General features: G+C 69.8%; 52 protein-coding genes and 1 tRNA gene (2 of these 53 running past the window's edge). 24 read left to right on the forward strand and 29 right to left on the reverse strand.

Annotated elements, in window-relative coordinates; translation table 11 throughout:
• Nucleotides 1-421, forward strand: partial view of a cation:proton antiporter gene (locus tag ACHWVH_RS00920; RefSeq protein WP_152236240.1) — the final stretch only. Its footprint begins 845 nt before the window's first position; 421 of the gene's 1,266 nt are visible here — the last part of the coding sequence; its start codon lies off the left edge, out of view; the stop codon is at nt 419-421.
• 63 nt (nt 422-484) lie between these two features.
• Here the strand turns inward: ACHWVH_RS00920 and ACHWVH_RS00925 are convergent, their stop codons facing one another.
• The 8 genes from ACHWVH_RS00925 to araD1 form a co-directional block, all read right to left on the reverse strand.
• Entirely contained in the window at nt 485-1,204 is a 720-nt protein-coding gene (locus tag ACHWVH_RS00925; RefSeq protein ID WP_394686474.1) for a hypothetical protein, read from the reverse strand.
• Nucleotides 1,205-1,296: 92 nt separating this feature from the next.
• Nucleotides 1,297-1,917, reverse strand: a complete 621-nt coding sequence (locus tag ACHWVH_RS00930; protein ID WP_267087034.1) for a glutathione S-transferase family protein — start codon at nt 1,915-1,917, stop codon at nt 1,297-1,299.
• A gap of 46 nt (nt 1,918-1,963) precedes the next feature.
• On the reverse strand, nt 1,964-2,989 hold the full coding sequence (gene yjfF, locus ACHWVH_RS00935; protein WP_394686475.1) for a galactofuranose ABC transporter, permease protein YjfF: 1,026 nt from the start codon (nt 2,987-2,989) through the stop codon (nt 1,964-1,966).
• Nucleotides 2,986-4,041, reverse strand: coding sequence for an ABC transporter permease (locus tag ACHWVH_RS00940; protein ID WP_394686476.1), 1,056 nt, complete (start codon nt 4,039-4,041; stop codon nt 2,986-2,988). Before ACHWVH_RS00940 ends, yjfF begins: the two co-directional genes overlap by 4 nt.
• Nucleotides 4,038-5,549 (reverse strand): sugar ABC transporter ATP-binding protein, encoded by a 1,512-nt coding sequence (locus ACHWVH_RS00945; protein WP_295927073.1) that lies wholly within the window; start codon nt 5,547-5,549, stop codon nt 4,038-4,040. The genes ACHWVH_RS00940 and ACHWVH_RS00945 overlap by 4 nt, the downstream gene beginning before the upstream one ends.
• 10 nt (nt 5,550-5,559) lie before the next feature.
• Complete coding sequence (locus tag ACHWVH_RS00950; RefSeq protein WP_394686477.1) at nt 5,560-6,552, reverse strand: ABC transporter substrate-binding protein; 993 nt, start codon at nt 6,550-6,552, stop codon at nt 5,560-5,562.
• Between the two features lie 97 nt (nt 6,553-6,649).
• A complete protein-coding gene (locus ACHWVH_RS00955; protein WP_295927079.1) occupies nt 6,650-8,089 on the reverse strand; it encodes an aldehyde dehydrogenase family protein in 1,440 nt (479 codons plus the stop codon).
• A gap of 18 nt (nt 8,090-8,107) precedes the next feature.
• Complete coding sequence (araD1, locus tag ACHWVH_RS00960; RefSeq protein ID WP_026143438.1) at nt 8,108-9,115, reverse strand: AraD1 family protein; 1,008 nt, start codon at nt 9,113-9,115, stop codon at nt 8,108-8,110.
• Nucleotides 9,116-9,267: 152 nt separating this feature from the next.
• Between araD1 and ACHWVH_RS00965 the strand changes: the two genes are divergently transcribed.
• A complete protein-coding gene (locus ACHWVH_RS00965; protein WP_017915375.1) occupies nt 9,268-10,251 on the forward strand; it encodes a LysR substrate-binding domain-containing protein in 984 nt (327 codons plus the stop codon).
• A 160-nt stretch (nt 10,252-10,411) separates the two neighbouring features.
• Here the strand turns inward: ACHWVH_RS00965 and ACHWVH_RS00970 are convergent, their stop codons facing one another.
• Entirely contained in the window at nt 10,412-11,209 is a 798-nt protein-coding gene (locus ACHWVH_RS00970) for an SDR family NAD(P)-dependent oxidoreductase (RefSeq protein WP_394686478.1), read from the reverse strand.
• 174 nt (nt 11,210-11,383) lie between these two features.
• On the opposite strand from ACHWVH_RS00970, the gene ACHWVH_RS00975 reads away from it, so the two are divergent.
• The 6 genes from ACHWVH_RS00975 (at nt 11,384) to ACHWVH_RS01000 (ending at nt 20,960) form a co-directional block, all read left to right on the forward strand.
• A complete protein-coding gene (locus tag ACHWVH_RS00975; protein ID WP_394686479.1) occupies nt 11,384-13,108 on the forward strand; it encodes an IlvD/Edd family dehydratase in 1,725 nt (574 codons plus the stop codon).
• A gap of 258 nt (nt 13,109-13,366) precedes the next feature.
• Nucleotides 13,367-13,891 (forward strand): RNA polymerase sigma factor, encoded by a 525-nt coding sequence (locus ACHWVH_RS00980; protein ID WP_026143437.1) that lies wholly within the window; start codon nt 13,367-13,369, stop codon nt 13,889-13,891.
• A 65-nt stretch (nt 13,892-13,956) separates the two neighbouring features.
• Nucleotides 13,957-14,955, forward strand: a complete 999-nt coding sequence (locus ACHWVH_RS00985) for a FecR family protein (RefSeq protein ID WP_394686527.1) — start codon at nt 13,957-13,959, stop codon at nt 14,953-14,955.
• 268 nt (nt 14,956-15,223) lie between these two features.
• The gene (locus ACHWVH_RS00990; RefSeq protein WP_394686480.1) at nt 15,224-18,115 is read left to right on the forward strand and encodes a TonB-dependent receptor; all 2,892 of its coding nucleotides are present in this window, start codon (nt 15,224-15,226) and stop codon (nt 18,113-18,115) included.
• A gap of 129 nt (nt 18,116-18,244) precedes the next feature.
• The gene (locus ACHWVH_RS00995) at nt 18,245-19,546 is read left to right on the forward strand and encodes a histidine-type phosphatase (protein ID WP_394686481.1); all 1,302 of its coding nucleotides are present in this window, start codon (nt 18,245-18,247) and stop codon (nt 19,544-19,546) included.
• Nucleotides 19,547-19,655: 109 nt separating this feature from the next.
• The gene (locus tag ACHWVH_RS01000) at nt 19,656-20,960 is read left to right on the forward strand and encodes a jacalin-like lectin (protein WP_394686482.1); all 1,305 of its coding nucleotides are present in this window, start codon (nt 19,656-19,658) and stop codon (nt 20,958-20,960) included.
• 297 nt (nt 20,961-21,257) lie between these two features.
• On the opposite strand, the gene radA is transcribed toward ACHWVH_RS01000, so the two are convergent.
• The 4 genes from radA to ACHWVH_RS01020 form a co-directional block, all read right to left on the reverse strand.
• Entirely contained in the window at nt 21,258-22,643 is a 1,386-nt protein-coding gene (gene radA / locus ACHWVH_RS01005; protein WP_017907382.1) for a DNA repair protein RadA, read from the reverse strand.
• Nucleotides 22,644-22,915: 272 nt separating this feature from the next.
• Nucleotides 22,916-23,452 (reverse strand): adenylate kinase, encoded by a 537-nt coding sequence (locus ACHWVH_RS01010; protein ID WP_394686483.1) that lies wholly within the window; start codon nt 23,450-23,452, stop codon nt 22,916-22,918.
• 225 nt (nt 23,453-23,677) lie between these two features.
• Nucleotides 23,678-25,567, reverse strand: a complete 1,890-nt coding sequence (locus tag ACHWVH_RS01015) for a M61 family metallopeptidase (RefSeq protein WP_394686484.1) — start codon at nt 25,565-25,567, stop codon at nt 23,678-23,680.
• Between the two features lie 136 nt (nt 25,568-25,703).
• Entirely contained in the window at nt 25,704-26,306 is a 603-nt protein-coding gene (locus ACHWVH_RS01020; protein ID WP_394686485.1) for an ATP-dependent Clp protease proteolytic subunit, read from the reverse strand.
• Nucleotides 26,307-26,361: 55 nt separating this feature from the next.
• On the opposite strand from ACHWVH_RS01020, the gene ACHWVH_RS01025 reads away from it, so the two are divergent.
• Nucleotides 26,362-27,174 carry a sigma-70 family RNA polymerase sigma factor gene (locus tag ACHWVH_RS01025; protein ID WP_295937456.1) on the forward strand — a complete coding sequence of 271 codons (813 nt, stop codon included), beginning with the start codon at nt 26,362-26,364 and terminating at the stop codon, nt 27,172-27,174.
• 105 nt (nt 27,175-27,279) lie between these two features.
• Here the strand turns inward: ACHWVH_RS01025 and cyoD are convergent, their stop codons facing one another.
• The 5 genes from cyoD to ACHWVH_RS01050 form a co-directional block, all read right to left on the reverse strand.
• Nucleotides 27,280-27,618, reverse strand: coding sequence for a cytochrome o ubiquinol oxidase subunit IV (gene cyoD / locus ACHWVH_RS01030; RefSeq protein WP_010341155.1), 339 nt, complete (start codon nt 27,616-27,618; stop codon nt 27,280-27,282).
• A complete protein-coding gene (cyoC, locus tag ACHWVH_RS01035; RefSeq protein ID WP_017907389.1) occupies nt 27,618-28,244 on the reverse strand; it encodes a cytochrome o ubiquinol oxidase subunit III in 627 nt (208 codons plus the stop codon). The genes cyoD and cyoC overlap by 1 nt, the downstream gene beginning before the upstream one ends.
• Before the next feature lie 3 nt (nt 28,245-28,247).
• On the reverse strand, nt 28,248-30,248 hold the full coding sequence (gene cyoB / locus ACHWVH_RS01040) for a cytochrome o ubiquinol oxidase subunit I (protein ID WP_017907390.1): 2,001 nt from the start codon (nt 30,246-30,248) through the stop codon (nt 28,248-28,250).
• Nucleotides 30,248-31,189 carry a ubiquinol oxidase subunit II gene (gene cyoA, locus ACHWVH_RS01045; protein WP_267084582.1) on the reverse strand — a complete coding sequence of 314 codons (942 nt, stop codon included), beginning with the start codon at nt 31,187-31,189 and terminating at the stop codon, nt 30,248-30,250. The genes cyoB and cyoA overlap by 1 nt, the downstream gene beginning before the upstream one ends.
• A 316-nt stretch (nt 31,190-31,505) precedes the next feature.
• Nucleotides 31,506-31,581, reverse strand: a tRNA-Thr gene (locus ACHWVH_RS01050).
• Nucleotides 31,582-31,702: 121 nt separating this feature from the next.
• Between ACHWVH_RS01050 and ACHWVH_RS01055 the strand changes: the two genes are divergently transcribed.
• On the forward strand, nt 31,703-32,659 hold the full coding sequence (locus tag ACHWVH_RS01055) for a hypothetical protein (protein ID WP_394686528.1): 957 nt from the start codon (nt 31,703-31,705) through the stop codon (nt 32,657-32,659).
• Nucleotides 32,656-33,357: a hypothetical protein gene (locus ACHWVH_RS01060; protein WP_394686486.1), complete on the forward strand. Its 702-nt coding sequence runs from the start codon at nt 32,656-32,658 to the stop codon at nt 33,355-33,357. The genes ACHWVH_RS01055 and ACHWVH_RS01060 overlap by 4 nt, the downstream gene beginning before the upstream one ends.
• 185 nt (nt 33,358-33,542) lie before the next feature.
• Here ACHWVH_RS01060 and ispH read toward each other — a convergent pair whose 3' ends face one another.
• The 5 genes from ispH to murJ all read right to left on the reverse strand — a co-directional run bounded on the left by ispH (nt 33,543) and on the right by murJ (nt 40,972).
• Nucleotides 33,543-34,493, reverse strand: coding sequence for a 4-hydroxy-3-methylbut-2-enyl diphosphate reductase (ispH, locus tag ACHWVH_RS01065; protein WP_394686487.1), 951 nt, complete (start codon nt 34,491-34,493; stop codon nt 33,543-33,545).
• A gap of 57 nt (nt 34,494-34,550) precedes the next feature.
• Nucleotides 34,551-35,054 carry a signal peptidase II gene (gene lspA, locus ACHWVH_RS01070; protein WP_394686488.1) on the reverse strand — a complete coding sequence of 168 codons (504 nt, stop codon included), beginning with the start codon at nt 35,052-35,054 and terminating at the stop codon, nt 34,551-34,553.
• A gap of 109 nt (nt 35,055-35,163) precedes the next feature.
• Nucleotides 35,164-37,995 carry an isoleucine--tRNA ligase gene (ileS, locus tag ACHWVH_RS01075; protein WP_394686489.1) on the reverse strand — a complete coding sequence of 944 codons (2,832 nt, stop codon included), beginning with the start codon at nt 37,993-37,995 and terminating at the stop codon, nt 35,164-35,166.
• A gap of 6 nt (nt 37,996-38,001) precedes the next feature.
• A complete protein-coding gene (locus ACHWVH_RS01080; protein ID WP_267096960.1) occupies nt 38,002-39,000 on the reverse strand; it encodes a bifunctional riboflavin kinase/FAD synthetase in 999 nt (332 codons plus the stop codon).
• A 379-nt stretch (nt 39,001-39,379) separates the two neighbouring features.
• The gene (gene murJ / locus ACHWVH_RS01085) at nt 39,380-40,972 is read right to left on the reverse strand and encodes a murein biosynthesis integral membrane protein MurJ (protein ID WP_394686529.1); all 1,593 of its coding nucleotides are present in this window, start codon (nt 40,970-40,972) and stop codon (nt 39,380-39,382) included.
• 116 nt (nt 40,973-41,088) lie between these two features.
• On the opposite strand from murJ, the gene rpsT reads away from it, so the two are divergent.
• A complete protein-coding gene (rpsT, locus tag ACHWVH_RS01090) occupies nt 41,089-41,361 on the forward strand; it encodes a 30S ribosomal protein S20 (protein ID WP_010341167.1) in 273 nt (90 codons plus the stop codon).
• 121 nt (nt 41,362-41,482) lie between these two features.
• Here the strand turns inward: rpsT and cgtA are convergent, their stop codons facing one another.
• The 3 genes from cgtA to rplU all read right to left on the reverse strand — a co-directional run bounded on the left by cgtA (nt 41,483) and on the right by rplU (nt 43,406).
• Entirely contained in the window at nt 41,483-42,538 is a 1,056-nt protein-coding gene (cgtA, locus tag ACHWVH_RS01095; protein ID WP_295927117.1) for an Obg family GTPase CgtA, read from the reverse strand.
• A gap of 274 nt (nt 42,539-42,812) precedes the next feature.
• On the reverse strand, nt 42,813-43,073 hold the full coding sequence (rpmA, locus tag ACHWVH_RS01100) for a 50S ribosomal protein L27 (protein WP_010341169.1): 261 nt from the start codon (nt 43,071-43,073) through the stop codon (nt 42,813-42,815).
• A gap of 12 nt (nt 43,074-43,085) precedes the next feature.
• Nucleotides 43,086-43,406 (reverse strand): 50S ribosomal protein L21, encoded by a 321-nt coding sequence (gene rplU / locus ACHWVH_RS01105; protein ID WP_010341170.1) that lies wholly within the window; start codon nt 43,404-43,406, stop codon nt 43,086-43,088.
• A 296-nt stretch (nt 43,407-43,702) separates the two neighbouring features.
• On the opposite strand from rplU, the gene uvrA reads away from it, so the two are divergent.
• Together uvrA and ACHWVH_RS01115 are read left to right on the forward strand one after the other, a co-directional pair.
• The gene (gene uvrA / locus ACHWVH_RS01110) at nt 43,703-46,702 is read left to right on the forward strand and encodes an excinuclease ABC subunit UvrA (RefSeq protein ID WP_394686490.1); all 3,000 of its coding nucleotides are present in this window, start codon (nt 43,703-43,705) and stop codon (nt 46,700-46,702) included.
• Complete coding sequence (locus tag ACHWVH_RS01115) at nt 46,702-47,109, forward strand: thioesterase family protein (protein ID WP_017912417.1); 408 nt, start codon at nt 46,702-46,704, stop codon at nt 47,107-47,109. Before uvrA ends, ACHWVH_RS01115 begins: the two co-directional genes overlap by 1 nt.
• Before the next feature lie 217 nt (nt 47,110-47,326).
• Here the strand turns inward: ACHWVH_RS01115 and ACHWVH_RS01120 are convergent, their stop codons facing one another.
• Nucleotides 47,327-47,773, reverse strand: coding sequence for a copper chaperone PCu(A)C (locus tag ACHWVH_RS01120; protein WP_152182092.1), 447 nt, complete (start codon nt 47,771-47,773; stop codon nt 47,327-47,329).
• 34 nt (nt 47,774-47,807) lie between these two features.
• Between ACHWVH_RS01120 and ACHWVH_RS01125 the strand changes: the two genes are divergently transcribed.
• The 3 genes from ACHWVH_RS01125 (at nt 47,808) to ACHWVH_RS01135 (ending at nt 50,100) form a co-directional block, all read left to right on the forward strand.
• Nucleotides 47,808-48,587: an enoyl-CoA hydratase/isomerase family protein gene (locus ACHWVH_RS01125; protein WP_295949660.1), complete on the forward strand. Its 780-nt coding sequence runs from the start codon at nt 47,808-47,810 to the stop codon at nt 48,585-48,587.
• Nucleotides 48,588-48,659: 72 nt separating this feature from the next.
• Nucleotides 48,660-49,568, forward strand: a complete 909-nt coding sequence (tesB, locus tag ACHWVH_RS01130) for an acyl-CoA thioesterase II (RefSeq protein WP_010341175.1) — start codon at nt 48,660-48,662, stop codon at nt 49,566-49,568.
• 10 nt (nt 49,569-49,578) lie between these two features.
• Nucleotides 49,579-50,100 carry a putative signal transducing protein gene (locus ACHWVH_RS01135; RefSeq protein WP_394686491.1) on the forward strand — a complete coding sequence of 174 codons (522 nt, stop codon included), beginning with the start codon at nt 49,579-49,581 and terminating at the stop codon, nt 50,098-50,100.
• 361 nt (nt 50,101-50,461) lie between these two features.
• Here ACHWVH_RS01135 and ACHWVH_RS01140 read toward each other — a convergent pair whose 3' ends face one another.
• Nucleotides 50,462-51,064 (reverse strand): EF-hand domain-containing protein, encoded by a 603-nt coding sequence (locus ACHWVH_RS01140; RefSeq protein ID WP_043092804.1) that lies wholly within the window; start codon nt 51,062-51,064, stop codon nt 50,462-50,464.
• Nucleotides 51,065-51,264: 200 nt separating this feature from the next.
• Here ACHWVH_RS01140 and ACHWVH_RS01145 point away from each other — a divergent pair, with 200 nt between their 5' ends.
• From ACHWVH_RS01145 to ACHWVH_RS01175, 7 genes are all read left to right on the forward strand, one after another.
• A complete protein-coding gene (locus tag ACHWVH_RS01145; protein ID WP_017912412.1) occupies nt 51,265-52,026 on the forward strand; it encodes an arginyltransferase in 762 nt (253 codons plus the stop codon).
• Nucleotides 52,027-52,117: 91 nt separating this feature from the next.
• Nucleotides 52,118-53,350 (forward strand): endonuclease/exonuclease/phosphatase family protein, encoded by a 1,233-nt coding sequence (locus ACHWVH_RS01150; protein ID WP_394686492.1) that lies wholly within the window; start codon nt 52,118-52,120, stop codon nt 53,348-53,350.
• A 314-nt stretch (nt 53,351-53,664) separates the two neighbouring features.
• Nucleotides 53,665-54,048 carry a roadblock/LC7 domain-containing protein gene (locus ACHWVH_RS01155; RefSeq protein WP_017909884.1) on the forward strand — a complete coding sequence of 128 codons (384 nt, stop codon included), beginning with the start codon at nt 53,665-53,667 and terminating at the stop codon, nt 54,046-54,048.
• 10 nt (nt 54,049-54,058) lie between these two features.
• Nucleotides 54,059-54,559: a PAS domain-containing protein gene (locus ACHWVH_RS01160; protein WP_017916351.1), complete on the forward strand. Its 501-nt coding sequence runs from the start codon at nt 54,059-54,061 to the stop codon at nt 54,557-54,559.
• Nucleotides 54,556-55,311, forward strand: a complete 756-nt coding sequence (locus tag ACHWVH_RS01165) for a PhnD/SsuA/transferrin family substrate-binding protein (protein WP_394686493.1) — start codon at nt 54,556-54,558, stop codon at nt 55,309-55,311. Before ACHWVH_RS01160 ends, ACHWVH_RS01165 begins: the two co-directional genes overlap by 4 nt.
• A 7-nt stretch (nt 55,312-55,318) precedes the next feature.
• Nucleotides 55,319-55,960, forward strand: a complete 642-nt coding sequence (locus ACHWVH_RS01170) for a hypothetical protein (protein ID WP_223875685.1) — start codon at nt 55,319-55,321, stop codon at nt 55,958-55,960.
• Entirely contained in the window at nt 55,957-56,592 is a 636-nt protein-coding gene (locus ACHWVH_RS01175) for a hypothetical protein (protein ID WP_043092813.1), read from the forward strand. The genes ACHWVH_RS01170 and ACHWVH_RS01175 overlap by 4 nt, the downstream gene beginning before the upstream one ends.
• Before the next feature lie 77 nt (nt 56,593-56,669).
• Here ACHWVH_RS01175 and purT read toward each other — a convergent pair whose 3' ends face one another.
• Nucleotides 56,670-56,832, reverse strand: the final stretch of a protein-coding gene (gene purT / locus ACHWVH_RS01180) for a formate-dependent phosphoribosylglycinamide formyltransferase (RefSeq protein ID WP_043092815.1). The gene runs 1,025 nt beyond the window's last position; 163 of the gene's 1,188 nt are visible here — the last part of the coding sequence; the start codon falls outside the window, past its right edge; its stop codon occupies nt 56,670-56,672.

Below are 56,832 nucleotides of genomic sequence, written 5' to 3' on the forward strand. Positions count from 1 at the left end.
AAAGCTGCGCGAGCAATTGCAGCCGTTCGTGGTGGTGTTCCTGCTGCCGATGTTCTTCACCTTCTCCGGGCTCAAGACCGAGCTGAGCGTGCTGCTGGACCCGCAGATCCTGCTGGCCGCCGGCGCGGTGCTGCTGGCTTCGTTCCTGGGCAAGGGCATCGCCTGCTGGGCGGCGGCACGGATCAGCGGCGAGACCAACCGCAATGCGATGGCGATCGGCGCACTGATGAACGCGCGCGGCCTGATGGAGCTGATCATCATCAACATCGGCCTGCAGGCCGGGGTGATCGAACAGGGCCTGTTCTCGATCCTGGTGCTGATGGCCATCACCTCCACGCTGATGGCAACCCCGCTGTTCAACTGGGTGATGCGCCGCGCGGGCGGCGACGCGCTGCCGGCGGTGGCGGGCGGGAGACCCTGAGGCGCGCACGCGTTCGGCGGCGCGTCGCCGACACTGCACACGGATGCAGGAAGCAACGCGGCGTCAGAGCGGCGTCAGCCGCCACAGTCCATAGGGATTGGCGAACAGGTCGCCGGACTGGAACTGGGTACAAGGCTCGGCCTGGATCCGGTAGCGCGGCGCATCCGCCGCGACCGAGAAGGTATGGCCGGCGCGCACGTCGGGCGCTTCGTTGAACAGGTAGCAGGTGAAGGTGTGCAGCAGGGCAACCGGGTCGGATGCCGCCTGCGCCGCGACGATCGCGTCCTTCATGCCGAACTGGTGCATGCCGCAGGAATGCACCTGCTCGCCGGTGATGTTCAGCACATAGGCGCGGTGGGCGCTGCCTAGCGCCAGGTCCGCGCACAGTTGCCGCCAGTCGGCGGGGCTGTGGGCGACGCCGCTGCTTTCCACCTTCACACCCAGGCCGCCGGCGTCCAGCAACGCCGCGGCCGCGCGCATCATCGTCTCCGCACGCACCCGCGAGCCGCCGGCACCGATCAGGTAGACGACGGACGCATGCGTCCCGATGCGCGCCATGTCGGCCGAGCCGCGCCAATGCGGGCCGGCGGCGGCGAACGCGGCGGCCATGCGCGCATCGTGCGGTTCGTACTGCAGTTCGCATGCCTGGCCGCTGTCCATGTGCATCAGCACGTGCCCGGCGAACAGGTAGCCGCCGCTGTCCTGGACGATGCGCGCGAGCAGGTCCGCGCGATCCGGCCATGGGCCGGGAATGCAGAGCACGATCTTGGGAGGTTCGATCACGGGTAGCGGCTCCTTGCCGTCAGGTGGGAGCGAGCGGTTGACGGGCATGGCCACCGCCGCGACGGCACCGTCCCCCGCCGGAAACGCCGCACTCAGGTCAGCGCCGTCATCACGCCCTTGCGATAGGCCGGGCGCTGCTGCAGACGTTGGTACCAGGCGTGCAGGTGCGGCAGTGCCGGGCGTTCGATCGGCATCTCGAACCAGGCATAGGCGAAGCTGCCCAGCGGAATGTCGCCCATCGCGAAGTGCTCGCCCGACAGCCAGGGCTGTTGTGACAGTGCGGCGTCGGCGGTGTGCAACAGCTCGGCCGATTGTTCCAGCGCGGCGGCGATCCTGGCTGCATCGCGCTGTTCCGGCGCGGTGCGCAACACGCCCCAGAACAGATCGCGGAAGGCGCCGGCGAAGCGCGAGGTGGTCCAGTCCATCCACTTGTCGCCCTGCGCGCGCAGCACCGGATCCTGCGGGTACAGCGTGTCCGGGGCGTAGCGCGCGGCCAGGTAGCGGACGATGGCATTGGATTCCCACAGCGCCAGGCCATCGTCCTCGATCGCCGGCACCAGGCCATTGGGATTGAGCGCGCGATAGGACGGCTGATCGTTGCCGCCGAACGCGCCGCCGACCTCGATGGAGGTGTAGGCCAGGCCGATCTCCTCCGCGCACCACAGCACCTTGCGCACGTTGCTCGAATTGTGGCGGCCCCAGATGGTCAGCATGTCGGCGCTCCGCTTGCGGTTGCCGAATTCTACGCCGCCGTGCCGCTCACTCGCTCGCCGCACCCTGCGGCAGGCGCCGGGTCAGCAACCGCTGCAGCAGGCAGAACAGCAGCAACAGGCCGCCGATCACGATGCGCGTCCACCACGAACTGAGCGTGCCGTCGAACACGATCAGGGTCTGGATCGCGCCCAGGATCAGCACGCCGAACAGAGTACCGATCACATAGCCGCTGCCGCCGGCCAGCAGCGTGCCGCCGATCACCACCGCGGCGATGGCGTCCAGCTCCAGGCCCTGCGCATGCAGGCTGTAGCCGGACAGCATGTAGAACGTGCACACCACCCCGGCCAGCGCCGAGCAGAAGCCGCTGAAGGCGTAGACGCGCACCTGGGTCGCCTCCACCGGCAGGCCCATCAGCCGCGCCGAGGCCTCGCTGCCGCCGAGCGCGTACACGCAGCGGCCGAAGCGGGTGCATTGGGTCAGCCACATGCCCAGCGCCACCGTCGCCAGCGCGATCAACGCACCGATCGACAGCGACGCGTCGCCGCCCAGCGGCAGCCGCGCCTGCGCGATCGCGGTATACAGCGGGTCGGTGATCGGGATCGAATCGACGCTGATCAGGTAACTGGCGCCGCGCGCCAGGAACATGCCGGCCAGGGTCACCACGAACGGCTGCAGGCGGTAGCGCTGGATCAGCAGGCCCATGAACGCACCGAAGACGCTGCCGAGCAGCAACACCAGCGGGATCGCCGCCAGCGGCGACCAGCCATGGCGCTCGACCAGCGATGCCGACAGCACGGTGGTGAACGCCAGCACCGCGCCCACCGACAGGTCGATGCCGCCGCTGAGGATCACCAGGCTCATGCCCACCGCGGCAATGCACAGGAAGGCGTTGTCGATCAGCAGATTGGCCAGCACCTGCGGCGCCAGGAAGCCGTCGTAGAGCACGCCGCCGGCCGCGAGCATGGCCACGAACAGCGCCACGGTGATCGCCAGCGGCAGGCGCGCGCCCTGCAGCACGCCCGCCGCCTTGCGCAGGCCGGACCCAACCAGGCGTGGAGCCGCCGCGCTCATGGCCGCACCTGCGGCGGCGGCCGCCGGATCCAGCCGCGCAGGTTGGCGCGGAAGCGCGGCGATTGCAGCAGCATCACCGCGAACACCAGCAGCGCCTTGATCAGCATGGTGACCTGCGCCGGCACGCCGAAGGCGTAGATGGTCGCGGTCAGGGTCTGGATGATCAGCGCGCCGATCACGCTGCCGGCCAGGCTGAAGCGGCCACCATCGAGCAGCGTGCCGCCGAGCGTGACCGCGAGGATCGCGTCCAGTTCCATCAGTTGCCCGGCGTTGTTGGCGTCGGCGCTCTTGACGTTGGAGCTGATCAGCAACCCGGCCAGGCCGGCGCTGAACGCGCAGAACACGTACAGCAGCACCGCGATCAGCCGCGCACGCACGCCCGCCACACGCGCCGCGCGCGGGTTGTGGCCGATGGCGCGCACGAACAGCCCCAGCGCGGTGCGCCCCAGCAGCAGTTGCAAGGCCGCGAACACCGCGGCGACCACGAACAGGGCGAACGGCAGGCCGAGCAGGAAGCCGTTGCCCAGGTAGAAATACGGCGCGTAGTAGATGGTCAGGATCTGTCCGTCGCCGATCAACTGCGCAATGCCGCGCCCGGCCACCATCAGGATCAGCGTGGCGATGATCGGCTGCATGCCGACCTTGACCACCAGCAGCCCGTTCCACAGCCCGCACAGCGCCGCCACCAGCAGCGGCGCCAGCAGCACCGCCCACAGCGGGAAGCGGCTGTGTTCGCCGCCGCCGATCATCCACGCCGCCACCGTCGCGGCGATCGCCACTACCGCGCCGACCGAGATGTCCAGGCCGCGCACCGCGATCACCAGGGTCATGCCCATCGCCACCAGCGCCAGCGGCGCGGCACGGTTGCCGATGTCCACCAGGTTGCCGTACAGGTGACCGTCGCGCCATTGCAGGCTCAGGAAGCCGGGGTCGAACAGGCCGTTGCCGAGCAGCAGCACCGCCAGCGTCGCCAGCGGCCAGAACAACGGATGCGCGCGCAGCCGCGCCGACCAGCGCGATGCGGTGGTGTCGGGCGTGGCGGTGGCGCTCATGCCGCGCTCCCGGCGATCAGCTCGAAGATCGCGCGCTCGCCGCAGCCGCCGGGCAGTTCGCCGACCAGGCGGCGTTCGCGCAGCACCGCGATGCGGTCGGCGATGCGCGCGATCTCGGCGACCTCAGCGGAGATGAACAGCACCGCCATGCCCTCGCGGGCCAGGGCCAGGATCCGGGTCATGATCTCCTGCTTGGCGGCGATGTCGATGCCGCGGGTGGGTTCGTCCAGGATCAGCAACCGCGGCCGCGTCGCCAGCCAGCGCGCCAGCACCACCTTCTGCTGGTTGCCGCCGGACAGCAGCCCCACCGGCGTCTCCAGGCTGGCGGTCTTGATGCCCAGCACGTCCACGTAGCCCTGCGCGATGCGCAGCTGCTCGGCCGGCGCCAGGAACCGGCGCAGGCCCATGCGCGCCTGCAGCGCCAGCACGATGTTCTCGCGCACCGACAGTTCGGCGACGATACCCTCGGTCTTGCGCTCTTCCGGACACAGCGCCAGACCGTGGGCGATCGCGTCGGGCGGGCCGTGCAGGACCACGGCGCGGCCGTCGATCGCCACGCGGCCGCGATCGGCACGGTCCAGCCCGAACAGCAACCGCGCCAGTTCGGTGCGGCCGGCGCCGAGCAGGCCGGCCAGGCCCAGCACTTGGCCTTGGCGCAGTTGCAGGTCGACCGGCTGCAACTGGCCGCGCCGGCCCAGGCCCTGCGCCTGCAGCAGCGGCGCCGTGTCCTCGGGCGCGGCCGCGCGCACCGCGGCGGCCGCGGCGCTGGCCGGGTCGAGCGCGCGCCCGACCATCGCCGCGACCAGCTGCGGCGCGGGCAGCGCATCTGGCGTGTATTCGCCGACCAGGCGGCCGTTGCGCAGCACGCTGATGCGGTCGGCCACCGCGTACACCTGGTCCAGGAAGTGGGTGACGAACAGGATCGCCATGCCGCCATCACGCAGCGCGCGCATCACCCGGAACAGTTCGGCCACCTCGCCTTCGTCGAGGCTGGAGGTGGGTTCGTCGAGGATCAGCACCCGCGCCGACACCCCGACCGCGCGCGCGATCGCCACCATTTGCTGCACCGCCACCGGATAGCTGCCCAACGCGCGCCGCACATCGATGGCGATGCCCAGACGCTGCAGGCCGGCCTCGGCCTCGCGCTCGACCCGGCGCCAGTCGATGCGCCGCAACCAGCCGCGCAGCGGGTAGCGGCCGGCGAACAGGTTCTCGGCCACCGACAGGTTCGGGCACAGGTTCACTTCCTGGTACACGGTGCTGATGCCGAGCCGTTGCGCCTGCTGCGGCGACGCCGGCGAGACCACCGCGCCATCCAGCACGATGCGCCCGGCGTCGGCGGCGGTCACGCCGGTGAGCAGCTTGATCAGGGTCGACTTGCCGGCGCCGTTCTGGCCCATCAACGCGTGGATCTCGCCGCCGCGCAAACGCAGCGCCACGTCCTCCAGCGCGGCCACGCCGGCATAGGCCTTGCTCAGTCCCTGCGCCTCCAGCACCAGCGGATGCATGCGCGCGGCCTCAGTACTTGCGCTTGGGCAGTTCGGCCGCGGCCTGGTCCTGGGTGTACACCGACTCCTCCACCACGATGCGCTTGGGCAGCGGCTTGCCGGCCTTGAGGTCGCGGATGGCCTGCACCAGTTGCGGGCCCAGCAGCGGATTGCATTCGACGGTGACGTTGAGCTTGCCGGCCTGCATCGCCTCGAACGCGCCCTTCACCCCGTCCACCGAGATCACCAGGATGTCCTTGCCCGGCTTCAGCCCGGCTTCCTCGATCGCCTGGATCGCGCCGATCGCCATGTCGTCGTTGTGCGCGTAGAGCACGTCGATGTTGCGTCCCTCCGACTTCAGGAACGCCTCCATCACTTCCTTGCCCTTGGCGCGGGTGAAATCGCCGCTTTGCGAGCGCACGATCTGGAAGCGCGGATGCGAGGCCAGGATCTCCTTGAAGCCCTTCATGCGATCGATCGCCGGCGCCGAGCCGACGGTGCCCTGCAGTTCGACGATGCGCACCGGCTTGTCGCCGTCCTTCAGCGGCGAGCGCTCGACCAGCCAGCGCGCCGCCTTGCGTCCTTCCTCGACGAAATCCGAACCGATCAAGGTCACGTACAGGCTGTCGTCGGACACCTTCACCGCGCGGTCGGTCAGCACCACCGGGATCTTCGCGGCCTTGGCCTCGCGCAGCACCGTCTCCCAGCCCGACTCCACCACCGGCGAAAACGCGATCACGTCCACGCGCTGGGCGATGAACGAGCGCAGCGCCTTGATCTGGTTTTCCTGCTTCTGCTGCGCGTCGGAGAACTTCAGCGTCATGCCGGCATCGGCGACGGCCTGCTTGATCGAGGCGGTGTTGGCAGTGCGCCATTCGCTCTCGGCGCCGACCTGGCTGAAACCGACGGTGAGTTGCCCGGGCGCCTTGCCGGCGTCCTTGCCGCCGCCGGAACACGCGGCCAGCGCCATTCCCAGCAGCGCCGCGATTCCCAGCGCCCACATTCCCGACGTGTGCTTCTGCATAGCCCCTCCTCGTTGATGGCACGCTGGCGGCGGACGGGCCCGGAGGCCGCGACGCGCCGCCCACCCTCCCAGGCCGGCGTGCGCTGATTCGATCAGTTCATGGTGCGGATGTGTAAGCCGTCTTGACCGTGGTGTAGAACTCCACCGCATACCGGCCCTGCTCGCGCGGGCCGTAGCTGGAGGCCTTGCGTCCGCCGAACGGCACGTGCGGGTCGACGCCGGCAGTGGGCAGATTGACCATCACCATGCCCGCCTGCGCATGCCACTTGAAATGCGCGGCGTGCTTCAGCGAGCGCGTGGCGATGCCGGCGCACAGGCCGAACTCGGTGTCGTTGGCCAAGGCCAGCGCGTGCTCGTAGTCGTCGGCCACCAGCACCGCGGCGACCGGGCCGAACACCTCCTCGCGGGCGATGCGGTGCTGCGGCTGTGCTGCGACCAGCGCCGGGCGCATGTAGTAGCCGCGGTGCGCGCACTCCAGCGCCTCGCCGCCGTAGAGCAGTTCGGCGCCTTCTTCGCGGGCGATGCGCAGGTAGTCGCGGTCCTGCTGGAACTGGCTGGCGCTGGCGACCGGGCCGATATCCACACCCGGCTCCAGCGCATGGCCGATCTTCAGCGCGGCCAGGCGCGTGCGCACCCGCGCGACGAACTCGTCGTGCACCGCGCGTTCGACGATCAGCCGGCTCGAGGCGGTGCAGCGCTGGCCGGTGGAGAAGTATGCGCCGTTGACCGCGATCTCCACCGCCAGGTCCAGGTCGGCATCGGCCAGCACCACCAGCGGATTCTTGCCACCCATCTCCAACTGGATCTTCAGCCCGCGCTCGGCGGCCTGCTTGAGCAGACGGTTGCCGGTCGGCACCGAGCCGGTGAAGCTCAGCGCATCGATGCCGCGCTCGCCGACCAGCGCCTGGCCGACCGTGCTGCCGCTGCCGAGCACCAGGTTGAACGCGCCGTCGGGCAGGCCGGCGCGGCTGAGGATCTCGGCCAGCGCCCAGGCGCAGCCGGGCACGATCTCCGCCGGCTTGAACACCACCGTGTTGCCGTAGGCAAGCGCCGGCGCGATCTTCCACGCCGGGATCGCCAGCGGGAAATTCCACGGCGCGATGATGCCGACCGTGCCGACCGGCTCGCGGGTGATCTCGACGTTGACCCCGGGCCGGGTGGAGGCCAGCGTCTCGCCGGGAATGCGCAGCGCCTCGCCGGCGAAGAACTTGAAGATCTGCCCGGCACGCGCCGCCTCGCCGATGCTCTCCGGCAAGGTCTTGCCCTCTTCCGAGGCCAGCAGCGCGCCCAGCTCCTGCTTGCGCGCCAGGATCTCGCTGCCGACCGCGTCCAGCGCGTCGGCGCGCTGCTGCGGGGTGCTCGCGGCCCACGCCGACTGCGCCGCGTTGGCCGCGGCGATCGCCTCGCGCACCGTGGCCGCGTCGAGGCTGCCGGCTTCGCCGACCGGTGCCGACAGGTCGGACGGATTCTCGTCGGGGGCGAGGTCGTCGCCGGCCACCCAGCGGCCGTCGATGTAGCTCTGGAAACGTCGGGTCATGCCTACCTCCGTGCGGTTCTACAGCGCGCGCACGCCGCCCAGGGCGAATCCGCTGTCGACGCGCTGCAAGGGATTGACCAGCGCCGCGCCGAACTCGGCCAGTTCGATCTCGAAGCGGTCGCCGGGCTGCGCCTGCACGCCGTCGGCGAAGCTCAGCGTGGCGGTGCCGAAGAAGTGCAGGTGCACGTCGCCGGGCACGCGGTGCGCGGCGTACTTGAAATGGTGGTACTCGAGATTGGCCAGCGAATGGCACATGTTGGCCTCGCCGGTGACGAAGGGCTTCTCCCAGATCACCGCATCGCCGCGGCGGATGCGGCTGTGGCCGCGCAGGTCGCGCGGCAGCGCGCCGCAGCGCAGTTCCGGGCCGACCGCGCAGGCGCGCAGCTTGGAATGGGCCAGGTACAGGTAGTTCTGGCGCTCGGTGACGTGGTCGGAGAACTCGTTGCCCAGCGCGAAGCCGAGCCGGTACGGCACACCGTCGGCGCCGATCACGTACAGCCCGACCAGTTCCGGCTCCTCGCCGCCATCCAGGGCGAAGTCCGGCGACGGCAGCGGCGCGCCCGGCGCGACCAGGCTGCTGCCGTCGCCCTTGTAGAACCATTCCGGCTGCGCGCCGGGCTGGCCGTCGCGGGGGATGCCGCCGTCCACGCCGAGCTGGAAGATCTTCATCGAATCGGTGAGCGTGCCCTGTGCCGCCTGCTGCTGCAGGTTCTGGTGCATGGCATCGCGGGTGGCGGCGCTGCCCAGGTGGGTCAGGCCGGTGCCGGTGACGCGGCAATGCGCCGGGTCCGGATGGGTCAGCGGCGGCAGCACCCGGCCGGCCGCCAGCAGCGCGGCGTAGTCGAGCACGCGCTCGCCGCGCAGCTGCTGCGCCTGCGCCTCCAGGCTGTTGCCGGCGGCCAGCGCCGCGTTGGCCAGCGCATAGGTGGACGCCACCTCGCGCAGCAGCCGCACCTGGCGGCCATCGTCTTCCACCACACCGACGCCGGGCGTGCCGGCGTCATCGAGCAACTGGATCAATCGCATGCATCGGTCGCCTGTCGGAATGCGGACGCGCAGCGGGCGGCGCGGGACACGCGCGGCGCGATGCGCCCGACCTATTCTGGCCGGACGACCTATATGCAACAAATATCGGTTTTGGCTTAACGTATACGAACATTCGTATCTCTGTGAGCGCCATGCCTGCCGCCCCGCCCTGGTTCGTCCGCGCCCGCCTGAAGACCCGGCAATTGATGCTGCTGCTGGCGATCGAGGAGGAAGGCAACATCCACCGCGCCGCCGAAACCTTGAACATGTCGCAGCCGGCCGCCTCCAAGCTGCTCAAGGACCTGGAGGACATGCTGGCGGTGCCGCTGTTCGAGCGCCTGCCGCGCGGCATGCGCGCGACCTGGTACGGCGAGGCGATGATCCGCCACGCGCGCATCGCCCTGGCCAGCCTCGGCGAGGCCGGCGCCGAGATCGAGGCGCTGAAGGCCGGCTATGCCGGCAGCGTGGCCGTCGGCGCGATCGCCGGCCCGGCGATGAGCCTGCTGCCGTCGGCGCTGGCCCAGGTCGGCGCGCAGCATCCGCTGCTGCGGGTGAGCCTGCGCGTGGACGGCAGCGACGTGCTGCTGGAGCAACTGGCGCAGAACAAACTGGACATCGTGGTGGCGCGGCTGTTCGCCCGGCACGACAAGCGCCACCTGCACTACCAGGCGCTGGCCGAGGAAAAGGTCTGCGCCATCGCCCGCCCCGGCCATCCGCTGCTGGCGGCGCCGGCGCCGACGCTGGCGGTGCTGGCCGAGGCACCGTGGATCGTGCCACCGGACGGCAGCGTGCTGCGCCACCGCTTCGAACTGATGTTCCAGAACGCCGGGCTGGAAGCGCCCAAGCGGGTGATCGAGACCTCGGCGCTGGTGGTCCTGCCGCAGTTGCTGCGCCATGGCGACGCGCTGGCGGTGGTGCCGGAGGACGTGGCCCGGCATTTCGCCGACCACGGCAGCGTGGCGATCGTGCCGGTGGCGCTGTCCTGCCGCATGGACGCCTTCGGCCTGATCACCCGCCGCGACTGGCTGCTGTCGCCGGGCGCGCGGATCGTGCTGCAGGCGCTGCAGGAGGCGGCGGCCACGGTGTACGGTGTCGCCGTGACGGCGACCCCGCCGTCGCTGCCTGCGGACGGCTGATCGCGTCGGGACTGAAGTCCCTCCCACAACGCGCCGCCCAGCAGCAGCGCCCGGCTGTTTGTGGGAGGGGCTTCAGCCCCGACGAGCGAAGCCGGATACCGCCTCCGCTGTTGCCCTGCCCGAACCGGTGCCCCCGCGACGCCCGGCCGCGCGACCGCGCTCAGGTCCAGCCGCCGTCCACCACGAACTCCTGCGCGGTGATCGCGCGCGCCTCGTCCGAGGCCAGGAACAGCGCCATGCGCGCGATGTCCTCCGGCATCACCTTGTCCGGCAGGCACTGATTGCGTGCCAGTTCGCGCTCGCCGGCCTCGTCCAGCCACAGGGTGACCTGGCGTTCGGTCATCACCCAGCCCGGGGTCAGCACGTTGATGCGGATCCGCGCCGCGCCCAGGTCGCGGGCCAGGCCGCGGGTCAGGCCGTTCACCGAGGACTTGGCGGTGGCGTACACCGGATAGCCGCCAGTCTTGCTCTGCCAGCCGGTGGAGCCGAGGTTGACGATGGAACCGCCGCCCAGCCGCTGCATGCCCGGCACCACCGCCTGGATGGCGAAGAACGCCGCACGCTGGTTGATCGACACGCAGCGCTCCCAGTACTCCGGGGTCACCGCGTCGAGCGCGTGGCGGTCGTCGCTGCCGACGTTGTTGAGCAGCACGTGGAAGTCGCCCAGCTCGGTCGCCGCGTCGCCGATCGCCGCCTGCAGCGCGGCCACGTCGGTGACGTCGCAGCGACGCCACCACGGCACGGTCAGGCCAGCCGCGGCCAGCCGCTCGGCCAGCGCGGCGCTGGCCTCGGCCGCGACGTCGACGAAGGCCACCTGCGCGCCCTGCGCGGCGAAGGCCTCGACCAGCGCGGCGCCGATGCCGGAACCGCCGCCGGTGATGAAAACGCGGCGCCCGTGCAGGCTGCCATAGGTTGCGTTGCCGAGGGAGGAAGGCGCTGCGCTTGCCGAGTTGTCCATGCCGTTTCGCTCTAGGTGGATAGGATTTCGATATATGAAAACAAATATCCATTCGGAGATATTTGCTATTTTTCACGTATCAATATGCCCGCTAGCATCCCCGGCGTAAAGCATCCGGGGGCGGCTTGCGCACAAGGCGGATCCCGGCGTCCTGGACTCGAGGAATCCGCCGACATGGGCTCACCCAGCAAACCGCCGCGCCGCAGCCAGGCGTGGTTCGGGCGCGAAGGCAAGCAGGGCTTCTACTACCGCAGCTGGCTCAAGAGCGCCGGCCATCCGCACGACATGTTCGATGGCCGCCCGGTGATCGGCATCTGCAACACCTGGTCGGAACTGACCCCGTGCAACGGCCACCTGCGCGAACTGGCCGAACACGTCAAAAAGGGCGTGTACGAGGCCGGCGGGTTCCCGCTGGAGTTCCCGGTGATGTCGCTGGGCGAGACGCAGATGCGCCCCACCGCGATGCTGTTCCGCAACCTCGCCAGCATGGACGTGGAGGAATCGATCCGCGCCAATCCGCTGGACGGCGTGGTGCTGCTGATGGGCTGCGACAAGACCACCCCGTCCTTGCTGATGGGCGCGGCCAGCGTGGACCTGCCGACCATCGGCGTGTCCGGCGGGCCGTCGCTGTCGGGCAACTGGCGCGGGCAGCCGCTGGGCTCGGGCACCGGCGTGATCGAGATGTCGGAGATGGTCCGCGCCGGCACCCTGAGCCAGGACGACTTCGTCGAGGCCGAGGCCTGCATGCAGCGCTCCAAGGGCAGCTGCATGACCATGGGCACCGCCTCGACCATGGCCAGCATGGTCGAGGCGCTGGGCATGTCGCTGCCGGAGAACGCCGCGATCCCGGCGGTGGATGCGCGCCGCGCGCGGCTGGCGCGGCTCAGCGGGCGGCGCATCGTGCAGATGGTGGAAGAGGATCTGCGCATGTCGCAGATCCTCACCGCCGACGCCTTCGCCAATGCGATCAAGGTCAATGCGGCGATCGGCGGCTCCACCAACGCGGTGCTGCACCTGCTCGCGCTGGCCGGCCGCGTGGGCGTGCCGCTGCAGTTGGACGACTGGGACCGGCTCGGCTCGCGGCTGCCGTGCCTGGTGAACCTCAAACCGTCCGGCCAGTACCTGATGGAAGACTTCTACTATGCCGGCGGGCTGCCGGCGGTGATGCGCGAACTCGGCAGCGAACTGGCGCTGGACGCGCGCACCGTCAACGGCCGCACGCTGGGCGAGAACGTGGCGCAGGCGCCGTGCTGGAACCGCGAGGTGATCCATCCGCTGGACGCGCCGGTGCGCGCGGAGGCCGGCATCGCCGTGCTGCGCGGCAACCTGGCGCCGGACGGCGCGGTGATCAAGCCGTCGGCGGCCTCGCCGCACCTGCTGCGGCACCGCGGGCGCGCGGTGGTGTTCGAGAGCATCGAGGACTTCAAGGCGCGCATCGACGACGAGGCGCTGGACATCGACGCCGACTGCATCATGGTGCTGAAGCACTGCGGCCCGCGCGGCTATCCGGGCATGGCCGAGGTCGGCAACATGCCGCTGCCGCCGAAGCTGCTGCGCGCCGGCGTCACCGACATGGTGCGCATCTCCGACGCGCGCATGAGCGGCACCGCCTACGGCACCGTGGTGCTGCACGCCTCGCCCGAGGCCGCCGCCGGCGGCACCCTGGCGCTGGTGCGCGACGGCGACATCATCGAACTCGACGTCCCCGGCCGCGCACTGCACCTGGAAGTCAGCGACGAGGAACTGCTGCGCCGGCGCAGCGAATGGACGCCGCCGCCGGCACCCACGCGCGGCTGGAGCAAGCTCTACGTGGAGCACGTGCAGCAGGCGCACCTGGGCGCCGACCTGGACTTCCTGGTCGGCGGCAGCGGCGACGCGGTGGCGCGCGATTCGCACTAGCGGTCGCGGCGAGATGCATCCACCTTGCCTTCGCAGGAGCGGCGGCGAGCCCGCCGTGCGCACTGTGGGAGGGACTTCAGTCCCGACGCATTGCGCCATCGGAACGCACACCACGTCGCGCGTCGCGGCTGCATGACAGGCGACTCCCGCAGGAAGTGGCGAACACCGCCTTGCTCCACACGCACCGCCCCCAAACGTCACCGAACCGTCATCTGCAGCTTCTAGCCTGCCCCGCACCCCAGGGACAAGGCAGGCTCGGTGGCGGCTCACCCCAAACGCGCATGGGCGCGCATGTTCGCGGAACACGGCCCGGTGCTGCGCGGCTTCTTCGTGCGCCGCGGCGCACGCGAAGACGCCGAGGACATGGTGCAGGAAACCTATCTGCGGTTGCTGCGCGCGCATCGGCAGCAGGGCGAGGCCATCGCCAATCCCGAAGCCTATCTGTACACCGTCGCGCAGAACCTGGCGCGCGAACAGGCCGCGCGTCGCCGCCAGGCGCCGCTGCGCATCGACGAGATGGAGCAGTTCTCGCAATTGCTGGCGGCGGGAGACGACGTGGAAGACAGCGCACACCGGCGGCAGCGCCAGCAGCACCTGCAGGCCCTGCTCGCCGAGCTGCCCGCGCGCACCCGCGCGGTGCTGGTGATGCAGTACCGCGACGGGCTGAGCTACAAGCAGATCGCCGAACGCATGGGCGTGTCGCCGCACATGGTCAAGAAGCACGTGGTGCGCGGGCTGTCGGCCTGCCGCCGCGCGCTGGCCGACAGCGGAGACCGCTGGTGAACGACAGCACGTTCTCTTCGCGCAGTGCCATCGCCGATGCCGCGCACTGGCATGCGGTGCAACGCATGCAGCCGCTGGACGCGAAACAGGAACAGCAGTTGCTGGACTGGCTGACCGCCTCGCCGCAGCATCTGCGCGAGTATCTGGCCATGCAGCGCGTGGCCGGCGAACTCGGCGAGGCGCTGCGCGGCATGGACCTGGACGTGGACGCCTTGCTCGCCAGCGACGACACCGGCGATGGCACGGCGAGCGGCAACGTCATCGCCCTGCCCGTGACGCGGCGCGCGACAGCGGCAGCGCCAACGCGTGCGGCGCGCGCCCACGCCGCGCCGCGCTGGCGTCTGGCCGCGGCCGCCGCGGTGTGCGCGGTGGCGGTGCTGGTCGGCTGGGCCTGGCCGCGCAGCCAGACCTACCGCACCGCACTCGGCGAACAACGCAGCGTGCAACTGGCCGACGGCAGCACGGTGCGGCTCAATGCGCAGACCCAGGTACGCGCCACGCTGACCCCCTGGAGCCGAAAGCTGCAATTGCTGCAGGGCCAGGCCAGTTTCGTGGTCGCCGCCGACCGGCGCCCGCTGCAGGTGCAGGCCGGGGGCCTGCGCGTGGAAGATATCGGCACCACCTTCGACATCGCCCTGCACCCCGACCAGGCGCGCATCGAGGTCTCGGCCGGGCGCGTGCAGGTGTGGCGCCAGGATCGGCCGCAACAGCCCATGCTGGCCGATCTCGGCGCCGGCCAGAGCGCGCGCATCGACACCGCCGATGGCCGGGTCGAACTGGGCAACGAGGACGTCGCGGCGATGCACGCGTGGTGGCAACACCGCATCGTGTTCCGCGACGAACCGCTGGCCAATGTCGCCGAGGATTTCAACCGGCTCAACCGCACCCGTCTGCTGATCGACGACGCCGACGCCGGGGCGATGCGACTGACCGGCAACCTGCGTGGCGACGACGTCGCCGCGTTGCGCGCCTTCCTGGATGCGCAACCGACATTGCAGGTGCGCACCAGCGCCGACGGCATCCACGTGCGCAGCCGCACGCCGACACAGGCGCGCCTGCAGTAGCGCGGCAACTGCGTCGCGCGCACTGCGCGACGCACGCATCCTTCAAACCAGACGGCCGGCACGCCATCAGCGCGTCACATGCATCGTGCACGCACGCATCCGTGCGCGCACGCGAAGCCAGCACCCCCACGCACGTGTCACAGAAAATTCATCGAAAAACGGTGCCCGATCTTCGTCGTCGCGCCTCGTAGTCCGGGGACAGCGCAGGCAAACGCCCATGGGCGATGCCGCGCGCACCACACCACCCCCGCTCTCACAGGACCCGACGATGCGCCGCACCCTGTTCCTTTCCATCGCCCTCGCCCTGCACGCCGGCGTCGCCGGCGCGCAGACCGCGCCCATCGCGGTCGAGGCGATTCCCGCGCAGCCGCTGGCGCGCGCGCTCAATGCGCTGTCGCGGCAGACCGGCCTGCAGTTCGTCTATGCCGCCGGCAGCACCGGCAACCCGCAGACCCATGGCAGCCGCGCTGGTGCGGCGCCGGAACAGGCGCTGCAGCAACTGCTCGACGGCACCGGCCTGCGCTACCGTTTCCTGACCCCGACCACGGTGACGATCGAGGCCGCGAGCGCGCCGGCCGAGACCGCCGCCACCGCGCCGGCGGCGATGACGGCGGCACCGCCGCAGGCCACGCCCGCGGACGCGCCGGTCAAGCAACTGGACGGCATCCAGGTGCTCGGCAGCTACGCCGGCAGCCTCAGCGCCGCGCTGCGCGAGAAGCGCTACGCCGACAGCGTGGTCGACGTGATCGCCGCCGAGGACATCGGCAAGCTGCCGGCGCAGAACGTGGCCGAAGCGCTGCAGCGCGTGCCCGGCGTGTCGATCGTGCGCGACCGCGGCGAAGGCGTGTACGTGCGCGTGCGCGGCCTGGGGCCCAACTTCCAGGTGACCACGCTCAACGGCCAGACCATGGCGGTCAACGAGAACGTGCGCACCTCCGGCCAGACCGGCCGCCAGTTCCGCTACGACACCCTGCCGGCGGAACTGGTCGCCGGCCTGGAAGTGATCAAGAGCCCCACCGCCGACCTGGACGAAGGCGCGATCGGCGGCATCGTCAACGTGCGCACGTTCCGCCCGCTGGAACTGGGGAAAACGCTTACCAACGTGTCGCTGGAGTCGAGCCAGGCGCAGCGCACCCACGCCAACGACCCGCGCGTGTCCGGCCTGTTCAACTGGGTCAACGCCGACGGCACCTTCGGCCTGCTGCTGTCCGGCGCCTACGCGCAGCGCAGCCTGCGCCAGGACCGGGTCAACGAAGTGAGCTGGGACTACTACCGCAACGGCGTGCCGGGCGTGCCTGGCGCCAACTACGTCCCCACCGGCCTGCGCCCGACGTTGGAACTGGAGCAGCGCGAACGCACCGGCATCGCCGCCTCGCTGCAGTGGAAACCGAGCGCGGCCTGGGAAACCAACCTGGACCTGCTCTACGCCAAGCAGACCGTGCACTACGACGAATACAGCCTGGGCGTGGGCTTCGACAGCCTGGCCAAGCTCAGCAACCTGCGCGTGGCGCATGGCGGCGTCGCCGGCTTCGACTACCGCAACGGCCAGGTGCAGATCTCGCGCGAGACCTCCGGCATCACCGACGACAACCGCAGCGCGCGCCTGTCCAGCACCTGGAGCGGCGATGCGTGGACGCTGGGCGCGGTGGCGTTCCACTCGCAGGCGCACAGCTACGACTCCGATCCGATCCGGCGCACGCGCCTGCGCAGCGGCACCACCCTGTCGATGCGCGTGGACATGCCGCAGGCCGATGGCGACGACGTGCCCGACTGGCGCTTCACCAACGGCTTCGACCCGACCAACCCGGCCAGCGTGGCCGGGCGCCGCCTGGAGTGGCGCGAGATCGATGCGCGCGACAAGGAGGACGCGCTGCAGCTCGACGCCAAACGCGCGCTCGGCGACGGCTTCTTTCGCGAGCTCAAGTTCGGCGCCAAGTACCGGCAGCGCTCGCGCACCTACGATCGCGCCGACCTGCTGCTGACCAGCATCGCCGGGGTGCGCTTCCCGGCCGGCAACTTCACCGCGCTGCCGGTGGACGACATGCTGACCGACGCCAACGGCAACCTGCCGCGGCAGTGGCTGGCGCCGATCGAATCGCGCTTCTTCGGCACCTGGCCGACCGCCGCGGACCTGGTCAACACGCCGAACAGCGCCGACCTGCAGAACTCCTACGAGGTGAAGGAGAAGATCGGCTCGGCCTATGCGATGGCCGACTTCGGCGGCGACCTGGCCGGCCGCGCGCTGCGCGGCAACCTCGGCGTGCGCCTGGTGCGCACCGAGCAGACCACCGACGGCCACGCCGACGTCAACGGCAGCGCGCAGCCGGTGCACTTCGAACGCAGCTACAGCAATGCGCTGCCCTCGTTCAACGCCGCCTGGGACGTGCGCGAGGACATGGTGCTGCGCAGTTCCGCGGCCAAGGTCATCACCCGTCCCGACCTCACCGACCTGTCGTCCAAGCTCACCTTCAATTCCAGCGGCGAGATCCTCACCGCCAGCGGCGGCAATCCGTCGCTGCGTCCGTTCGAGGCCTGGCAGTACGACCTGACCTTCGAGTGGTACATCGACGGCACCTCGGCGCTGACCGGCGGCGTGTTCTACAAGGACATCTCGCGCTTCATCCAGACCCAGATGTCGAACCTGCAGTACCAGGGCCAGACCTACCTGCTCTCGTCCAAGACCAACGGCAGCCAGGCCAGCGTCAAGGGCGTGGAAGTGGCCTACCAGCAGGTCTTCGCCGGCCTGCCGGCGCCGCTGGACGGACTGGGCATGCAGCTCAACTACACCTGGACCGACAGCGAGGCCACCTATCGCGACGGCAGCCGCACCTTCACCGACAGCCTTGAAGGCGTGGCCAAGAACACCTACAACGCGGTGCTGTTCTACGAGAAGGGACCGCTGATGGCGCGGGTGAGCTATGGCTGGAGCGACGACATCGTCAACGCGGTAGGCACCGCCAACGTCGCCACGCTCAACAGCGACAAGTTCGGCAGCCTCGACGCGAACGTGGCCTGGAAGGTCAACGACACCCTGTCGGTGTTCGTCAACGCGATCAATCTCACCGGCGCCGTGCAGCGCCAGTACGTCGGCGACCGCCTGTTTGGCGGCTACACCGACTACGGCCGCACCTGGTCGGTGGGCTTGCGCGCACGTTTCTGATCCGCCGCGCTGCCGCCCACGCGCGGCAGCCCGCCCGCCCCGCGGCCTGCATCGCCGCGGGCGCCGGCCATCGCACCGTGCGCCGCCCGCCGCCGCGCGCGGCGTACCGCCTCTGCCTGGAGCTTGCCGATGCCATCGCTGCCGCGCCTCGCCACCCTCGTCCTGTTCGCCTTCGCGCCACTGGCCTGCACCGCCGCACGTGCGCAAGCGGCCGCGACGGACACGCTGGAAAAAGTCGTCATCCTCAAGCGCCACGGCGTGCGTGCGGCGATGTCCAGCGCGGAGCAACTGGAGCGCTATTCGGCACGCCCCTGGCCGCGCTTCGCGGTGCCCGCCGGGTATCTCACCGCGAACGGCGCGGCGCTGGAACGCTTGTTCGGCGCCTACTACCGCGCCCGCTATGCGCCGCTGGGGCTGTTCGCCGGCGACGGCTGCGCGGCCGCATACTACTGGGCCAACCGCACCCAACGCACCCTCGCCTCGGCGCAGGCGCTGGCCAGCACGCTGACCCCGGGCTGCGCCAATCCGGTGCACAGCGTCGCCGACGATGCCTCCGATCCGCTGTTCGACGGCGCGCCCGCCCTGCGCACTCCCGCTGTGGTGGCGCAGATGCGTGCGGCCATCGCCGGCCGCATCGGCGGCGACGCGCAGGCCTGGAACGCGGCCCAGGCCGATGCCATCGACAGCCTGCAACAACTGCTGCTGCAGTGCGCGCAACGGCCCTGCCCGGCCGACGCCGGCAGCGGCAAGCTGCGCCTGGATGCGGTACCGGCGCGGCTGGGCGATGCCGACGACGCGATCCCCGGCATCGAAGGCCCGGCCTCGACTGCTTCCGGCCTCAGCGAAAGCCTGCTGATGGCCTGGGCCGACGGCCAGGACTTCGCCGCGCTGGGCTGGCGCGGCGTCGACGAGGCCAGCCTGCTGCGCGCCTTCGCCCCGCACCAGGCCGAGTTCGCGCTGCGCCTGCGCGCGCCGGCGGTGGCGCGCATGGCCGCCTCGCCGCTGGCCGCGCGGCTGCTGGCGACGCTGCTGGACGGCAGCGGCCAGGCCACGCGGGCCGAACCGATCGGCGGCGCGGCGCGGCTGTTGGTGCTGTCCGGCCACGACGGCACCTTGACCCTGCTGGCCGGCATGCTCGACCTGCACTGGCAACTGCCCGGCTACCAGCCCGACCAGACCGTGCCCGGCGGCGCGCTGGTGTTCGAGCGCTGGCGCCGCGCCGACGGCGAACGGGTGATCCGCCTGCGCTACACCGCGCAGAGCCTGGCGCAACTGCGCGAACGCCGCGCGCTGACGCTGCAGGCGCCGCCACTGGAGTCGCCCGTGTTCATCCCGCAGTGCAGCCGCGCCGACGCCGCCTACGACTGCCCGCTACCCGCCTTCGCCGCCGCGGTCGAGGCCGCGCTCGATCCGCAGTTCCTGACCCCATGACGCCACGTGCGCCGGCCCCGGCCGGTCGCGCGGCGGCATCGGTGCCTTCCGGCACCGCCCCTGGCGCTCGCGCCACCCGCTGTTCCTCCCAACCCGCAAGAGGCGATTCATGATCCAGCATCTACGCACCCTCGTGAGCTACGGCATCGGATTGAGCCTGGCCTGCGCCGGCGTGGTCCACGCGCAATCGGACGTCGGCGTGCTCGACGTGCTCACCTACAACGTCGCCGGCCTGCCGCAGGGCATTTCCAGCAGCAACCCGGCCGCCAACACCGCCCAGATCGCACCGAAGCTGGCGCCCTACGGCCTGATCAACGTGCAGGAAGACTTCAACTATCACGCCACCTTGTACGCGGGCGACCAGCACCCCTACCGCACGCCCACCAGCGGCGGCGCGGCGATCGGCGACGGCCTCAACACGCTGAGCAACTACCGTTTCGACGACTTCACCCGCATCAAGTGGGACAAGTGCAACGGCACCGACTGCCTCACCCCCAAGGGCTTCAGCTACATGCGCGTGCGCCTGGACGACGGCGTGCTGCTGGACGTGTACAACGCGCACCCCAACGCCGGCACCGAAAGCGCCGACCTGGCCGCGCGGCGCGCCAACATCAGCCAGCTCTCGCAGTTCATCCAGACCTGGTCGGCCGGCAACGCGGTGTTGGTGATGATGGACTCCAACACCCGCTACACCCGCGCCGACGACAACATCCGCACGCTGATCGCCGGCAACGGCCTGACCGATGCCTGGGTGGAACTGGTCAAGGGCAGCGCCCCGGCCGCCGGCGCCGCGCCGCTGCTGTGCGGCACCCCGCCGACCAACGACTGCGAAGTGGTGGACAAGATCCTGTACCGCGACGCGCCGCAGCTGACCCTGGTCGCCAACCGCTACAAGCTCGACGACGGCAACTTCTACGACAGCGACGGCAAGCCGCTGTCCGACCACTACCCGCTGGCCGCGCAGTTCGGCTGGGCAGTCGGGACCACCGTGCGCACCAGCGACCAGTTCGGCGGCCCGCACGGCACCCCGTTCAACGACATCGCCAAGGGCGCCGAGCAGCGCACCATCGCCAGCGTGACACTGCGCGGCGCCTCGCGCCTGGACGGCATCGCGCTGAGCCTGGACAACGGCAGCACCCTGGCCCACGGCGGCAGCGGCGGCGACCCGGTCACGCTGCGCCTGGGCAGCAACGAGCGGCTGACCTCGGCCACGCTGAGCGTGGGCCAGTACAACGGCCACACCCGGCTGTTCTCGCTGAGCCTGCGCACCAACCAGGGCCGCAGCCTCAGCGCCGGCACGCCGACCGCCGAGACCTACACGCTCACCGCGCCCAGCGGCTGGCACATCGCCGGCTTCACCGGCCGCGACGGCGACGAGATCGACAAGCTCGGCGTGGTGTACCGCAAGGATTGACGGACCCGCGGGCGCCATCGCGCCTGCGGCACCGCAACGGCAACGGCGCGCGTGGCGACGCGCGCCGTTCGCCTTACCGAAGAAGAGGCGCCGGCTGCGACCTGCGGCCGGTCGCGCGCATCGACATGCAGCGAGCGGATGCACGTGGCTGACGGTGCGGATCGGAAATCTCCACACCAGGCCGCGCGATGCGGCCACGCGTCTATGTGGGCCGCACTCGCGCGCGCACCACCGCATCGCGATTCGAAGCGACGCAGTACACGGGGACGACGCGCCGCTGCCCGCCGACGCCGCAGCCTATTCGCTCGCCGCTTCCAGCGCCTGCGCCAGGCGCTCCACCGCGATCACCTCCATGCCCTTGACCGTACCGGTCTTGGGCGCATTGGCCTTGGGCACGATGGCGCGCTTGAAGCCGTGCGTGGCGGCCTCGCGCAGCCGGTCCTCGCCATTGGGCACCGGGCGGATCTCGCCGGACAGGCCGACCTCGCCGAAGGCGATGGTCTTTTCCGCCAACGGCCGATCGCGCAGCGACGACAGCACCGCCAGCAGCACCGGCAGGTCGGCCGCGGTCTCCTGCACGCGGATGCCGCCGACCACGTTGACGAACACGTCCTGGTCGCCGACCACGATGCCGCCATGGCGGTGCAGCACCGCCAGCAGCATCGCCAGCCGGTTCTGTTCCAGGCCCACCGCCACGCGCCGCGGATTGGACAGCGGCGAGGCATCCACCAGCGCCTGCACTTCCACCATGAGTGGCCGGGTGCCTTCGCGGGTGACCATCACGCAACTGCCTGGCTGGTGCGCACTGCCGCCGGACAGGAAGATCGCCGACGGATTGGAGACTTCCTTCAGCCCCTTCTCGCCCATCGCGAACACGCCCAGTTCGTTGACCGCGCCGAAGCGGTTCTTGAACGCGCGCAGCAGGCGGAAGCGGCTGCCGCTCTCGCCCTCGAAGTACAGCACCGCATCGACCATGTGCTCGAGCACGCGCGGGCCGGCGATGCCGCCCTCCTTGGTGACGTGGCCGACCAGGAACACCGCCGTGCCGGTCTCCTTGGCGTAGCGCACCAGGCGCGCCGCGCTCTCGCGCACCTGGCTGACCGAACCCGGCGCGGCGGTCAGCGCCTCGGTCCACAGGGTCTGCACCGAGTCGGCGACGATCAGCTTGGGCCGCGCCGCGCTGGCGTGCTGCAGGATGTGCTCGATGCCGGTCTCGGCCAGCGCGTTGAGGCCGTCCAGCGGCAGGTCCAGGCGCACCGCGCGGCCGGCGACCTGGCCCAGCGATTCCTCGCCGGTCACATACAGCACCGGCAGCGTGCCGGCCATCTTCGCCAGCGCCTGCAGCAGCAGGGTCGATTTGCCGATGCCGGGGTCGCCGCCGATCAGCACCACCGCGCCCTCGACCAGGCCGCCGCCGAGCACCCGGTCGAACTCGCCGATGCCGGTGGACACGCGCGCCTGGTCGCGATGCTCCACGTCCTTGAGCGCGGTGATCTTCGGCGTCTCGGCCTTGCCGGCCCAGCCGCTGCGCCGCGCCGCGGCCGGCGCCTTGGCCGTGGCCGCGCTCTCCAGCACGATCTCGCTCAGCGTGTTCCAGGCGCCGCATTCGGTGCACTGGCCCTGCCACTTGTTGTATTCGGCGCCGCACTCGCCGCAGACATAGGCCGTTTTCGCTTTCGCCATCTGCTTCTGGTCCGCTCAGACAATGCATCAGCATAGTGGCTGGCGGTCTCAAGGTCCGCGACGCGGCGCCGGGAAGACGTCGCGCACTCGGCAGCGACGCCGATGTACGGCGGGCGCTGCTGCGTTTCCCCGCGACTGATGACCCAAATCGCCCGCGCACGGCCGCCAGGCGGCAGCAGGCGGCAGCAGGAGGCAGCCTGTGGCGCCGACGTCGGGTCAGACCGATTCTGCCCGGGACGATGTCCTCTTCGCTTGTCGCGGCAGGGAGGCCGTCAGCGCGCCTTCAAGGCAGCAAGCAGGTGTTGCGCCTGCTCCCGTCGCCTGATGCGCACGAAGCGAATATGCGCGTACTGCGGGTTGTGCAGATCGGCCTGGTAGCGCGCGCGGTTGCTGCGCCAGGTCTTGAGCATCCAGATGATGATGGACTCCCAGCTAAAGAAGGCGCGGCGAAAACTCTCGCGATTTCCCGTACCGGGCCACAGCTCATGTTTGTGCCAGGCCCGTTTGAACGCTCTGGCGACAGCCTGGAACAGCGTGCGCAAAAATCCATAATCCACCCACACCACCAGGTCCACGTCGCGCCATTTCACGGGGCGCGTCCGGTTGTAGTTGCCATCCAGCACCCAGTCGGCAGAGGCGGCTAACGCACGCTCCAGCTCTTTCAGGAACACATCGTCCGGGGTCCCCTGCCAGTCCGGGCGCCAGTAGAGTCTGTCCATTTCGACATAGGGAATCGCAAGTTCCTTGGCGATCAGCCTGGCGAGTGTGCTTTTCCCGCTTGCGCTGGTGCCGACCACATTGATTTTCACCGCCTGACCTCGTCCCCCCAAAGAAGATCGGCCACCTCGGCCGCTCCCGCACGGTGCTGCGCTCGCTGCAGGAATGGCTTCACATGGACTGCGCCATCGGTGGCGACCAAACAATGAGCATCGCGCGCGCAACCGCCGCAAGCGACACGCGCCAGTACGACGACGCCGTCGCCGCACCGCGCACCGGCACACCGAAGCGCCGGGCGGCGATCGCGCTCGCCGCCCTCAACGCGCCTTGTACAACTCACTCAGGCGATCCGGCGTGCCGGCGATGCGCTCCAGGTGCGGATACTGCAGGCCACCGTAGTAGGCGATGCGCACGGTGTCGTAGCGGTCGCCGCGCTTGACCAGCAGTTCGATCGGCGTGCTGCCGCCCTTGGCCGCGGTGACCGCATCCTTGAGCGCCTCGGCGCTGTACTCGCGGCCGCCGACTGCGACCACGCGGTTGCCGGCGATGATGCCGGCATTGAACGTCGGGCTGTCCCACAGCACGGATTGCACCCGGCCCTGCTCGTCCAGGCTCAGGCCCAGCGAGTAGCTCAGGTCCAAGCTCTTGTTGCGCGCCTCGGAGGTCTTGCTGGCCGCGTTCGGCTGATCGGTATAGACCAGCCTCCAGCCGCTGGCCTCGATCCCGCCGACCAGCGACCCGTGCGCATCGAGACGGCTGCGCAGCAGGCTCGCCCAGTCGTACTTGGCGATCCCATCGAGCGTGGCGACGATGTCGTCGAAGGTGTAGGTGTTCACGTCCCAGGCGCCGTCGTGCATGCCGAAGAACGCCTTGGCGAAATCGTCCAGCGAGCGCTTGCCGCCGCTGAGCTCGCGCAGCTTGGCGTTGACCTCCAGCCAGACCATCTGCCCGCCGGAGTAGTAGTCCTCGCTCATCTGGTAGCTGCGATAGGCGCGCGGCCGGCGCATCGACATGGTCGGGTCGTTGGTGGTGTCCTGCAGCGCGCGCCAGGCCAGGCCGGGACGGCCGCGCTGGTAGACCGCGGCGACGTTGGCCAGCATGTCGCGGGCCTGGTCCTGGGTCCAGAGCCCTGCGCGCGCGGCGATCACCTCGCCCCAGAACTGGGTCTGGCCCTCGTACAGCCACAGCAGGCTGTCGCCCATCGGCACGTTGAAGTTGGGCGTGGCCAGGTCGGCGCCGCGCCGGTACTTGCCGTTCCAGGAGTGGTTGAACTCGTGCGCGAGCAGGTCGCGCATCTCCCAGCTCTTGTCCCACTCGGTGAAGTAGTCGAGCGGGCCACTGTTCTCGCTGGAGCGATGATGCTCCAGGCCGATGCCGCCGAGCTTGTCGGTCAACGCCAGCAGGAACTCGTAGTGGTCGAAGTGGCGCGCGCCGTACAGCTTGTCCATCTGCTGCACCAGGGCCACGTGCGCCTTGATCTGGTCGGGCTTGGCCTCCAGCGACTTGGGCTTGTCGGCGAACACGTTCAGCGCCACCGGCGCCTTGCCCTTGTCGTCCAGCACGATGCGCTTGTAGTACTTGCCGGCGAACATCGGCGAATCGACCAGGTCGTCGAAATCGATCGGCTTGAACGTCACCGTATCGCCGCTGCGCGTGGCGGTCTCCAGCGCGGTGGCGTAGCTCCAGCCGGCCGGCAGGGTCACGCTGGCCTGCGCCTTGATGTTGCGCGCGTACACCCCGGCCGGATACAGCGCGGTGGTGTTCCACTGCAGGTTGAGCATCTCCGGGGTCATCATCACCCGGCCCTGGCCGTCGCCCTGCGAGGACAGGAACTGGTACTCGGCGACGATCTCGCTGACGCCGGCGGGCACGTCGATCTTGAACGCATAGACGTCGAACTGGTCGCGCGTCCACGGCAACACCTTGCCGTTGGCCTTGATCACCAGCCCGGCGAGCTTGTCGATCGGGCCGGTCGGCGAATGGTTGCCGGGGATCCACTGCGGATACAGCAGGGTCATCGGCCCCGGCGTGGCCGGGATGGTGCTGCGCACGCGGAAGATACGGTGCGCCAGATCGGTGGCATCGACATCGATCTTCAACGTACCGGCGAAGGGCACGTCGCGCGGCGGGGCGGTCTGCGCCGAGGCCTGGAACGCGACAGTAGCGGCCAGCAGCAACGGCGCCATCCAGGCGGTGGACTTGTTCATGGGATCTCCAGGGGGGGGCGAACGACAGCGGACAGGCAAACCCCCATGCTATGCCTGCGCCGCCGCCGCGTGCCATGCCATAGGTCATGCCCGCGGCGATCGCCGCGCACGGCGCCTGCCGCATTGGCCGGAGCCCTCAGCGCCCGGCCAGTTGGCTGCGCCGCTCGACGATGCGCGACACCAGGCCGTAGTCCATCGCCTCCTGTGCCGACATCCAGCAGTCGCGCTCGATGTCGGTCTCCACGCGCTCCAGCGGCTGGCCGGTCTCGCGGGCAATGACCTTGGCGATGCGGGCGCGCGCCTTGAGGATCTCGCTGGCCTGGATGGCGATATCGCTGGCCGGGCCGCCGGCGCCGCCGCTGGGCTGATGGATCAGGAACCGGGTCTGCGGCAGGCACACCCGGCGCTCGCGCGGCACGCCCAGGAACACGTGCGTGGCCGCGCTGCCGACCCAACCCGAGCCGATCATGTCGACCGGTGCGGAAATGAAGCGCAGCGCATCGTGGATGGCGTCGCCGGATTCGAGATGCCCGCCCGGCGAGGACACGATCATCGCGATCGGCGCATCGGACTCGGCATCCAGCGCCAGCAGATGGCGTACCGTCTGGTAGGCGCTGGCGTCGGTGATGGTGCCGAACAGCAGCAGGGTCCGCGCGCGGAACGCCTTTTCCTCGAGGAAGGCGGCGGACGGCGACTGCGCGTAGGGCGCGGCGGGGGACATTTCGTCGGAACGCAGCATCGGCCTGTCTCCATGTATGGTGGGTGTCACTCCCAACGAACGACGGGGCCACGACGTGACATCTCCGACCGACACGCCCACGCCGGCCGACGGCGAGGCGCTGCGCCGCCAGTTGCTGGCCCTGGCGCATCGCTGGCTTGGCCAGGGCCAGGACGCCGAGGATCTCGTGCAGGAGGCCTATTTGCGCGCCGCACAGGGACCGCTGCCGGCCAGCGGCCGCGACGCCTGGCTGACCACCGTGCTGCGCCATCTGTGCATCGACCGCTTGCGCCGCCGCGGCCGCTACCGGGTCCTGCTGGAGCGCATCGCACAGGAACACGCACTGTCCGTCACCGACGATCCGGACGGGCCGGAACGCCACGCCCTCCACAGCGCGGCAGTGACGCACGCGCTGGTAGCGCTGGTGCGCACGCTGCCGGCCGGCGACGTGGCGATGCTGCTGCTTGCCGAGGCCTTCGACTTCAGCCATGCCGACCTGGCGGCGTTGTCGGCACGCAGCGAAAGCGCCTCGCGCCAGTACCTGCGGCGCCTGCTGCAGCGCGCGCGTACAGCGATCGAGGACGCCACTGCACCGACGCGCGCGCACCCGCACGACGACGACGCCTGCCTGCTGGCGCTGTGCCGCCACGCCCTGCGGCACGGCGATCCGGCCGGACTGGTCGCCACGTTGCGTGCGGCGCGGCCGCAGACCCTGCTGGCCAGCGCCTGGTCGGTGTCGGCCTCCGCGCACGCCGCGCCCAGGGCCGCGCCGGTCTACGCCCAGCCGTTGCAGCAGCACGGGCAACTGGGGCTGCTGATCCGCAACGGCGACGGCGTATTGACCTGGCTACCGTTGTGCGAACTCGCCGAGCCGCCCTGCCTGGCGTGATCCCGGCGCATTCCTGCGGACATCGCCAGCGCGATTGCACGCCCCAAACGCAACGGGCCGCCAGTCGCCTGGCGGCCCGTTGCGTTGCGCGGCAGGAGTGCCCGCTCAGTGCATCATGTTGACGTTGAGGTTGTGCATCACCCACAGCGAGCCGACCACCACGATGCCGATGATCAGCAGCGAGAACAGGCCCACGTGCACGTTGGAGCGCTGTTCGGCCGACCGGTCCATGTGCAGGAAGTAGATCAGGTGCACCAGCATCTGCACCGCGGCCAGCACCGCGATGACGATGACGGTGACGCCGCGCGGGAACGCCCCGCTCATCACCATGCCGAACGGGATCACGGTCAGGATCACCGCCAGCACGAAGCCGACCAGGTAGGACTTCAGGCCGCCGCCATGGCCGTGCTCGGCGTGCGTGTCGGAGGAATGATGGTTGGCCATTACAGCGCTCCCAGCAGGTAGACGATGGTGAACACGCCGATCCAGATCACGTCCAGGAAGTGCCAGAACAGGCTCAGGCACGCCAGGCGGGTCATGTTGCGCGGGGTCAGGCCGTTCTTCGCGATCTGGATCACCAGCACGGTCATCCACAGCAGGCCCGAGGCCACGTGCAGACCATGGGTGCCGACCAGGGTGAAGAAGGCCGACAGGAACGCACTGCGGCCGGGGCCGGCGCCCTCTTCGATCAGGTGGTGGAACTCGTAGAGCTCCATGCCCAGGAAGCCCAGGCCCAGCGCCGCGGTGACCGCCAGCCAGCCGTACAGGCCGCCCATGCTGCGCTTGTTCGCCGAGATCATCGCCAGGCCGAAGCCCAGGCTGCTGAACAGCAGCAGGAAGGTTTCCACCAGCACGAACTTCAGGTCGAACAGTTCCTTGGCGGTCGGGCCGTCCACCGTCGCGCCGGCCAGCACCGCATAGGTGGCGAACAGGCCGGCGAAGATGAGGCAGTCGCTCATCAGGTAGACCCAGAACCCGAAGACGGTGTTGCCGCCCGCGTCGTGGTGTTCGTGGTCGTGGTCGTGGCCGCCCGCGTGGGCGGCGTGGGAATCGAGCGTCGTGGAAGCCATGGTTCAGACCGCCTTTGCGGCGTTGGCCGCGTGTTGCTGTTCCAGCAGGGCGAAGCGCGCGTTCTCGATGCGCTCCACTTCCTCCGCCGGGACCCAGTAATCGATGTCGTCATCGAAGGTGCGCGCGATGAAGCTGCCGATCATGCCGACCAGGCCGATCACCGCCATCCACCAGATGTGCCAGGTCAGACCGAAGCCCAGGACGATGCTGAAGGCGCCGATCCAGAAGCCCGCCGCCGTGTTGCGCGGCATGTGGATCGGTTCGTACTTGGCCGGACGCGGCCAGCCCTTGCCCTTGAGCTTGTCTTCCCAGAACTGGTCGCGATCGTCGATGTGCGGCAGCACGGCGAAGTTGTAGAACGGCGGCGGCGAGGAGGTCGCCCACTCCAGGGTGCGGCCATCCCACGGGTCGCCGGTCAGGTCCATGTTCTCCTTGCGCTTCCAGATGCTGTAGCCGATCTGCACCAGGTTCAGGAAGATGCCGGTACCGATGATCGCCGCACCCACCGCGGCCACCATCAGCCACGGCGCCCACTCCGGGTGGTTGTAGCTGTTCATGCGCCGGGTCATGCCCATGAAGCCGAGCACGTACAGCGGCATGAAGGCGATGAAGAAGCCGATGATCCAGCACCAGAACGAGGCCTTGCCCAGCTTCTCGTTGAGCTTGAAGCCGAACGCCTTCGGGAACCAGTAGGTCAGGCCGGCCAGGTAGCCGAACACCACGCCGCCGATGATCACGTTATGGAAGTGCGCGATCAGGAACAGGCTGTTGTGCAGCACGAAGTCCACCGCCGGGATCGCCAGCATCACGCCGGTCATGCCGCCGATGACGAAGGTGATGATGAAGCCGATGGTCCACAGCACCGGTGCGGTCATGTGCACGCGGCCGCGGAACATGGTGAACAGCCAGTTGAAGATCTTCACGCCGGTCGGGATCGAGATGATCATCGTCGTGATGCCGAAGAAGGCATTGACGTTGGCGCCCGAGCCCATGGTGAAGAAGTGGTGCAGCCACACGATGAACGACAGCACGCCGATGCATGAGGTCGCATACACCATCGAGGTGTAGCCGAACAGGCGCTTGCGGCTGAAGGTGGCGATCAGCTCGGAGAAGATGCCGAACGCCGGCAGGATCAGGATGTAGACCTCCGGGTGGCCCCAGATCCAGATCAGGTTGACGTACATCATGGCGTTGCCGCCACCGTCGTTGGTGAAGAAGTGCGTGCCCAGGTAGCGGTCCGCACCCAGCAGCGCCAGCGCCACGGTCAGGATCGGGAACGCGGCGATGATCAGGATGTTGGTGATCAGCGCGGTCCAGGTGAAGATCGGCATGCGCATCAGGGTCATGCCCGGCGCGCGCATGCGCATGATCGTCACGAAGAAGTTGATGCCGGTGAGCAATGTGCCCAGGCCCGAGATCTGCAACGCCCAGATGTAGTAGTCGACACCGACGCCTGGACTGTATTCCAGCCCGGACAGCGGCGGGTAGGCCAGCCAGCCGGTCTGCGCGAACTCGCCCACGCCCAGGGAGATGTTGACCAGCGCCGCGCCGGCCACGAACAGCCAGAAGCTCAGCGAGTTCAGGAACGGGAACGCCACGTCGCGCGCGCCGATCTGCAGCGGCACGATCAGGTTCAACAGGCCGGTCATGAACGGCATGGCCATGAAGAAGATCATGATCACGCCGTGCGCGGTGAAGATCTGATCGTAGTGATGCGGCGGGAAGATGCCTTCGTTGCCGCCGTGCGCGATCGCCTGCTGGGTGCGCATCATCGCCGCGTCGGCGAAGCCGCGCAGCAGCATGATCAGCGCCACCACGATGTACATGACGCCGATGCGCTTGTGGTCGACCGAGGTGAACCACTCCTTCCAGAGGTAGCCCCACAGCTTGTACTTGGTGACCGCGGCCACCACCAGCAGGCCGAGCAGGCCGGCGCCACCGAGGGCCGCCATGATGATCGGCTCGTGGTACGGAACCGCCTCGAGCGTGAGTTTGCCTAGCATCACTTGTCTCCAGAAGTGCACATGGCGACCGGCTCAGCAGCCGATGCCGGATGAGCGTCGTGGCCTTCCATCTTGTGGCCCTTGCCCATCATGTATTTGTCGATCAACGACTTGAACAGGCCGTCCTGCACCGAGGCGTAGTACGTCACCGGGTAGGCGGCCTTGTCGTTGCGGTTGGCCGCCAGCACCTGGAACTCGGCCTGGTTCAGGGTCTTCTGCGAGGCCTTGACCTTGGCCACCCACGCGTCGAAACCGGCGCGGTCGGTGGCATGCGCGGCGAAGCCCATCTTCGAGAAGCCGTGGCCGCTGTAGTTGGCCGACAGGCCGAACATCTCGCCCGGCTCGTTGGCGATCAGGTGCAGCTTGGTCTCCATGCCGGCCATCGCGTAGATCTGCGTGCCCAGGTGCGGGATGAAGAACGAGTTCATCACCGTGTCGGAGGTGATCTTGAAGTTCAGCGGCGTGTCGACCGGGAACGCGATCTCGTTGACCGTGGCGATGCCCTGCTCCGGGTAGATGAACATCCACTTCCAGTCCAGCGCCACCGCCTCGATGGTGATCGGCTTGACCTTGGAATCCAGCGGCTTGTACGGATCCAGCGCATGCGAGGAGCGCCAGGTCAGCACCGCCAGGACCAGGATGATCATGCACGGGATCGACCACACCACCACCTCGATCGCGGTGGAGTGCGACCAGTTCGGCTCGTAGCGGGCCTTGGTGTTGGACGCGCGGTAGCGCCAGGCGAAGGCCAGGGTCATCACGATGACCGGGATCACCACCAGCAGCATCAGCACCACCGAGGTGATCAGCAGCGTCTTCTCGTCGTGGCCGATCTGACCCTTGGGGTTGAGGATGGCCGAGTTGCAGCCGGCCAGCAGCAGCGCGGCCAGCAGCAACAGACCGGAGCGCAGCGAGCGCCGGAGTTGTTTCAACGGAATCATCGAACGATCCAATTGCGTAGGGGATGCGAACCGCGCGGGAGCGGGAGGCGAGGCGCCGCACAAGGGCTGTCCCGCGTCCGCCGCGGCATCCGGGCCGGCATGCGCGATCAACGACGCATTTTATGCTGCCGTGCGGCAACTCCGGAAGTCATTGACAAGCCCGGGCGGGCGCCAGGCCGCGTTTTTATGTGCGACACATTGCCGCACCCGCCTGCGACACGGCGTCGCAGGCCGCTGCGCGCACGGACCTGCGTCGCAGAAAAACGGGAGCGCAGACACCAGGAAGGCAGCCTCGCGGCTGCCTTCTGGGTACGACTGGTGCCGGAAACAGGAGTCGAACCTGCGACCTACGCATTACGAATGCGCCGCTCTACCGACTGAGCTATTCCGGCGGAACTGGCAATTCTAGGCGTCGGCCCGGGCCGGGGTCAATCGCTGCCCGGGCCTTCGCGCAAGCGCCGCAATCGATGGGTTACCCTCCCGCCCCCCGTCGTCCCCATCCCCGTGCTCATCGTGAAGTTGTTCGCCTGGTTCTGGCTCGCGTTCCTGCTGTTTTTCGCCATCCCCTTCCCCTGCATCCTCTACTTCGCCAGCGACTGGCCACGCGTGCTGGCCCAGCCCAGCACGCCCGCATGGGCGCTGACCCTGCTGGCACTGTCGCTGGGCCTGTGGCTGCACCTGCTCTACGCCTACCTGGACACGCTGCTGCTGATGCCCGGGCGCGCCCTGCACCGTGTGCGCCACCTGCTCGCTCACGGCGTGCGCCGCGAGGCGTTGATCGAACGCGCCGCCCCGACCGGGGTCGAGGTCAAGGGATGGCCGCAGCTGTCGCTGACCCTGGCCTTCGACAACCTGTCCGGCACGCCCATCCGCGACACCGTGTTGATCGTGGACCGCAAGCCGGCGCAACGCCGCTTCGAGAGCGGACGCACCGTGCCGCTGCGGCTGAGCACCACGCCGGGCGCCACCCCGAACCTGGTGCTGGAGGACGCCGAGCCGGCGCTGGACCGCGCCAGCCTGTGGCGACGTGCGGCCGGCGCCGTGCTGCTGGTGGTCCTGGTCGGCGCGGCCTACGTGGTGGCCTGGCGCCTGCAGAACCGCGGCATGGGCTGGACCTTCCTGTCCTTCAACCACCCGCTGCTGATGAGTGCGCTGGTGCTCAACGGCTATGTGCTGGCGCTGCGCGTGATCCTGCGCGTGATCCGCAGCAACGCCACCGACGAGACCCTGAAGTACCGCGGCCTGCGCGCGCGTGCGCGGGTGCTGGACGTGCGCCAGACCGGCACCACCCTCAACGAGCAGCCGCAGGTGGAGTTCCGCGTGGTGTTCGAAGACGCGTCAGGCAACCCGCACGAGGCGACGATGCGGCGGTTCGTGTCGCTGCTCGACGTCGGACAACTGCCGCGCGACACGGTGTCGGTGCTGTACGACCCGCAACACCCCACCCGCGCCGACCTGGAGCTGCCATGAAGACGCCGCCCACCCCACTGGTCTTCGCCGGCGTGGTGCTGCTGCTCGGCGGCCTCGCCTTCGCCGGCGGCGCCTGGGACACCGTCCGCGCCACCCTGCAGACGGCCGGCCCAGGGGCTGCCCTGCAGTCCCCCTCAAAGCCGCAATCGCTGGCGGTGCCGACCCCGACTGCCCGTGCTGCCGACACCGCGCCGGCGCCGACGCCGGCACCACGCGGCAACCTGCTGTTCGACCCGCAGCGGCTGCGCGCGGCGCGGCAGGCGCTGGCGGACCTGCCCGCCCTGCAGGGCCACGACCTGCGCGTGTTCCATGCCGTGCATTTCTACGATGACCGGATCGGACTCGAACTGCTGGACCCCGCACAGCCAGACCACGTGGACGAATACAGCTTCCACGACGAGGCCTGGCACAAGGAGGCGCCGGTGAATCCGCGCATGTTCGGGCCGTTCCTCAAGCCAGCCACCGACACCGCCGCGCTACAGGACATCGATTTCGAGGGCGCCTACCGGGTGGCCACGGCCTTGCAGGAACAGGGCGAGGCGCTACAGGCCGAGCCGAAGAAGGTGGATCACGTGTACGTGCTGGTGGGCCGGCGCGGCCGCCTGCGCTGGATGCCCGATGGCGTGGAAGGCGATCGCGTCAGCGTGGGCATCGAGTTCGATGCACAGGGACGGCCGCGCGGCATGCAGCGCCAGTAAGCCGTGGCGCTTGCCACGCGACAGCACCCCATCACGTCATCTCGCAGGAGCGGCTCTTGTCCCCTTTTCGGGGATCAGCCGCGACAGGCTTTACCGGGATCGCCCGTCGCGGCTGAAAGCCGCTCCTACGCGCGCCACGACAGATACGCCCATCCAGCGTACGAACACGCGACCGAACGCGACCGTCAGTCGACCAGACGCAGCCGCAATTCCTTCGGCAGCGCGAACACCATCGACTCCGGCTCGCCCGCCAGCTCCGACACGCCGTCGGCACCGAGTTCGCGCAGCCGCGCGATCACGCCGTCCACCAGCACCTGCGGCGCCGAGGCGCCGGCGGTGAGACCGACGCGGCGCTTGCCAGCGACCCAGGCCGGGTCGATCTCGTCGGCGCCGTCGATCAGGTAGGACTCCACCCCGTCGCGCCGCGCCAGCTCGCTGAGCCGGTTGGAATTGGAGCTGTTCGGCGAGCCGACCACCAGCACCAGGTCGCACTCCTTGGCCAGGTCGCGCACCGCGTCCTGGCGGTTCTGGGTGGCGTAGCAGATATCGTCGTTCTTCGGCCCCTGCATCGCCGGGTAGCGCGCGCGCAGCGCCTCGATGATGCCGCGGGTGTCGTCCACCGACAGCGTGGTCTGGGTGGTGTAGGCCAGGTTCTCCGGCTGCTGCACGTCCAGCGTGGCGACCTGCTCGATGTCCTCGACCAGGTAGATGCGGCCGGTGCCGCATTCGCGGTCCCACTGCCCCATCGTGCCTTCCACCTCCGGATGGCCGGCGTGGCCGATCAGCACCACGTCGCGGCCGGCGCGGCAGTGCCGGGCCACCTCGAAATGCACCTTGGTGACCAGCGGGCAGGTCGCGTCGAACACCTTCAGCCCGCGCCGCTCGGCCTCCTGGCGCACCGCCTGGGCCACGCCGTGGGCGCTGAAGATCACCGTGTTGCCGTCGGGCACCTCGTCCAGTTCCTCGACGAAGATCGCGCCGCGCTGCTTGAGGTCGTCGACCACGAAGCGGTTGTGCACCACCTCGTGGCGCACGTAGATCGGCGCGCCCAGGGTTTCGATGGCGCGCTTGACGATCTCGATCGCGCGATCGACGCCGGCGCAGAAGCCGCGGGGGTTGGCGAGCAGGACATCCATTAGCTAGATCCGCCGGCCGCAGGGGGCCAGGCGCTTCGACAGGGAGAGTGGCACCGATTATCCCGCTTTTCGCTTCGCCTTGCCGTCGAACACGCCGAACAGGGCGATGCCGATGGCGCCGGCGACGATCGCCGAGTCGGCGATGTTGAACGAGGGCCAGTAGTGCTCGCCCACGTACCATTGGATGAAATCGACCACGTGGCCGTGCATCAGCCGGTCGATCACGTTGCCGATCGCCCCGCCGATCACCAGCGCGTACGGCAGCGCGCTGCGCCACTCGCCGCGCGGGGTGCGCGCCAGCCACCAGGCCAGCAGGGCGCTGATGCCCACCGCCAGCGCGGTGAAGAACCAGAGCTGCCAGCCGCCGGCCTGGCTCAGGAAACTGAATGCCGCGCCGGTGTTGTAGGTCCGGTACCAGTTCCAGAAGCCGGGGATCACCGGCACCGCGGTGAACTCGGGCAGGCTGGACAGCACCCAGGCCTTGCTCCACTGGTCCAGGCCGATCACCGCGGCCGACAGCAGCAGCCAGATCAGGGCGGAGGGGGTGGGTCGTGCGGTCATGCGGGAAGTCCGCCTTGGGCGAAGAAGGAAAGGAAGGATGGCCGGCGCCGCAGCCACGGCGCCGCCGCCGGCCCCGGCGACGCGCAAGCCGCGTGGCCGGGGACGGCACTCAGAACCAGCGGCGCTCCTCGCCCGGTCCTTCGATGTTGCTGACGCAGCGGCCGCACAGTTCCGGGTGCGCCGGATCGGCGCCGACGTCGGCGCGGTAGTGCCAGCAGCGCACGCACTTGGGCTTCTCGGTGGCCTGGGCGCTGACGAAGATCTCGTCGGTGCTGGCCTCGCGCACCACCACGTCGCCGCTGATGAACAGGAAGCGCAGCTCTTCCTGCAGCGGCTGCAACTTCGCTGCGGTGGCGGCGTCGGCGGCGACGGTGATCTCCGCCTCCAGCGCCGCGCCGATCACGCCGTTGCCGCGCATCGGCTCCAGCACCTTGGCCACCTGCTCGCGCAGCGCCAGCAACTGCTCGAAGTCGGCCGCGCTCAGCGCCGCGTCCTCCGGCAACGGCGCCAGGCCTTCGTACCAGGTCGCGAACAGCACGTTGCCCAGGTGCGCGCCCGGCAGGTAGCCCCACAGTTCGTCGGCGGTGAAGCTCAGGATCGGCGCGATCCAGCGCACGAAGGCCTCGGCCACATGGAACATCGCGGTCTGCGCCGAGCGCCGGCCAAGCGAATCCTCGGCCATCGTGTACAGCCGGTCCTTGGTCACGTCCAGGTACAGCGACCCCAGGTCCACACTGCAGAAGTTCAGCAGCGCCTGCACGATGGCGGCGAAGTCGTAGCGCGCGTAGGCGGCCTTGATCTGCTCCTGCACCTCGTAGGCGCGGTGCACGATCCAGCGGTCCAGCGCCACCAGTTCCGGCAGCGGCCGCAGGTGCACCGCCGGGTTGAAGCCGTGCAGGTTGCCGAGCAGGAAGCGCGCGGTGTTGCGCAGGCGCCGGTAGGCGTCGGCGTTGCGCTTGAGGATCTCCTGCGACAGCGACATCTCGTTGCTGTAGTCGGCCGAGGCGATCCACAGGCGCAGGATGTCCGCGCCCAGGGTCTTCATGATGTCCTGCGGCTCGATGCCGTTGCCCAGCGACTTGGACATCTTGCGGCCGTGCTCGTCCACGGTGAAGCCGTGGGTCAGGCACTGCCGGTACGGCGCGGCGTGGTCCAGCGCCACGCCGGTCAGCAGCGAGGACTGGAACCAGCCGCGGTGCTGGTCGGAACCTTCGAGGTACAGGTCGGCCGGCTTGGGCAGGCCGCGTTCGGTCAGCACCGCCTCGTGGGTGACGCCGGAATCGAACCAGACGTCGAGGATGTCGGTGATCTTCTCGTAGTCGCCCGCCTCGTCGCCGAGCAGTTCGGCGGCGTCCAGCGCGTACCACACGTCCACCCCGCCCTGCTCGACGCGGTCGGCGACCTGGCGCATCAGCTCGGTGCTGCGCGGATGCGGCTCGCCGGTCTCGCGGTGCACGAACAGCGCGATCGGCACTCCCCAGGTGCGCTGGCGCGAGATCGTCCAGTCCGGGCGCCCGGCGACCATGCCGGCGATGCGCGCCTGGCCCCAGGCCGGGTACCAGTGCACGCCTTCGATGGCCTGCAGCGCCTCGGCGCGCAGGTCGGCCTGCTCCATCGAGATGAACCACTGCGGCGTGGCGCGGAACGCGATCGGGGTCTTGTGGCGCCAGCAATGCGGATAGCTGTGGACCATGCTGGCACGCGCCAGCAGCAGCCCGCGCGCGGCCAGCAGGTCGGCGATGACGTCGTTGGCCTTCCAGATGTGCAGCCCGGCCAGTTCCGTGCCATCGACCGCCGGGGTCGACGGCAGGTATACGCCGCGCGCATCGACCGGGTTGATCTGCGCCGCGCCGTAGCGCTCCAGCAGCCCGTACGGCTTGACCGCCACGTAGTCCTCCTGGCCGTGGCCGGGGGCGGTGTGCACCGCGCCGGTACCGTCGGTGTCGGACACGTGGGTGCCGAGGATCACCGGCACGTCGCGCTCGTCGTAGAAGGGGTGCGCCAGCACCTGGTGTTCCAGCGCCGCGCCGGCGACGCGGCCGTGCACCACCACCTCATCCACCCCGTAGCGCTGCAGCGCGCGCTCGGCCAGCGCGTCGGCCAGCACCAGCCAGCGGCGGCGGCCGTCGCGGGCCGGGCCTTCGACCAGCGCATAGACCAGTTCCGGCCCCAGCGACACCGCCAGCGAGGCCGGCAGCGTCCACGGCGTGGTGGTCCAGATCGGCACCGCCACTTCCGCACCGTCCGGCAGGGTCGCGCCGAACGCGGCGGCCAGCGCCGCGCCGTCGCGGGCCGTGTAGGCCACGTCCACCGTCGGCGACTGCTTGTCGGCGTACTCGATCTCCGCCTCGGCCAGCGCCGAGCCGCAGTCGAAGCACCAGTGCACCGGCTTCACGCCGCGGGTCAGGTGGCCGTTCTCGACGATCCGCGCCAGCGCGCGGATCTCGTTGGCCTCGAAATGGAAGTCCAGCGTACGGTACGGGTTGTCCCAGTCGCCGATCACGCCCAGGCGCTTGAAGTCGCGGCGCTGGATGTCGATCTGCGCGTTGGCGTATTCGCGGCACTTCTGCCGGAACTCCACCGCATCCAGCTTGACCCCGACCTTGCCGAACTTCTTCTCGATCGCGATCTCGATCGGCAGGCCATGGCAGTCCCAGCCCGGGATGTACGGCGCGTCGTAGCCGGACAGGTACTTGGACTTGACGATGATGTCCTTGAGGATCTTGTTGACCGCATGCCCGAGGTGGATCGCGCCATTGGCGTAGGGCGGGCCGTCGTGCAGCACGAACAGCGGCCGGCCCTGGGCGTTGTCGCGCAGCCGCGTGTACAGGCCCTCGCTCTCCCAGCGCGCCAGGATGTCCGGCTCGCGCTTGGGCAGGTCGCCGCGCATCGGGAACTCGGTCGCCGGCAGATGGAGGGTGGCTTTGTAGTCCTGGGTCACGGGCAGTTACCGGTCGGTGGTCTTCAGGGGGAGGTCCGCGCGCGGGGCGGCGGACACGGGCGGCAGGCCCGCGCCGGCAGGCGCAGCGAGCAGTTGCCGCGCCAGCGCGGCGTCGCGGTGCATCTGCGCGGTCAGCGCCGGCAGATCGGCGAAGGTTTCCTCGTCGCGCAGCTTGGCGACGAACTCCACCTCGATGTGGCGACCGTACAGGTCGCCCTGGAAATCGAACAGGTGCGCTTCCAGCAGCGGCTCCACGCCCTGCACGGTCGGGCGGGTGCCGAAACTGGACACCGACGGCCACGGCTGCGCCGCCACCCCGTGCACCCAGGTGGCGTAGATGCCGGACAGCGCCGGGGTGCGGGCGAACCGCAGGTTGGCGGTGGGATAGCCGAGCGTGCGCCCGAGCTGCTTGCCGCGCACCACGCGGCCGCCGATCGCATACGGGCGACCGAGCAGTTCGGCGGCATGGGCGAACTCGCCGGCCACCAGCAGCTCGCGGATGCGGGTGCTGGAAATGCGCTCCTCGCGCAGGTGCACCGGCGCGATCTCGTCGGCGGCGAAGCCATGCTGGGCGCCCAGCGCACGCAGCAGCGCGATGTCGCCGCCGCGCTTGTGGCCGAAGCGGAACGCCGGGCCGATCCAGACCTCGCGCGCGCGCAGGCGCTCGACCAGCACGCGCTGCACGAAGTCCTCCGCGCTCATCGAGGCCATGCGCCGGTCGAAGCGCAGCAGGCCGACGCTGTCAACGCCGAGTTGGAGCAGGCCCTGCACCTTGGCCCGGGCCAGGGTCAGCCGCGGCGGCGGCGCGGCCGGGGCGAAGAACTCGCGCGGCAGCGGCTCGAAGCTCAGCGCCACCGCCGGCACGCCCGCTTCGCGCGCGCGCGCGATCGCCTGCCGCACCAGCGCGCGGTGGCCCAGGTGCAGGCCATCGAAGGCGCCGATGCAGACCACGCTTCCCTGCGGGAACAGGGTCCCGCCCTCGACGTCTCTAAACAGCCTGCTCATTCCTCGGTCCGAAGCGCCGGCGCAGGAAGCGCCGGTCGATGATGCGTAACCGTCGAGTATAGCGGGTGGGGGCTTGGCTCGGGGCTCGGGGCTCGGGGCTCGGGGCTCGGGACCCGGGACCAGGGACCAGGGACCAGGGACCAGGGACCAGGGACTGCAGCATCGGCGTACGGAGCCAGACCGCCGCCAGGCGATCCTGCAAAAACAAAGTGATCGCTTTCTGTGGGAGGGACTTCAGTCCCGACGGGCTTTCCCCGGAACGCCCGTCGGGGCTGAAGCCCCTCCCACAGTGCAATCGCAAGCGCTTGGCACTCGCGGAAACTCCCGGGTCCCGGGTCCCGGGTCCCGGGCCCCGAACCCCGGACCCCGGACCCCGGCTTCAATGCTCGCGCAGATCCCGCGGCCGGAACCCCAGCGCCAGCAAGGCGAGCAGATACACCGCGCCGCCGCCGCCGACCAGCAGCAGCAGGCTGCCGATCCGGTGCCACTTGTCCATGGTGGTGAACGCCGGCAGCCAGTGCAGGCCCAGCGCCAGCACGGCGGCCATCGCCGCACAGGCCACGCCCAGCCGCAGCAGGTAACCGCTCCAGCCCGGCTTGGGCTGGTAGACCTGGTCGCGGCGCAGCCAGCGCCACAGCAGCGACAGGTTGAGGTAGCTGGCGACCGCACTGGCCAGGCCCAGCGCCAGGTGCAGCCCCGGCACCGCCTCCAGCGCCGCGCGCACGCCCTGCGCACGCAGCTCCGCCGGCACCCACAACTGGTACAGGATCGCCAGGAACAACAGGTTCAGCGCCATGTTGGCGACCAGCGCGGCGACGCCGGCGCGCACCGGCGTGCGCGTGTCCTGGCGCGAATAGAACGCCGGCAGCAGCACCTTCAGCAGGGCGAACGCCGGCAGGCCGAAGCTCAGCCCGAACACCGACATCGCCGCCATGCGCGTGTCGAAGGCGGTGAACTTGCCGTACTGGAACAGGGTCGCCACCAGCGGCTGGCTCAGCAGCATCAACCCCAGCATCGCCGGCACCGCGATCAGCAAGGTGGTGCGCAGCCCCCAGTCCAGCGCGCTGGAAAAGCCCCCGCGATCGGTCTTGACGTGGTGCCGCGACAGCGCCGGCAGGATCACCGTGCCCAGGGCCACGCCGAATACGCCCAGCGGCAGCTCCAGGAAGCGGTCGGCCTGCGATAGCCAGCTCTGCGAGCCGGCGTACAGGAACGAGGCGATCACCGTGTCCAGCAGCAGGTTGATCTGCGCGATCGAGGAGCCGAACAGGGTCGGCACCATCAGGGTCAGCACCCGGCGCACGTCCGGATGCCGCCAGCCCCAGCGCGGCAGGGTCAGCAGGTCGATGCCGCGCAAGGCCGGCAACTGGAACAGCAACTGCAGCACGCCGGCCACCAGCACCGCCCAGCCCATCGCCAGGATCGGCACCTGCAGCCGCGGCGCCAGCCACAGTGCGCCGGCGATCATGCACAGGTTGAGGATCACCGGGGTCAGCGCCGGCAGGCCGAAGCGGTGGAAGCTATTGAGCGCACCGCCGGCCAGCGCGGTCAGCGACACGAACAGCAGGAACGGGAAGGTCAACCGCAGCAGGTCGACGATCAACCCGAACTTGGCCGGGTCGTCGGTAGCGCCAGGATTGAACAGCATCGCCACCTGCGGGGTGAAGATCAGCCCCAGCGCGGTGACCAGCAGCAGCACCCCGCCCAGGGTGCCGGACACCCGCGACATCAGCGCGCGCAGGTCGGCGTGCGGGCGGGTTTCCTTCACCTCGGTGAACACCGGCACGAACGCGGTGGCGAATGAGCCCTCGGCGAACAGCCGGCGCAGGAAGTTGGGAATGCGGAACGCCACCCAGAACGCGTCGGTGGTGGCGTTGGCGCCGAAGGAAATGGTGATGGCCTGGTCGCGCACCAGTCCCAGCACGCGCGAGACCATGGTCATGCTGCTGAAGGAGAGCAGCCCGCGGAGCATGCGCGGCTGGCTCATGCGGCAGCCCTCTTGACAATTGACTTGACGCGAATATTCGGACGCTTCATACTCTCCCGCTTGTTTTTATCCACCACACAGCTTTCCAGGAAACCACCACCGTGGCCAATATCAAGTCCGCCAAGAAGCGCGCCAAGCAGACCGTCGTGCGCAACGCGCGCAACACGGCTCAGCGTTCGATGCTGCGCACCGCCGTCAAGAAGGTCATCAAGGCCCTGGACGCCAACGACGCAGCCGGCGCCGAAGCCGCTTTCGCCATCGCCCAGCCGATCCTCGACCGTTTCAGCTCGCGTGGCCTGATCCACAAGAACAAGGCTGCCCGTCACAAGAGCCGCCTGAGCGCCCGCATCAAGGCGATCAAGACCGCCGCCTGATCGGCTGCCGTCGACGCCGGAAGCGCCCACGCTTCCGGCAGCACCACGAAAAAGCCCGGCCTCGGCCGGGTTTTTCGTGTGCGCGTCACCCTGCCCCGCGCACCGCGGGACGGCGCGACGCTCAGGAGGCATTGGCGGCCGCCTCCAGCGCCTCCTCGCGCTGGCGGTCGAAGAACGCCATCACGTCCTTCATGATCGGCCAGGTGCCTTCGCGGCCCAGTGCCGACACCAGGTACCAGGGCTGGGTCCAGCCCAACTCGGCGACGACCTGGTCGGCCAGCGCACGCGCCTCGTCCTCGAACATCAGGTCGGCCTTGTTCAGCACCAGCCAGCGCGGCTTGGCCAGCAGCTCCGGGTCGTGCTTCTGCAGCTCGCGCTCGATCGCCCGCACCTGCTCGGTCGGCGACACGCCATCCACGCCACCCTCCATCGGCGCCAGATCCACCAGGTGCAGCAGCAGGCGGGTGCGCTGCAGGTGGCGCAGGAACTGCGCGCCAAGGCCGGCGCCGTCGGCGGCACCCTCGATCAGCCCGGGAATGTCGGCGATCACGAAGCTGCGGTAGGCCTCGACGCTGACCACGCCCAGGTTCGGATACAGCGTGGTGAACGGGTAGTCGGCGACCTTCGGCGTGGCCGCGGACACGGCGCGGATGAAGGTGCTCTTGCCGGCATTGGGGAAGCCCAGCAGGCCAACGTCGGCCAGCAGCTTCAGTTCCAGCTTGAGCGTGCGCTCCTCGCCCTCCTCGCCCGGCGTGGCCTTGCGCGGGGCGCGGGTCACCGAGCTCTTGAAGTGCATGTTGCCCAGGCCGCCCTTGCCGCCCTGCGCGACCAGCAGGCGGTCGCCGTGCGCGACCAGGTCGCCGATGACCTCGTCGGTCTCGACATTGACCACCACGGTGCCGACCGGCACGGTGATGGTCAGATCCTCGCCGGCCTTGCCGTACATCTGCCGGCCCATGCCGTTCTCGCCGCGCTGCGCACGGAACGCGCGCTGGTGGCGGAAGTCGACCAGGGTATTGAGGTTCTCGTCGGCGACCAGCCACACGCTGCCGCCGTTGCCGCCATCGCCACCGTCAGGCCCACCCAGCGGGATGAACTTCTCGCGGCGAAAGCCGATGCAGCCATTGCCGCCATTGCCGGCCGTGACCTGGATTTCCGCTTCGTCTACGAGTTTCATGGATAACAACCGAGAATGGGGAATGGGGAATGGTGAATCGGGAATGGGAAAAGCGAGCCATCGCCGCGGCGACGATTCTATGTCGCAGCCACAGATCGGCAAAATCCATCACTGCATTGCCTGACGCAACCAGGACAGGGCGAGTTCACGGGAGGCGCCTTTGCCCATTCCCGATCCCCCACTCCCCATTCCCAGCCGCAAAACAAAAACCCCGCCGAAGCGGGGCTTTCGTAAGCAAGCCTGCGCCATGGCGCAGGCCCTGGACACCGGCGACTTACGCCTCGGTGACCACGCTCACGGTGCGGCGCTTCTTGGCGCCCTTCACCGAGAACTCGACCTTGCCGTCGACCAGCGCGAACAGGGTGTGGTCGCGGCCCAGGCCGACGCCGGCGCCCGGGTGGAACTGGGTGCCGCGCTGACGCACGATGATGTTGCCGGCTTCGATGGCCTGGCCGCCGAACATCTTCACGCCCAGGTACTTCGGGTTGGAGTCGCGGCCGTTGCGCGAGGAACCTACGCCTTTTTTGTGTGCCATGACTGCTGCTCCTTACTTCTTGTCGCCACCGGCGATGCCGGTGATCTCGATTTCGGTGTAGTGCTGCCGATGACCCTGACGCTTCATGTGGTGCTTGCGGCGGCGGAACTTGATGATGCGCACCTTGTCGGCGCGGCCGTGGGCCACGACCTTGGCGGTGACGGCGGCGCCCTTCAGCGCGTCGCCGATCTTGATGCCGTCGCTGTCGCCCAGCATCAGGATGTTGTCGAACGTGATCTCGTTGCCGGCTTCGACTTCGAGCTTTTCCACGCGGAGCGTTTCGCCCTGCGCGACGCGGTATTGCTTACCGCCGGTGACCAGTACTGCGTACATGACCAGACTTCCTCTGTAGTTATTGTGGTCGTTCCCGTCGTGCCGTTTCGGGCAGACAGGAGCGGGATTGTAAGCCGCCGCGCGCGGCAGGGTCAAGCCCGGCCGAGCCCGGACTGTCAAGCCCAGCGGGCCGGCACGGCTGCCTGAACCAGCCAGCCGCCGGCGCCCGGCGGCGCTGGGATCTGCGGCAATTGCCCCCACCTGACAAGCTGGGTACGCTGATCGATTGCCGTCCCCTTTCCGCCCCCACACTGGCCAGCGGCACCGCCACGGCCGGCACATTCCGGAATCTCTTCATGGCGATGGATTACATCCGCATCCGCGGCGCGCGGACGCACAACCTCAAGAACCTCGACCTCGACCTGCCGCGCGACAAGCTGATCGTGATCACCGGCCTGTCCGGGTCCGGCAAGTCCTCGCTGGCGTTCGACACCATCTACGCCGAAGGCCAGCGCCGCTACGTGGAGTCGCTGTCGGCGTACGCGCGGCAGTTCCTCAGCGTGATGGAGAAGCCCGACATCGATCACATCGAAGGCCTGTCGCCGGCGATCGCGATCGAACAGAAGTCGACCTCGCACAACCCGCGCTCGACCGTCGGCACCATCACCGAGATCTACGACTACCTGCGCCTGCTGTACGCGCGCGTCGGCCAGCCGCGCTGCCCCGACCACGGCTATCCGCTGGAGGCGCAGACGGTCAGCCAGATGGTCGACCAGGTGCTGACCCTGGACCCGGAGCAGCGCTACATGCTGCTGGCGCCGGTGATCCGCGAGCGCAAGGGCGAGCATGCGCAGGTGTTCGAACAACTGCGCGCGCAGGGCTTCGTGCGCGTGCGCGTGGACGGCGAGCTGTACGAGATCGACGCGGTGCCGGCGCTGGCGCTGCGCCAGAAGCACACCATCGAGGCGGTGATCGACCGCTTCCGCCCGCGCGAGGACATCAAGCAGCGCCTGGCCGAAAGCTTCGAGACCGCGTTGAAGCTGGCCGACGGCATGGTGTCGGTGCAGTCGCTGGACGACACCGCGGCCGCGCCGCACCTGTTCTCCTCCAAGTACAGCTGCCCGGTCTGCGACTACTCGCTGCCGGAGCTGGAACCGCGTCTGTTCTCGTTCAACGCGCCGATGGGCGCCTGTCCGAGCTGCGACGGCCTGGGCGTGGCCGAGTTCTTCGATCCCGAGCGGGTGGTGGTGCATCCGGAGCTGTCGCTGTCGGCTGGCGCGGTGCGCGGCTGGGACCGGCGCAACGCGTACTACTTCCAGCTGATCGCCTCGCTGGCCAAGCACTACAAGTTCGATGTCGACGCGCCCTGGCAATCGCTGCCGGCGAGCGTGCGCCAGGCGGTGCTGTACGGCAGCGGCGACGAGACCATCACCTTCACCTACTTCACCGATGCCGGCGGCCGCACCCAGCGCAAGCATCGCTTCGAAGGCATCATCCCCAACCTGGAGCGCCGCTACCGCGAGACCGAATCGCCGGCGGTGCGCGAGGAACTGGCCAAGTACATCAGCGAACGGCCGTGCCCGGACTGCAAGGGCGCGCGCCTGAACAAGGCCGCGCGCAACGTGTTCGTCGCCGACCGCCCGCTGCCGGACCTGGTGGTGCTGCCGATCGACGATGCACTGACCTTCTTCCGCCAGCTCGACCTGCCCGGCTGGCGCGGCGAGATCGCCAGCAAGATCGTCAAGGAGATCGCCGAACGGCTGGGCTTCCTGGTCGACGTCGGCCTGGATTACCTCACCCTCGAACGCAAGGCCGACACCCTGTCCGGCGGCGAGGCGCAGCGCATCCGCCTGGCCAGCCAGATCGGCGCCGGTCTGGTCGGGGTGATGTACGTGCTCGACGAGCCGTCGATCGGCCTGCACCAGCGCGACAACGAACGCCTGCTCGGCACCCTTACCCGCCTGCGCGACCTCGGCAACACGGTGATCGTGGTCGAGCACGACGAGGACGCGATCCGCCTGGCCGACTACGTGCTGGACATCGGCCCCGGCGCCGGCGTGCACGGCGGCGAGGTGGTCGGCCACGGCAGCGTGCAGGACCTGTTGAAGGCGCCGCGCTCGCTGACCGGGCAATACCTGTCCGGCAAGCGCCGCATCGAGATCCCGGCCAAGCGCCACAAGGCCAATCCGAAGATGACCCTGCACCTGCGTGGGGCCACCGGCAACAACCTCAAGAACGTCGACCTGGACATCCCGGCCGGCCTGCTGACCTGCATCACCGGCGTGTCCGGCTCGGGCAAGTCGACGCTGATCAACGACACCTTGTTCACCCTGGCGGCGAACGAGATCAACGGCGCCTCGCACAGCGTGGCGCCGTACCGCGAGATCGAGCACCTGGACCTGTTCGACAAGGTCGTGGACATCGACCAGTCGCCGATCGGGCGCACCCCGCGCTCGAACCCGGCCACCTACACCGGCCTGTTCACGCCGCTGCGCGAGCTGTTCGCGCAGGTGCCGGAAGCGCGCTCGCGCGGCTACTCGCCGGGCCGCTTCAGCTTCAACGTGCGCGGCGGCCGCTGCGAGGCCTGCCAGGGCGACGGCCTGATCAAGGTGGAGATGCACTTCCTGCCGGACGTGTACGTGCCCTGCGACGTCTGCCACGGCAAGCGCTACAACCGCGAGACGCTGGAGATCCTGTACAAGGGCTTCAACATCAACGACGTGCTGGAAATGACCGTCGAGGATGCGCTGAAGCTGTTCGAGCCGGTGCCGTCGATCGCGCGCAAGCTGGAGACGCTGGTCGACGTGGGCCTGAGCTACATCAAGCTCGGGCAGAGCGCGACCACCCTGTCCGGCGGCGAGGCGCAGCGCGTGAAGCTGTCCAAGGAACTGTCGCGGCGCGATACCGGCCGCACCCTGTACATCCTCGACGAGCCGACCACCGGCCTGCACTTCCACGACATCGAGGCGCTGCTGGGCGTGCTGCACAAGCTGCGCGACGAGGGCAACACCGTGGTGGTGATCGAACACAACCTGGACGTGATCAAGACCGCGGACTGGATCGTCGACCTCGGGCCGGAAGGCGGCCACCGCGGCGGCACCATCCTGGTCACCGGCACGCCGGAAGACGTGGCGGCGTGCCCGCAGTCGTACACCGGCCAGTTCCTGGCACGCATGCTGCCCTCCACCAGCGCGCGCCCGGAGCAGCCGGCGGCGATGGCCAACAAGCCCGATGCGCGCCCGCCGCGCAAGGCCAAGCCGGAAAAGCCGGCGAAGAAGCAGGCGGTGGCCGCCAAGAGCGGCAAGGCCAGCAAGAGCACCACCAGCACAGGTACCAAGAAGAAGAAGGACGTTTGATGAGCAGCGAACACAAGATCCTGGCGCGCATCCCGATCAGCGTGCGCTGGCGCGACATGGACAGCATGGGCCACGTCAACAACGCCAAGTACATCTCCTACCTGGAAGAGGCGCGCGTGCGCTGGATGCTGGGCGTGGAAGGCGTCTCGATGAGCGATCGCATCGCCCCGGTGGTGGCGGCGACCAACGTCAACTATCGCGCGCCGATCGTGTGGCCCAACGACATCTTGGTCGAACTGTTCGTCGAGCGCCTGGGCACCAGCAGCGTGACCATCGGCCACCGCATCGTCGACCAGCAGGACGAAAGCCGGCTGTACTCCGACGGCCACGTGGTGGTGGTGTGGATGGACACCCAGACCGGCAAGAGCGCGCCGCTGCCGGACGCCGTACGCAAGGCGACGAGCTGAGGCCTGCGCTTGCGCCGGGCGTGGCCCGGCGCATAGTCCGCAGTGCAGCGGCGCTGCCCACGCAGGAGCGGCGTGTGCTCCTTGTGGGAGGGACTTCAGTCCCGACGACGAATGGTGTCAGCCGACATTGGGCTTCGCCCGTCGCGGCTGATCCCACAAAAGGGGACGAGAACCGCTCCTACGACAAGGGGAGGCGCCTTTTCCCGAGGAGGCTCCCCTACATCGCCTGCTTGCGCACGGTCAGCGTCGCATCGACCTTGCCGCCGCCTTCCAGTTGCAACTGCAGCGGCACGGCCTGGCCTTCGGTCAGCGCGCCCTTGCCCTGCATCAGCATCAGGTGCATGCCGCCGGGCTTGAGTTCCACGCGGGCGCCAGGCGCCAGCGGCACGCGCTCGACCGCGCGCATCCGGCTGACGCCGGCCACCAGCGTGGTCTCGTGCAACGACACATCGCCGAAGCTGGGGCTGCTGGCGCCGGTGACCGTGACCGGCTTGCCGCAGCCGTTGTGGAGCACGCCGTAGCCGGCGGTCATCGGCATCGCCGGATTCGGCGGCAAGCGCGCCCAGCCCTGCTCCAGAGTGACGCACGCCGGTTCCGCAGCCGACGCAGTGGCGGCAACCGCACACAGCACGAACAATACGCCAGCGAATGGTTTGGTTATCATCGCCGAGGTTCCTTCTTCGAAAGCAGACCGCAGCATGACGACGCTCATCGACGTGATCAACCATGGCCCCCTCCGCGAACTGCGCCTGGCGCGGCCGCCGGTCAATGCGCTGGACACCGACCTGTGCCGGCAGCTGATCCAGGCGATCGAGCAGGCCAACGCCGATGGCGCGCACGGCATCGTGCTGTCGGGCAACGAACGCCTGTTCTCCGCCGGCATGGACGTGCCGCACCTGCTCGGCCACGGCGACGATCGCGCCAAGCTGCTGGGCAGCTGGCAGCAGTTCTTCGGTGCGGCGCGCGCCTTGGCCGCCAGCCCGATCCCGGTGGTCGCGGCGCTGACCGGCCACGCCCCGGCCGGCGGTTGCGTGCTGGCGCTGTGCTGCGACTACCGGGTGATGGCGCGCAGCCCCGATGCGGCGCATCCGCTGCACATCGGCCTGAACGAGACCCAGGTCGGCCTGGTCGCCCCGGAAGGCATTCAGCGCCTGCTGCGGCGCGTGGTCGGCGCGCACCGCGCCGAGCGCCTGCTGGTCGGCGGCGACCTGGTCAGCGCCGAACGCGCGCTGGAGATCGGCCTGGTCGACGAACTGGTCGACGCCGACCTGGTGGTGGCGCGCGCGCTGGCCTGGCTGCTGGACCTGCTCAAGCGCCCGCGGCAGCCGATGCTGCAGACCCGTGCCATCGCCCGCGCCGACCTGCGCGCGGCGCTGGCCGACGAGCACATCGGGCTGGAGCGACTGATCGACGACTGGCAGGCGCCGGACACCCAGGCCGCACTGCGCGCGCTGGTGGCGCGTCTGGGCAAGGGCTGAGCGGAGCGGGCACGCGGGCGGGCGCGGACGGCCCGCTATAATCGGCGCACGTCCGTCGCCAGGCCCCGCCTCTTGTCCGCCAAGCCCGCCCCCGTCGTCTCCGAACTGATCGAGCTGCTGTCGCTGGAGCGGCTGGAGGACAACCTGTTCCGCGGCCAGAGCCGCGACATCGGCACCAAGTACGTGTTCGGCGGCCAGGTGCTGGGCCAGGCGCTGTCGGCGGCGCAGGCCACGGTCGAGAACGCGCGTCGCGTGCATTCGCTGCACGCCTACTTCCTGCGCGCCGGCGACATCGAGCACCCCATCGTCTACGACGTGGACCGCACCCGCGACGGCGGCAGCTTCTCGGTGCGCCGGGTCACCGCGATCCAGCACGGCAAGGTGATCTTCTTCTGCGCGGCCTCGTTCCAGGAACAGGAGGACGGCGCCACGCACCAGCTGAAGATGCCGGAAGTGCCGCAGCCGGAAGACATCGAGCCGACTCCGGCGGCGCGCCCGGAAGTGCTGGCGACGCTGCCGACCAAGGTGCAGCGCTGGCTCTCGCGCGGCGGCCCGTTCGAGTTCCGCCACGTGTATCCGCGCGACGAACTGAATCCGCCCAAGCGTCCGCCGTTCCAGCAGATGTGGCTGCGCCTGAGCGAGCCGGTCGGCGATGCGCCGGAACTGCACCAGGCGCTGCTCGCCTACGCCTCGGACTTCCACCTGCTCGGCACCGCCACCTTCCCGCACGGCATCAGTTACTACACGCCGAACGTGCAGATGGCCTCGCTCGACCACGCGCTATGGTTCCACCGCCCGTTCCGCGCCGACGACTGGCTGCTGTACTCGCTGGACAGCCCCAGTGCGCAGGGCGCGCGCGGCCTGGCGCGCGGGCAGTTCTTCACCCGCGACGGCACCCTGGTCGCCAGCACCGCACAGGAAGGCCTGATCCGGGTGGTCCCCGACGCCGACGCCGCGGCGCAGGTGCCGGCAAAACGCTGAGGACACGAACATGCGTCAGATCTTCAGCAGCCAACGCGTGGAAACCGCCGAAGGCGTCGCCGCCCTGCTGCGCGATGCCGGCATCGACGTGCGCCTGAGCAACGGCCGCTCCTACCGGACCCGGCGCAGCGGCCAGTTCAGCTATCTCGACCCGGTCGCGGCGCAGGCCCAGCCCACGGTGTGGGTGGTGCACGCCGACGACCAGCCGCGCGCACGCGAACTGCTGCGCGACGCCGGCCTGCTCGACAGCACCCGCCGCGATCCGGAACAGGGCCGTGCGCCCTACTTGAACGAGTTCCGCTCGCAGGTGGAAGCGGACGGCGGCAAGCGCTGGGCCTGGCGCATCCGCATCGCCCTGCTGCTGGCGATCGGTGCGGTGGCGCTGATCACCGTGCTGCGCCATCGCGACAACCGCGCGCCGACCACCGCACCGGCGCACCCCGCCGCGACGCAGCCGGCCAAGGCGCCGGCACAGGACACCGGCAGCGACGAAGTGCGCGTGCGCGTGCAGCCGGCGCCGCGCGGCAACTGAGCCGCGCCGAACGCAGGTCCACGCATGCGGTGGATGTCGCCTCTGGCGATGACGCCCTGCCGATGACCGTCCTTGCGCGACGGCGGAGGCGCCAACGCTGCGACGGCAATCCGATCGGCACGGCGATCGCATCCTGCGCGCGGTGTCCGCCGTAGCGGAGACCGCCACCGCAACCGGCCGCGACGCTGTCGACGCGCCCCGCGCGACCACGCGCGTCCCGCGCTGCACCTGCGCCGCACTGCACGCGACGGCAGGTTTCGGCAGATGGAAAAACAAGAACGCCCCTGCGCGCGGGGCGCAGGGGCGCTGTCGATCGGCGCCTTGGTGCAGTGACGCCGCGGCCACCGCCGCGGCGGATGGCTCAGTTGCTGTCCGGCGCCGGCATCGGCGGCGGTGCGTCGCCACCGCGCTGCCCGCCCGGGCGATGCGCCCAGCGCTTGGCCTGCGCCGCATCGAACTCGGCGCGGCTGAGCATGCCGTCCTTGTTGGTGTCGGCCGCGGTGAACCAGGCATCGCGATGTTGCTTGGCGCGCAGTTCGAAGTCGGCACGGTCGATGTAGCCGTCCTTGTTCACGTCCATCTTGTCGAAGCGCGCGGCGAGCTTGGGATCGGCCTGCGCTTCGGCGCGGCTGATGCGGCCGTCCTTGTTGGTGTCCAGCTTGGCCATCATCGCGCCGGGCACGCCGTGGTCGCCCGGGCCACCGTGACGGCCGTGGCGCGGCCACTCGTCGCGGCTGAGCTTGCCGTCGTGGTTCTTGTCCATGGCGTCGAAATGCTGGGCCAGGCGCGGATCGGCGGCGGCCTCGCTACGGTCGATGACACCGTCGCCGTTCTTGTCGAGCGCGGCGATGCCGCCGGCATCGGCGGGCGCGGCGGGATCGGCCGGCGGCGGGGGAACGGCGTAGGCGGTACCGGACAGCACGGCCAGCACGGCCAGGGCGAGCAGCGGGTTGCGAGACTTCATGGGTCACTCCCTGAGGATGATGAGGAACCTGCCGAGGACGGCAGGCGTCCGGCGCCGCAAGCGGCCCGCATCGCGGGCCGGCACCGCGGTGCCTTCCCTGCTGACAACGCCCCGTCGCCGCCGCGGTTGACCCGCCGCCGGGCGCATTCATCGACGGGACAGTCGCGGCCCCTGCGATGACGAAGCGCTATGCTCGACGCATGGCCATCCATTCCGACGCCAGCGACGACCTGCGGCTGTTCCAGACCGGCCAGCACGCGTGTGGCTACTGGCCCGAGCGGCAGGCCCGCGACCTGGTGCTGGACCCGCACGATCCACGCCTGGGCGCGCTGTATCCGCTGGCGCTGAGCTGGGGCTTCCGCCGCTCCGGCGATCTGGTCTATCGCCCGCACTGCGACCATTGCCGCGCCTGCGTTGCGGTGCGCATCCCGATCGACGCGTTCGTGCCCGATCGCAGCCAGCGCCGCTGCCTGGCGCGCAATGCCGATGTCGAGGTCCGCATCGTCGCCGCCGAGCGCAGCGAGGAGCAGCTGGCGCTGTACCAGCGCTACCTGCGCCACCGCCATCCCGGCGGCGGCATGGACGATCACGGCGCGCACGAGTTCGACCAGTTCCTGATCGGCCGCTGGTCGCATGGGCGCTTCCTGGAGCTGCGGCAACGCATGCCGGACGGACGGCGCGGGCCGCTGCTGGCGGTAGCGGTCACCGATATCGCCGCGCAGGCGCTGTCGGCGGTCTACACCTTCTACGACCCGGACGCCGGCGCGCGTGGCCTGGGCACCCTGGCGATCCTGCAGCAGATCGCCTGGGCGCGACGCGAGGGCCTGCGCCACCTGTATCTGGGCTACTGGATCCGCGGCCACCAGAAGATGGACTACAAGCGCCGCTTCCGGCCGCTGCAGGCCTACGACGGCCGCCACTGGCGCGACTTCGACGACTATCTGCGCCAGCTCGGCGGCTAGCCGACGGCAACCGATACCGGGCTGCCCAGCCGAGGGCGCCGCACGTCGCGGCGCCATCGTGCCGACATGCCGCGCATGCGAAAATCGGCACATGACATCACGCCTCCTCCTGCTCGCCCTGACCCTGCTGTGCGGCGCCTGCGCGCACACCGCTCCCACGTCCTCCCCGATGACCGACGCCGCCGCGCCCGCCGCCAGGACGCTGCGCCTGGCCACCTACAACACCTCGCTCAATGCCGACGAACCCGGCGCACTGATCGCCGCCCTGCAGGGCGACAGCGCGCAGGCGCGCAAGATCGCCGCGGTGCTGCAGCAGGTGCGCCCGGACATCGTGCTGCTCAACGAGTTCGACTACGACGAGGCGCACCGCGCCGCCGACCTGTTCGAGCAGCGCTACCTCGCGGTGCCGCAACCGCACGGCGGCGCGGCGCTGCGCTATCCCTACCGGTACCTGGCCCCGGTCAACACCGGCGTGCCCAGCGGCCTGGACCTGGACAACGACGGCCATGTCGGCGGCGAAGGCCGCGCGCGCGGCAACGACGCCTGGGGCTACGGCCTGCATCCCGGCCAGTACGGCATGCTGCTGCTGTCGAAGTACCCGATCGACACCGCGGCGGTGCGCAGCTTCCGCCTGCTGAAATGGAGCGCGATGCCCGACGCGCTGCGGCCGGTCGACCCGGCCACCGGCCGCTTCTTCCACAGCGACGCGGTGTGGGCGCAGTTGCGGCTGTCGTCCAAGTCGCACTGGGACGTGCCGGTGCGCACCCCGCTGGGCGTGCTGCATGCGCTGGTGGCGCACCCGACCCCGCCGGTGTTCGACGGCGCGGAGAAGCGCAACGCCGCACGCAACCACGACGAACTGCGGCTGTGGCGTGAGTACCTGGACGATGCCGGCAGCGGCAAGGCGCGCTGGCTGTGCGACGACGCCGGCCGCTGCGGCGGGCTGGCCGCCGATGCGCAGTTCGTGATGCTCGGCGACCTCAACAACGACGTGATCGACGGCGACGGCCACCACGACGCGATCCGCGCGCTGGTGACGCATCCGCGCGTCCTGCAATACCCCACCCCGCACAGCGCTGGCGGCGAGGAGACCACGCGCGCCTACGCGGCCACCGGCATCGACCATCGCGGCCCACCGCAGCAGGTCACCGGCGATTTCGGCCCCAAGGCCGGCACCATGCGCCTGGACTACGTGCTGCCGTCGCGCAACTTCCGCTACCTGGACAGCGGCGTGTTCTGGCCGGCCTCCGATGATGCCTCCGCCGCCATCGCCGACGGCAGCGACCACCACCTGGTCTGGGTCGACGTCGCAGCGGGACGGTAAGCGCAGGAGGACCGGGGCGGCGCGCAGCATGGCGCCGCCTAGCAGCACCCCACAGGCGGCCTGGCGGCCGCCTTTTGCTTGCCTGGCCGGCGCGCCAAGCCCCTGGCGAGCGGCCTGCACCCGCGCGGCCGCGTTGACCGCCGGCCGCGAGGCGGCGCCGGTGTGAGCAGGGCCTGACCCCTTCGCGGCAGCAGTGCCGCCCATCGGATCGCCCCTCCTGCGCAGCGCCTGCGCCGGGCACCGCCATCGGCCTTGATCCAGATCAAGGGCAAGACTGCGCCGACGCGGTCCAATGCCTCCCGCACCCGGTCGGGATGCGCAAGCGGATGGCGAGCATGCGAACGCAACAGTTGCAACAGGCGCTGGAAGGCCTCAATGGCGCCACCGCCGATATCGAGGCCTCGGCGCTGATCTCCCTGGACGGGCTGATGATCGCCTCGGCGATGCCGCAGGGCATGGACGAGGACCGCGTCGGCGCGATGTCCGCGGCGCTGCTCGCGCTGGGCGAGCGCAGCGCGCGCGAACTGGCGCGCGGCGCGCTGGAGCGGGTGCTGATCCAGGGCGAACTCGGCTACGTGATCATGAGTGCGGCCGGCCGCGAGGCGGTGCTCACCGTGCTGGCCAAGCCCAGCGCCAAGCTCGGCCTGGTGTTCCTGGACATCAAGCGCGCCGCGCAGGCGCTGCAACAGATCCTGTAGGGGCGCCGCCATGCCGCTGCCGCCGATGCAAGCGCCGCACGAGCCGCACCGCAGCGCCGAGCTGCGCTACCACGACGGCAGCCGCCGCACGGTGTACTGGAGCGAACGCGAGGTGGCCTATCCGGACGGGCGCCTGATCGTCTCGCGCACCGACCTGGACGGCATCATCACCCACGCCAACGACGCCTTCGTCGAACTCAGCGGCTGGCCGCGCGAACTGCTGATCGGCGCGCCGCACTGCATCCTGCGCCACCCGGAGATGCCGCGGCGCGCATTCCGCGAACTCTGGGACACCGTGCTGGCCGGCGAGAAGTGGCACGGCTACGTCAAGAACCTGCGCCGCGACGGCGCCTGCTACTGGGTCTACGCCACCGCCTTGCCGAACGTCCGCGACGGCCGCGTGGTCGGCTTCACCTCGGTGCGGCGCAAGCCGTCGCGGCGGCGCATCGACGCGCTGCAGCCGCTGTACGCGCAATGGCTGCAGGACGAACGCGCGGAGCCGCTGGCATGAGCTGCACGTTCCTGGTCGCGCCGGACTTCGCGCCCGAGTACTTCGGCGGCTGGTACCTGCTCAGCACGGTGCTGCAGCGCCGCGCCGGCCTCGGCCTGCGCCTGCTGATGCCGGCCGATGCCGCCGAACAGCGGCAATTGCTGGACGACAGCGTCGTCGACCTGGTGTACGCCAGCCCGTTCGACGCCAGCGCGTTGATCCGCGACCGCGGCTACCTGCCGCTGGTCAGGCCGCGCGGGCACGCCGACGAGGTGGTGATCGCGACCGCGGCCGAGGCGCCGGCGCGCTGCGTGGAAGACTTGCCCTACGGCTGCCGCATCGCGCTGACCGCCAACCACGACGTACGCCTGATCGGCCTGCGCCTGCTGGAACCGGCCGACCTGGAGCCGGAACGCATCGCCTGGCGCCCGGCCAGCAGCTACGCCGCGGTAGCGCGGCTGCTGCTGGAAGGCGAAGCCGATGCCGGCCTGTTCCTGGCCACCGCCTACCACGGTCTGTCGCGCCTGACCCGCGCGCGATTGCGTCCGCTGGTGGAAAGCGCGCTGTGCGACATCGGCCACGTGCTGCTGGCGCATCCGCGCCTGGGCCCGCAACTGCCGGCGCTGCGCGACGTCCTGCTGGCGCTGGGCGATGCCGCGCATCGCGACGACCAGGCGGTGCTCGACGCGCTGGGCCTGGAACGCGGCTTCGAGGCGATGGCCACGGAGGACGCCGAATTCATGATCGACCTGATCGACACCTTGCTGGACTGAGGCGCCCATGCCCACGCTTCCCGCTCGCGATCCCGCACGCCTGGTGATGCGCACCCATGCCCGTGCCCTGCTGCGCGACCCGCGCGACGCCGCCGCGCACCTGGCGCGGCTGCACGCCGCACTGCAGTTGCACGACAACGAACCGACCCAGGGCGTGCTGGCCGACCTGTTCGTGGCCTTGCCGCGGCACGACGTCGCCTTGCGCCAGCTGGCGCTGCAGATGGCCGCGGCGCATCTGGCGCCGCACGTGGCCGAGACCTTCCAGCGCCACAGCCAGGGCCACGCGCTGCTGCCGATCAACGCCCTGGCCACGCGCTGGAGCGTGCTGGCGCGGCCGTCCGCCGACGTGCCGGCGCGGGTGCGCCGGGCCAGCCCGGACCATTCGCGGCGGATGGTGCGCGAGGTGGTGGACGCGCTGTGCGACGGCGCACCGATCGCCGCGGCGCGCTGCGAGCGCGAGTTCCTGGACTACTGCATCAGTTGCCAGGACAAGCTCGCCTTCATGCTCGCCACGCGCGAACTGCGCCGCCATGCGCTGGCCCTGGGCGACCGCTGGGACAGCACCGCGCGCTGGCTGCAGCAGCGCGAGCCGCTGGGTGGCCGCAACGTCGACGCCCTGTCCTTTTCCAGCGCGAGTGCGCCGCGATGACCGCCCCCGACCCGACCGGCTCCGAACCGACCTGGCTGATGCCGACCCCGCACGGCGTGCTGCACGGCTTCGCCAGCGCCACGCCCGACCGCCTGCAGCGCGCGCTGCAACTGCTGCTCGGCGCGCACGGCGCGCTGTCGCTGCAGGAGTGGCGCCAGCGCGTGGGCGGCGACGCACAGCGGCTGCTGCAGGAGGCGCGCGAACAGCAATGGGTGCAGTTGCTGCGGCGCGCAGTGCCGGGCCCGGAAATCCGCCTGGACGATTTCGCCCAGCATGTGATCGCCCCGCTGTCGGCCGAACGCCGCGCGGTGCTGGCCTCCGACAGCGGCTTCTGCCTGGGCCATGCCGGCCTGGACCAGGAACAGGCCGACACGCTGAGCGTGGCCGCGGCCGACTTCTCCGGCTTCGCTCAGCGTCAGAGCGCGCGCGGCTGGCACGGCGCGCACCGCTACGTGGCGTTCTACAGCGAGCCGCAACTGCTGCTGCCGGACTGGTCGTTCGTGCCGTTCTGGGTCGACGGCGCCGGCTACTGGCTGGTGCTGGGCGGCGAGGCGCTGCTCAACAACCTGGCGATGGTCGAACTGGTGTGGAGCATCCGCCTGGCGGCGGCACGGTTCGCGCCGCCGGCTTGAGGGCCGGGAATGGGGAATCGGGAGTGGGGAATGGGAAAGCGGGTCCCCTTTGGCCCCGCTTTCGAGCGCTCGCCGTTTTATGCGTCCAGGTCGATGGTGAGGGCGGCGGCGGCGTCGCGGGCGGTTTGCCGCGCTTCGTCGATGCTTGCGCCACGGGCCAGGGTCACGCCGACGCGGCGGTGGCCGTGCACGCTGGGCTTGCCGAACAGACGCAGGGCGGTGTCCGGGGCCTGCAGGGCG

This window comes from uncultured Xanthomonas sp. (assembly GCF_964278005.1).
Taxonomy (GTDB): Bacteria; Pseudomonadota; Gammaproteobacteria; order Xanthomonadales; family Xanthomonadaceae; genus Xanthomonas_A; species Xanthomonas_A sontii.

Coding starts and splice junctions, on each gene's coding strand:
- ACHWVH_RS00930 (WP_267087034.1), bottom strand. CDS start 1,917: ATGCTGACCATCTGGGGCCGCCACAATTCGAGCAACGTGCGCAAGGTG.
- ACHWVH_RS01060 (WP_394686486.1), top strand. CDS start 32,656: ATGAAGACGCCGCCCACCCCACTGGTCTTCGCCGGCGTGGTGCTGCTG.
- ACHWVH_RS01080 (WP_267096960.1), bottom strand. CDS start 39,000: ATGAGCAGGCTGTTTAGAGACGTCGAGGGCGGGACCCTGTTCCCGCAG.
- ACHWVH_RS01000 (WP_394686482.1), top strand. CDS start 19,656: ATGATCCAGCATCTACGCACCCTCGTGAGCTACGGCATCGGATTGAGC.
- ACHWVH_RS01165 (WP_394686493.1), top strand. CDS start 54,556: ATGAGCTGCACGTTCCTGGTCGCGCCGGACTTCGCGCCCGAGTACTTC.
- ACHWVH_RS00945 (WP_295927073.1), bottom strand. CDS start 5,549: ATGCATCCGCTGGTGCTGGAGGCGCAGGGACTGAGCAAGGCCTATGCC.
- ACHWVH_RS01155 (WP_017909884.1), top strand. CDS start 53,665: ATGCGCAAGCGGATGGCGAGCATGCGAACGCAACAGTTGCAACAGGCG.
- uvrA (WP_394686490.1), top strand. CDS start 43,703: ATGGCGATGGATTACATCCGCATCCGCGGCGCGCGGACGCACAACCTC.
- ACHWVH_RS00985 (WP_394686527.1), top strand. CDS start 13,957: ATGCAGCCGCTGGACGCGAAACAGGAACAGCAGTTGCTGGACTGGCTG.
- cyoC (WP_017907389.1), bottom strand. CDS start 28,244: ATGGCTTCCACGACGCTCGATTCCCACGCCGCCCACGCGGGCGGCCAC.
- ACHWVH_RS00970 (WP_394686478.1), bottom strand. CDS start 11,209: ATGGACAACTCGGCAAGCGCAGCGCCTTCCTCCCTCGGCAACGCAACC.
- ACHWVH_RS01135 (WP_394686491.1), top strand. CDS start 49,579: ATGCGTCAGATCTTCAGCAGCCAACGCGTGGAAACCGCCGAAGGCGTC.
- ACHWVH_RS01125 (WP_295949660.1), top strand. CDS start 47,808: ATGACGACGCTCATCGACGTGATCAACCATGGCCCCCTCCGCGAACTG.
- araD1 (WP_026143438.1), bottom strand. CDS start 9,115: ATGCGATTGATCCAGTTGCTCGATGACGCCGGCACGCCCGGCGTCGGT.
- ACHWVH_RS01145 (WP_017912412.1), top strand. CDS start 51,265: ATGGCCATCCATTCCGACGCCAGCGACGACCTGCGGCTGTTCCAGACC.
- ACHWVH_RS01015 (WP_394686484.1), bottom strand. CDS start 25,567: ATGAACAAGTCCACCGCCTGGATGGCGCCGTTGCTGCTGGCCGCTACT.
- ACHWVH_RS00990 (WP_394686480.1), top strand. CDS start 15,224: ATGCGCCGCACCCTGTTCCTTTCCATCGCCCTCGCCCTGCACGCCGGC.
- ACHWVH_RS01140 (WP_043092804.1), bottom strand. CDS start 51,064: ATGAAGTCTCGCAACCCGCTGCTCGCCCTGGCCGTGCTGGCCGTGCTG.
- ACHWVH_RS01120 (WP_152182092.1), bottom strand. CDS start 47,773: ATGATAACCAAACCATTCGCTGGCGTATTGTTCGTGCTGTGTGCGGTT.
- ACHWVH_RS00975 (WP_394686479.1), top strand. CDS start 11,384: ATGGGCTCACCCAGCAAACCGCCGCGCCGCAGCCAGGCGTGGTTCGGG.
- ACHWVH_RS00950 (WP_394686477.1), bottom strand. CDS start 6,552: ATGCAGAAGCACACGTCGGGAATGTGGGCGCTGGGAATCGCGGCGCTG.
- cyoD (WP_010341155.1), bottom strand. CDS start 27,618: ATGGCCAACCATCATTCCTCCGACACGCACGCCGAGCACGGCCATGGC.
- ACHWVH_RS00940 (WP_394686476.1), bottom strand. CDS start 4,041: ATGAGCGCCACCGCCACGCCCGACACCACCGCATCGCGCTGGTCGGCG.
- yjfF (WP_394686475.1), bottom strand. CDS start 2,989: ATGAGCGCGGCGGCTCCACGCCTGGTTGGGTCCGGCCTGCGCAAGGCG.
- ACHWVH_RS01020 (WP_394686485.1), bottom strand. CDS start 26,306: ATGCTGCGTTCCGACGAAATGTCCCCCGCCGCGCCCTACGCGCAGTCG.
- cyoA (WP_267084582.1), bottom strand. CDS start 31,189: ATGATTCCGTTGAAACAACTCCGGCGCTCGCTGCGCTCCGGTCTGTTG.
- ACHWVH_RS01150 (WP_394686492.1), top strand. CDS start 52,118: ATGACATCACGCCTCCTCCTGCTCGCCCTGACCCTGCTGTGCGGCGCC.
- cgtA (WP_295927117.1), bottom strand. CDS start 42,538: ATGAAACTCGTAGACGAAGCGGAAATCCAGGTCACGGCCGGCAATGGC.
- ACHWVH_RS00965 (WP_017915375.1), top strand. CDS start 9,268: ATGCCTGCCGCCCCGCCCTGGTTCGTCCGCGCCCGCCTGAAGACCCGG.
- ACHWVH_RS01170 (WP_223875685.1), top strand. CDS start 55,319: ATGCCCACGCTTCCCGCTCGCGATCCCGCACGCCTGGTGATGCGCACC.
- ACHWVH_RS00995 (WP_394686481.1), top strand. CDS start 18,245: ATGCCATCGCTGCCGCGCCTCGCCACCCTCGTCCTGTTCGCCTTCGCG.
- ACHWVH_RS01115 (WP_017912417.1), top strand. CDS start 46,702: ATGAGCAGCGAACACAAGATCCTGGCGCGCATCCCGATCAGCGTGCGC.
- radA (WP_017907382.1), bottom strand. CDS start 22,643: ATGGCGAAAGCGAAAACGGCCTATGTCTGCGGCGAGTGCGGCGCCGAA.
- rpmA (WP_010341169.1), bottom strand. CDS start 43,073: ATGGCACACAAAAAAGGCGTAGGTTCCTCGCGCAACGGCCGCGACTCC.
- ACHWVH_RS00955 (WP_295927079.1), bottom strand. CDS start 8,089: ATGACCCGACGTTTCCAGAGCTACATCGACGGCCGCTGGGTGGCCGGC.
- murJ (WP_394686529.1), bottom strand. CDS start 40,972: ATGCTCCGCGGGCTGCTCTCCTTCAGCAGCATGACCATGGTCTCGCGC.
- ACHWVH_RS01175 (WP_043092813.1), top strand. CDS start 55,957: ATGACCGCCCCCGACCCGACCGGCTCCGAACCGACCTGGCTGATGCCG.
- ispH (WP_394686487.1), bottom strand. CDS start 34,493: ATGGATGTCCTGCTCGCCAACCCCCGCGGCTTCTGCGCCGGCGTCGAT.
- ACHWVH_RS01160 (WP_017916351.1), top strand. CDS start 54,059: ATGCCGCTGCCGCCGATGCAAGCGCCGCACGAGCCGCACCGCAGCGCC.
- cyoB (WP_017907390.1), bottom strand. CDS start 30,248: ATGCTAGGCAAACTCACGCTCGAGGCGGTTCCGTACCACGAGCCGATC.
- rplU (WP_010341170.1), bottom strand. CDS start 43,406: ATGTACGCAGTACTGGTCACCGGCGGTAAGCAATACCGCGTCGCGCAG.
- lspA (WP_394686488.1), bottom strand. CDS start 35,054: ATGACCGCACGACCCACCCCCTCCGCCCTGATCTGGCTGCTGCTGTCG.